Source organism: Thermopolyspora sp. NPDC052614 (assembly GCF_040678635.1).
Lineage (GTDB): Bacteria > Actinomycetota > Actinomycetes > Streptosporangiales > Streptosporangiaceae > Thermopolyspora.
In genome coordinates this window covers 112,603-168,651 of record NZ_JBFATZ010000015.1, presented here as the reverse complement: position 1 = coordinate 168,651, position 56,049 = coordinate 112,603, and the positions used below count along the sequence as shown (strand labels likewise).

Annotated in this window: 51 protein-coding genes and 2 tRNA genes (2 of these 53 cut by a window edge); 20 read left to right on the top strand and 33 right to left on the bottom strand. The window is 70.6% G+C overall.

Annotated features, from left to right (window positions below):
* Nucleotides 1-785, bottom strand: partial view of an NAD(P)H-dependent glycerol-3-phosphate dehydrogenase gene (locus tag AB0K60_RS27965; protein ID WP_364061318.1) — the 5' portion only. It extends 223 nt beyond the left edge of the window; the window shows 785 of its 1,008 coding nt (coding positions 1-785); its start codon is at nucleotides 783-785; its stop codon lies off the left edge, out of view.
* 20 nt (nucleotides 786-805) lie between these two features.
* On the bottom strand, nucleotides 806-1,675 hold the full coding sequence (locus AB0K60_RS27960; RefSeq protein ID WP_364061315.1) for a lysophospholipid acyltransferase family protein: 870 nt from the start codon (nucleotides 1,673-1,675) through the stop codon (nucleotides 806-808).
* An 88-nt stretch (nucleotides 1,676-1,763) separates the two neighbouring features.
* Here AB0K60_RS27960 and cofC point away from each other — a divergent pair, with 88 nt between their 5' ends.
* Complete coding sequence (cofC, locus tag AB0K60_RS27955) at nucleotides 1,764-2,411, top strand: 2-phospho-L-lactate guanylyltransferase (protein WP_364061312.1); 648 nt, start codon at nucleotides 1,764-1,766, stop codon at nucleotides 2,409-2,411.
* 77 nt (nucleotides 2,412-2,488) lie between these two features.
* On the opposite strand, the gene AB0K60_RS27950 is transcribed toward cofC, so the two are convergent.
* Nucleotides 2,489-3,961: an MFS transporter gene (locus AB0K60_RS27950; protein ID WP_364061309.1), complete on the bottom strand. Its 1,473-nt coding sequence runs from the start codon at nucleotides 3,959-3,961 to the stop codon at nucleotides 2,489-2,491.
* 162 nt (nucleotides 3,962-4,123) lie between these two features.
* Between AB0K60_RS27950 and AB0K60_RS27945 the strand changes: the two genes are divergently transcribed.
* The gene (locus AB0K60_RS27945; RefSeq protein ID WP_364061306.1) at nucleotides 4,124-4,855 is read left to right on the top strand and encodes a TetR/AcrR family transcriptional regulator; all 732 of its coding nucleotides are present in this window, start codon (nucleotides 4,124-4,126) and stop codon (nucleotides 4,853-4,855) included.
* Nucleotides 4,856-4,887: 32 nt separating this feature from the next.
* Nucleotides 4,888-5,097 carry a hypothetical protein gene (locus AB0K60_RS27940; RefSeq protein ID WP_364061303.1) on the top strand — a complete coding sequence of 70 codons (210 nt, stop codon included), beginning with the start codon at nucleotides 4,888-4,890 and terminating at the stop codon, nucleotides 5,095-5,097.
* Nucleotides 5,098-5,172: 75 nt separating this feature from the next.
* Here the strand turns inward: AB0K60_RS27940 and AB0K60_RS27935 are convergent, their stop codons facing one another.
* Genes AB0K60_RS27935 through leuC form a run of 4 tightly spaced genes read right to left on the bottom strand, consistent with a single transcriptional unit; the run spans nucleotide 5,173 to nucleotide 7,792 of the window.
* Nucleotides 5,173-5,463 carry an HU family DNA-binding protein gene (locus AB0K60_RS27935; RefSeq protein ID WP_364061300.1) on the bottom strand — a complete coding sequence of 97 codons (291 nt, stop codon included), beginning with the start codon at nucleotides 5,461-5,463 and terminating at the stop codon, nucleotides 5,173-5,175.
* Nucleotides 5,464-5,520: 57 nt separating this feature from the next.
* Nucleotides 5,521-5,793 carry a hypothetical protein gene (locus AB0K60_RS27930; protein ID WP_364061297.1) on the bottom strand — a complete coding sequence of 91 codons (273 nt, stop codon included), beginning with the start codon at nucleotides 5,791-5,793 and terminating at the stop codon, nucleotides 5,521-5,523.
* A complete protein-coding gene (gene leuD, locus AB0K60_RS27925) occupies nucleotides 5,772-6,359 on the bottom strand; it encodes a 3-isopropylmalate dehydratase small subunit (protein WP_364061294.1) in 588 nt (195 codons plus the stop codon). The genes AB0K60_RS27930 and leuD overlap by 22 nt, the downstream gene beginning before the upstream one ends.
* 47 nt (nucleotides 6,360-6,406) lie before the next feature.
* A complete protein-coding gene (leuC, locus tag AB0K60_RS27920; RefSeq protein ID WP_364061291.1) occupies nucleotides 6,407-7,792 on the bottom strand; it encodes a 3-isopropylmalate dehydratase large subunit in 1,386 nt (461 codons plus the stop codon).
* A gap of 77 nt (nucleotides 7,793-7,869) precedes the next feature.
* On the opposite strand from leuC, the gene AB0K60_RS27915 reads away from it, so the two are divergent.
* Entirely contained in the window at nucleotides 7,870-8,586 is a 717-nt protein-coding gene (locus AB0K60_RS27915) for an IclR family transcriptional regulator (protein ID WP_364061288.1), read from the top strand.
* 145 nt (nucleotides 8,587-8,731) lie between these two features.
* A complete protein-coding gene (locus tag AB0K60_RS27910; RefSeq protein ID WP_364061285.1) occupies nucleotides 8,732-10,507 on the top strand; it encodes a hypothetical protein in 1,776 nt (591 codons plus the stop codon).
* A 125-nt stretch (nucleotides 10,508-10,632) separates the two neighbouring features.
* On the opposite strand, the gene AB0K60_RS27905 is transcribed toward AB0K60_RS27910, so the two are convergent.
* A tRNA-Glu gene (locus AB0K60_RS27905) sits at nucleotides 10,633-10,708 on the bottom strand.
* Nucleotides 10,709-10,900: 192 nt separating this feature from the next.
* A tRNA-Gln gene (locus tag AB0K60_RS27900) sits at nucleotides 10,901-10,972 on the bottom strand.
* Between the two features lie 132 nt (nucleotides 10,973-11,104).
* On the opposite strand from AB0K60_RS27900, the gene AB0K60_RS27895 reads away from it, so the two are divergent.
* Entirely contained in the window at nucleotides 11,105-13,165 is a 2,061-nt protein-coding gene (locus AB0K60_RS27895) for a M3 family metallopeptidase (RefSeq protein ID WP_364061409.1), read from the top strand.
* A 70-nt stretch (nucleotides 13,166-13,235) separates the two neighbouring features.
* Here AB0K60_RS27895 and gltX read toward each other — a convergent pair whose 3' ends face one another.
* The gene (gltX, locus tag AB0K60_RS27890; protein WP_364061282.1) at nucleotides 13,236-14,615 is read right to left on the bottom strand and encodes a glutamate--tRNA ligase; all 1,380 of its coding nucleotides are present in this window, start codon (nucleotides 14,613-14,615) and stop codon (nucleotides 13,236-13,238) included.
* Nucleotides 14,608-15,384: a fumarylacetoacetate hydrolase family protein gene (locus tag AB0K60_RS27885; protein WP_364061279.1), complete on the bottom strand. Its 777-nt coding sequence runs from the start codon at nucleotides 15,382-15,384 to the stop codon at nucleotides 14,608-14,610. Before AB0K60_RS27885 ends, gltX begins: the two co-directional genes overlap by 8 nt.
* A gap of 220 nt (nucleotides 15,385-15,604) precedes the next feature.
* On the opposite strand from AB0K60_RS27885, the gene AB0K60_RS27880 reads away from it, so the two are divergent.
* The 3 genes from AB0K60_RS27880 (at nucleotide 15,605) to AB0K60_RS27870 (ending at nucleotide 18,660) form a co-directional block, all read left to right on the top strand.
* Nucleotides 15,605-16,393, top strand: a complete 789-nt coding sequence (locus AB0K60_RS27880) for a dienelactone hydrolase family protein (protein WP_364061276.1) — start codon at nucleotides 15,605-15,607, stop codon at nucleotides 16,391-16,393.
* Nucleotides 16,394-16,405: 12 nt separating this feature from the next.
* On the top strand, nucleotides 16,406-16,771 hold the full coding sequence (locus tag AB0K60_RS27875) for an antibiotic biosynthesis monooxygenase (protein ID WP_364061273.1): 366 nt from the start codon (nucleotides 16,406-16,408) through the stop codon (nucleotides 16,769-16,771).
* A gap of 149 nt (nucleotides 16,772-16,920) precedes the next feature.
* Entirely contained in the window at nucleotides 16,921-18,660 is a 1,740-nt protein-coding gene (locus AB0K60_RS27870) for a heparinase II/III family protein (RefSeq protein WP_364061270.1), read from the top strand.
* On the opposite strand, the gene cimA is transcribed toward AB0K60_RS27870, so the two are convergent.
* A complete protein-coding gene (gene cimA, locus AB0K60_RS27865) occupies nucleotides 18,657-20,231 on the bottom strand; it encodes a citramalate synthase (RefSeq protein ID WP_364061267.1) in 1,575 nt (524 codons plus the stop codon). The two genes, AB0K60_RS27870 and cimA, sit on opposite strands and share 4 nt — an antisense overlap.
* Nucleotides 20,232-20,442: 211 nt before the next feature.
* Here cimA and AB0K60_RS27860 point away from each other — a divergent pair, with 211 nt between their 5' ends.
* On the top strand, nucleotides 20,443-21,105 hold the full coding sequence (locus AB0K60_RS27860; protein ID WP_364061264.1) for an O-methyltransferase: 663 nt from the start codon (nucleotides 20,443-20,445) through the stop codon (nucleotides 21,103-21,105).
* A 3-nt stretch (nucleotides 21,106-21,108) separates the two neighbouring features.
* Here the strand turns inward: AB0K60_RS27860 and AB0K60_RS27855 are convergent, their stop codons facing one another.
* From AB0K60_RS27855 to serA, 4 genes are all read right to left on the bottom strand, one after another.
* Nucleotides 21,109-22,206, bottom strand: coding sequence for a branched-chain amino acid aminotransferase (locus AB0K60_RS27855; protein ID WP_364061261.1), 1,098 nt, complete (start codon nucleotides 22,204-22,206; stop codon nucleotides 21,109-21,111).
* A gap of 168 nt (nucleotides 22,207-22,374) precedes the next feature.
* On the bottom strand, nucleotides 22,375-23,427 hold the full coding sequence (locus AB0K60_RS27850; protein WP_364061258.1) for a 3-isopropylmalate dehydrogenase: 1,053 nt from the start codon (nucleotides 23,425-23,427) through the stop codon (nucleotides 22,375-22,377).
* 32 nt (nucleotides 23,428-23,459) lie between these two features.
* Nucleotides 23,460-23,591, bottom strand: a complete 132-nt coding sequence (locus AB0K60_RS27845) for a hypothetical protein (protein WP_364061256.1) — start codon at nucleotides 23,589-23,591, stop codon at nucleotides 23,460-23,462.
* 242 nt (nucleotides 23,592-23,833) lie between these two features.
* A complete protein-coding gene (gene serA, locus AB0K60_RS27840) occupies nucleotides 23,834-25,423 on the bottom strand; it encodes a phosphoglycerate dehydrogenase (RefSeq protein WP_364061253.1) in 1,590 nt (529 codons plus the stop codon).
* 188 nt (nucleotides 25,424-25,611) lie between these two features.
* Between serA and AB0K60_RS27835 the strand changes: the two genes are divergently transcribed.
* Nucleotides 25,612-26,613 carry a hypothetical protein gene (locus AB0K60_RS27835; protein WP_364061250.1) on the top strand — a complete coding sequence of 334 codons (1,002 nt, stop codon included), beginning with the start codon at nucleotides 25,612-25,614 and terminating at the stop codon, nucleotides 26,611-26,613.
* 90 nt (nucleotides 26,614-26,703) lie between these two features.
* Here the strand turns inward: AB0K60_RS27835 and AB0K60_RS27830 are convergent, their stop codons facing one another.
* Entirely contained in the window at nucleotides 26,704-27,855 is a 1,152-nt protein-coding gene (locus AB0K60_RS27830; RefSeq protein WP_364061247.1) for an RNA-guided endonuclease TnpB family protein, read from the bottom strand.
* Nucleotides 27,856-27,877: 22 nt separating this feature from the next.
* On the opposite strand from AB0K60_RS27830, the gene tnpA reads away from it, so the two are divergent.
* From tnpA to AB0K60_RS27815, 3 genes are all read left to right on the top strand, one after another.
* Nucleotides 27,878-28,294 carry an IS200/IS605 family transposase gene (gene tnpA, locus AB0K60_RS27825; RefSeq protein ID WP_364061244.1) on the top strand — a complete coding sequence of 139 codons (417 nt, stop codon included), beginning with the start codon at nucleotides 27,878-27,880 and terminating at the stop codon, nucleotides 28,292-28,294.
* Between the two features lie 201 nt (nucleotides 28,295-28,495).
* A complete protein-coding gene (locus tag AB0K60_RS27820; protein WP_364061241.1) occupies nucleotides 28,496-29,851 on the top strand; it encodes an MFS transporter in 1,356 nt (451 codons plus the stop codon).
* A 12-nt stretch (nucleotides 29,852-29,863) separates the two neighbouring features.
* Nucleotides 29,864-30,628 carry a class I SAM-dependent methyltransferase gene (locus tag AB0K60_RS27815; RefSeq protein ID WP_364061238.1) on the top strand — a complete coding sequence of 255 codons (765 nt, stop codon included), beginning with the start codon at nucleotides 29,864-29,866 and terminating at the stop codon, nucleotides 30,626-30,628.
* Nucleotides 30,629-30,643: 15 nt separating this feature from the next.
* Here the strand turns inward: AB0K60_RS27815 and AB0K60_RS27810 are convergent, their stop codons facing one another.
* Nucleotides 30,644-31,282 carry a PadR family transcriptional regulator gene (locus AB0K60_RS27810; protein ID WP_364061235.1) on the bottom strand — a complete coding sequence of 213 codons (639 nt, stop codon included), beginning with the start codon at nucleotides 31,280-31,282 and terminating at the stop codon, nucleotides 30,644-30,646.
* Nucleotides 31,283-31,381: 99 nt separating this feature from the next.
* On the opposite strand from AB0K60_RS27810, the gene AB0K60_RS27805 reads away from it, so the two are divergent.
* Nucleotides 31,382-31,924, top strand: coding sequence for a DUF1707 and FHA domain-containing protein (locus AB0K60_RS27805; protein ID WP_364061232.1), 543 nt, complete (start codon nucleotides 31,382-31,384; stop codon nucleotides 31,922-31,924).
* 62 nt (nucleotides 31,925-31,986) lie between these two features.
* Here the strand turns inward: AB0K60_RS27805 and AB0K60_RS27800 are convergent, their stop codons facing one another.
* From AB0K60_RS27800 to AB0K60_RS27790, 3 genes are read right to left on the bottom strand one after another with little or no spacing between them, the layout of a single operon-like run.
* Nucleotides 31,987-32,184, bottom strand: coding sequence for a DUF397 domain-containing protein (locus AB0K60_RS27800; protein WP_364061229.1), 198 nt, complete (start codon nucleotides 32,182-32,184; stop codon nucleotides 31,987-31,989).
* Nucleotides 32,166-32,633 carry a DUF5753 domain-containing protein gene (locus AB0K60_RS27795; RefSeq protein ID WP_364061226.1) on the bottom strand — a complete coding sequence of 156 codons (468 nt, stop codon included), beginning with the start codon at nucleotides 32,631-32,633 and terminating at the stop codon, nucleotides 32,166-32,168. The genes AB0K60_RS27800 and AB0K60_RS27795 overlap by 19 nt, the downstream gene beginning before the upstream one ends.
* Nucleotides 32,614-32,670: a Scr1 family TA system antitoxin-like transcriptional regulator gene (locus AB0K60_RS27790; protein ID WP_364061407.1), complete on the bottom strand. Its 57-nt coding sequence runs from the start codon at nucleotides 32,668-32,670 to the stop codon at nucleotides 32,614-32,616. The genes AB0K60_RS27795 and AB0K60_RS27790 overlap by 20 nt, the downstream gene beginning before the upstream one ends.
* Nucleotides 32,671-32,973: 303 nt before the next feature.
* Here AB0K60_RS27790 and AB0K60_RS27785 point away from each other — a divergent pair, with 303 nt between their 5' ends.
* Nucleotides 32,974-33,228: a hypothetical protein gene (locus AB0K60_RS27785; protein ID WP_364061223.1), complete on the top strand. Its 255-nt coding sequence runs from the start codon at nucleotides 32,974-32,976 to the stop codon at nucleotides 33,226-33,228.
* Nucleotides 33,229-33,240: 12 nt separating this feature from the next.
* On the opposite strand, the gene AB0K60_RS27780 is transcribed toward AB0K60_RS27785, so the two are convergent.
* Entirely contained in the window at nucleotides 33,241-34,542 is a 1,302-nt protein-coding gene (locus AB0K60_RS27780; protein WP_364061220.1) for a Fic family protein, read from the bottom strand.
* 249 nt (nucleotides 34,543-34,791) lie between these two features.
* Between AB0K60_RS27780 and AB0K60_RS27775 the strand changes: the two genes are divergently transcribed.
* The 3 genes from AB0K60_RS27775 (at nucleotide 34,792) to AB0K60_RS27765 (ending at nucleotide 38,221) form a co-directional block, all read left to right on the top strand.
* A complete protein-coding gene (locus tag AB0K60_RS27775) occupies nucleotides 34,792-36,240 on the top strand; it encodes a hypothetical protein (protein WP_364061217.1) in 1,449 nt (482 codons plus the stop codon).
* A 161-nt stretch (nucleotides 36,241-36,401) separates the two neighbouring features.
* Nucleotides 36,402-37,370 carry an ATP-binding cassette domain-containing protein gene (locus AB0K60_RS27770; protein ID WP_364061214.1) on the top strand — a complete coding sequence of 323 codons (969 nt, stop codon included), beginning with the start codon at nucleotides 36,402-36,404 and terminating at the stop codon, nucleotides 37,368-37,370.
* The gene (locus AB0K60_RS27765; protein WP_364061211.1) at nucleotides 37,370-38,221 is read left to right on the top strand and encodes an ABC transporter permease; all 852 of its coding nucleotides are present in this window, start codon (nucleotides 37,370-37,372) and stop codon (nucleotides 38,219-38,221) included. The genes AB0K60_RS27770 and AB0K60_RS27765 overlap by 1 nt, the downstream gene beginning before the upstream one ends.
* Here AB0K60_RS27765 and AB0K60_RS27760 read toward each other — a convergent pair.
* From AB0K60_RS27760 to AB0K60_RS27735, 6 genes are all read right to left on the bottom strand, one after another.
* Nucleotides 38,207-41,341 carry a BTAD domain-containing putative transcriptional regulator gene (locus AB0K60_RS27760; RefSeq protein ID WP_364061208.1) on the bottom strand — a complete coding sequence of 1,045 codons (3,135 nt, stop codon included), beginning with the start codon at nucleotides 41,339-41,341 and terminating at the stop codon, nucleotides 38,207-38,209. The genes AB0K60_RS27765 and AB0K60_RS27760 overlap by 15 nt on opposite strands.
* A gap of 86 nt (nucleotides 41,342-41,427) precedes the next feature.
* Nucleotides 41,428-42,420, bottom strand: coding sequence for a ketol-acid reductoisomerase (gene ilvC / locus AB0K60_RS27755; protein WP_364061406.1), 993 nt, complete (start codon nucleotides 42,418-42,420; stop codon nucleotides 41,428-41,430).
* A gap of 55 nt (nucleotides 42,421-42,475) precedes the next feature.
* Entirely contained in the window at nucleotides 42,476-43,000 is a 525-nt protein-coding gene (gene ilvN, locus AB0K60_RS27750; RefSeq protein WP_364061205.1) for an acetolactate synthase small subunit, read from the bottom strand.
* An 8-nt stretch (nucleotides 43,001-43,008) separates the two neighbouring features.
* The gene (locus AB0K60_RS27745) at nucleotides 43,009-44,823 is read right to left on the bottom strand and encodes an acetolactate synthase large subunit (RefSeq protein ID WP_364061202.1); all 1,815 of its coding nucleotides are present in this window, start codon (nucleotides 44,821-44,823) and stop codon (nucleotides 43,009-43,011) included.
* A 204-nt stretch (nucleotides 44,824-45,027) separates the two neighbouring features.
* On the bottom strand, nucleotides 45,028-47,667 hold the full coding sequence (locus AB0K60_RS27740) for an EAL domain-containing protein (RefSeq protein WP_364061199.1): 2,640 nt from the start codon (nucleotides 47,665-47,667) through the stop codon (nucleotides 45,028-45,030).
* A gap of 189 nt (nucleotides 47,668-47,856) precedes the next feature.
* Nucleotides 47,857-48,768 (bottom strand): 2-hydroxyacid dehydrogenase, encoded by a 912-nt coding sequence (locus AB0K60_RS27735; RefSeq protein ID WP_364061196.1) that lies wholly within the window; start codon nucleotides 48,766-48,768, stop codon nucleotides 47,857-47,859.
* Nucleotides 48,769-48,836: 68 nt separating this feature from the next.
* Here AB0K60_RS27735 and AB0K60_RS27730 point away from each other — a divergent pair, with 68 nt between their 5' ends.
* Nucleotides 48,837-49,988 (top strand): PQQ-dependent sugar dehydrogenase, encoded by a 1,152-nt coding sequence (locus tag AB0K60_RS27730; protein ID WP_364061193.1) that lies wholly within the window; start codon nucleotides 48,837-48,839, stop codon nucleotides 49,986-49,988.
* On the opposite strand, the gene AB0K60_RS27725 is transcribed toward AB0K60_RS27730, so the two are convergent.
* The 5 genes from AB0K60_RS27725 to AB0K60_RS27705 all read right to left on the bottom strand — a co-directional run.
* Nucleotides 49,971-52,067 (bottom strand): VanW family protein, encoded by a 2,097-nt coding sequence (locus AB0K60_RS27725; RefSeq protein WP_364061190.1) that lies wholly within the window; start codon nucleotides 52,065-52,067, stop codon nucleotides 49,971-49,973. The two genes, AB0K60_RS27730 and AB0K60_RS27725, sit on opposite strands and share 18 nt — an antisense overlap.
* Before the next feature lie 307 nt (nucleotides 52,068-52,374).
* A complete protein-coding gene (gene gatB, locus AB0K60_RS27720) occupies nucleotides 52,375-53,883 on the bottom strand; it encodes an Asp-tRNA(Asn)/Glu-tRNA(Gln) amidotransferase subunit GatB (RefSeq protein ID WP_364061187.1) in 1,509 nt (502 codons plus the stop codon).
* Complete coding sequence (gatA, locus tag AB0K60_RS27715) at nucleotides 53,880-55,373, bottom strand: Asp-tRNA(Asn)/Glu-tRNA(Gln) amidotransferase subunit GatA (protein ID WP_364061184.1); 1,494 nt, start codon at nucleotides 55,371-55,373, stop codon at nucleotides 53,880-53,882. The genes gatB and gatA overlap by 4 nt, the downstream gene beginning before the upstream one ends.
* A complete protein-coding gene (gene gatC, locus AB0K60_RS27710) occupies nucleotides 55,370-55,669 on the bottom strand; it encodes an Asp-tRNA(Asn)/Glu-tRNA(Gln) amidotransferase subunit GatC (protein WP_364061181.1) in 300 nt (99 codons plus the stop codon). Before gatC ends, gatA begins: the two co-directional genes overlap by 4 nt.
* Before the next feature lie 102 nt (nucleotides 55,670-55,771).
* Nucleotides 55,772-56,049 carry the end of a bifunctional diguanylate cyclase/phosphodiesterase gene (locus AB0K60_RS27705; RefSeq protein ID WP_364061178.1) on the bottom strand. 1,804 nt of this gene lie beyond the right edge of the window, so only the last 278 of its 2,082 coding nucleotides appear in the window; its start codon lies off the right edge, out of view — the gene reads right to left on this strand; the stop codon is at nucleotides 55,772-55,774.

The following is a 56,049-nucleotide window of genomic DNA, read 5'->3' as shown; positions in this document are numbered from 1 at the left end:
TTCTCCCCGAAAGTGCGATTACGCGATAAAGGTGAGGTGCATGTGGCGACCAGGTCGCCCATGCCCGCGAGCCCGGCGAAGGTGTGCGGGTCCGCCCCGAGGGCCGCGCCGAGCCGGGAGATCTCGGCGAGCCCGCGCGTCATCAGCGTCGCCGCCACGTTGTTCCCCAGGCCCATGCCGACCGCGACCCCGACCGCCAGCGCGATCACGTTCTTCACCGCGCCGCCCAGCTCCACGCCGACGACGTCGGTGTTGGTGTACGGGCGGAACCACGGCAGATGGCACGCCTCCTGCAGCCGCGTCGCCACCGCCTCGTCCACCGAGGCCACGACCGTGGCGGCCGGCTGCCGCTGCACCAGCTCGCCCACGAGGTTGGGGCCGGAGACGACCGCGACGCGTTCCAGCGGCACGCCGGCGACCTCGCAGATCACCTCGCTCATCCGCTTGCAGGTGCCCAGCTCGACGCCCTTCATCAGGCTGACGAGCACGGCCTTTTCCGGCATGTACGGTCTCCACGCGGCGAGGTTGCCCCGCAGCGTCTGCGCCGGCACGGCCAGCACCACCAGGTCGGCGTCGTCCATCGCCGCGGCCGGGTCGGCGGTCGCCCGCAGGCTCGGGGGCAGCGCCACGCCCGGGAGGTAGTCGGGATTCTCGTGCCGCCCGTCGATGGCTTTCACGATCTCCTCGCGGCGCCCCCACACGGTGGTGCGGGTGCCCGCCTCGGCGAGGATCATGGCGAACGTGGTCCCCCAGGAACCGGAACCGAAAACGGCGGCTTTGGTCATCTTCTCACCGTACGCCGAAGTCAGATGTCAGCGAGCGTGTCCGCGGAGCCGTCCTCGGGGCGCGTTGTGGCGGCCTCCGGCCCCGGCGTACCGGACGCCCCGGACACGCCGGACGCCCCGGACGCGGCCACGACGTCCTTCCCATCGACCTTCCCATTGGCGGCGGCCCCGTTGCCAGCCCCGGCGCGGTTCATGTCGTACGGCGTGTCCGGCGCCTTCTCCCCGCGCAGCTCGGCGAGCTGATCGGTGATCGCCCGCATGATGTCGGCCGTCGCCTCGCGCAGCACGCTGCCGCGCATCGGCCGGCCCTCGTACTTCGACAGATCCACCGGCGGCCCGGCGATCACGTGGAAGGTCTTGCGCGGCAGCAGCCGGGGCCGCGTCTCCTTCCCGTACGGCAGCAGCTCCTGCGCCCCCCAGTGCGCCACCGGGATCACCGGCGCGCCGGTCGCCAGCGCCAGCCGCGCCACGCCGGTCTTCGCCGTCATCGGCCACAGGTCCGGGTCGCGGGTGACCGTGCCCTCCGGGTAGACGATCACGCACGCGCCCTCGCGCAGCGCCTTCTCGGCGTGCTTGAGCGAGAGCGCGGCGTCGGCGCGCCCGCGCGCCACCGGGATCTGCACGAGCTTGCGCAGCACCCAGCCGAGCACCGGGACCTCGAACAGGCTGCCCTTGATCATGAAGACCATCCAGCGCCCGTTCACGTACAGGAAGTGCGAGATCAGCAGCGGGTCGATGGTGGACAGGTGGTTGAGCGCGACGATGCAGCCGCCCTCGCGCGGCAGGCTCCCCCGCCAGTCCCGCTTCACCAGGATGAACAGCAGGGGCCGGAGAACCACCACGGCCAGCGCCTCCCAAAAGATCGACGGTCGTCCGGGGCGGCGGCTCATGGCTCCTCCTGTGCTCGGCGGGTGGACGGTGACGCGTCACAGTCTCCCGGTTCGCCGCCCGGCATGTCGAGGCAGGATGCTGGTAGGCATGGATGTCGTGGAAGGTCCCGGCTGGTCGCTGGTGGTGCCGGTGAAGACCCTGGTGGCCGCGAAGACGCGCCTGGCCGAGGCCGCCGGGCCGTACCGGGCGGCGCTGGCGGTGGCCGTGGCGTGCGACACGGTGGCGGCGGCGCTGGCGTGCCCGTCCGTCCGGCGTGTCGTGGTGGTCACCGGCGATCCGGTGCCGGCCGGGGAGCTGGCCGCGCTCGGCGCGCACGTGGTGGACGACCCGCAGCGCGGCCTCAACGCCGCGCTCCGGTGCGGCGCGGCCGAGGCGGTACGGCTCGCGCCCGGCGACCACGTGGCCGCGCTCCAGGCCGACCTTCCCGCCCTGCGGCCGGACGAGCTGGCGCGGGCGCTGACCGCGGCCGCCCAGTTCGAGCAGGCGTTCGTGCCCGACGCCGTCGAGGTCGGCACCACGTGTTACACGACGCGGCGGGGCGAGCCGTTCCGGCCCGGTTTCGGCGGCGAGTCCCGGGCCAGGCATCTGGCGCGCGGGGCGAAGGAGCTGCTCCTCGACGGCATCGCCTCGGTGCGCCGCGACGTCGACACCGTCGAGGATCTGCGCGCCGCCCTCGCCCTCGGCGTGGGACCGCGCACGGCCGCGGTCGCCGCCGAGATGGGCGTCACGCCGTAGGCCCGCTCAGTGGCCCGCTCAGTGGCCCGCTCAGTGGCCCGCTTAATGCCCGCTTATTGGCCCGCTTATTGGCCAGCTCAGTGGTACGCGCCGTCCTCCTCCCGGGCCCGCGGCGGCAGCAGGAACGCGACCACGAAGGCGAGCGCGAACATGCCGGCCACGACCCAGAGGGTGACCCGCATCGCCTCGCCGAATCCCCCGGCCGGCGCCGCGTGGGCCGCCGGGCCGACGCCGAAGAACACGGTGCCGAGCAGCGCCACCCCGAACGCGCCGCCGAGCTGCTGCACGGCGGTGAGCGCGCCCGAGGCCGAGCCGGTCTCCTGCTGCTCGACGCCGGCGAGCACGATGTCGAAGAACGGCGACATGACCATGCCCATGCCCAGGCCGGTGACGATCAGCGCGGGGGCGAGGGTCCACAGCGACGCGCCTCCGCTCATCCCGTCGGTCAGCTCCAGGGTGAGCAGCAGGCCGAGGACCCCGCCCACCATGATCGTCATGCCGATGTGGACGAGCAGGCGCCCCAGCTTCCCCACCAAGCCCGCGGCGACCCCGAACCCGAGGACCGTGCCGATCGACCAGGGCAGCGCGGCGAGTCCGGCGTCCAGCGGCCCGTAGCCCAATCCGATCTGCACGTACAGGCTGAAGACCAGCGAGAAGCCGGCGATACCGCTGAAGAACACCAGCCCGGTGACGAGCCCGCCGGAGAATCCGCGCTTGCGGAACAGCGCGGGCACGACCAGCGGGTCGCCGCCCGCCCGCTGCTTGGCCACCGCGTACCACCCGAACAGGGCGAACAGCACGACCGAGGCCGCGATCATCACGAACATCCAGGCCGGCCAGTCCTGCTCGCGCCCCTGCACCAGCGGGTAGATCACCAGTAGCCCGGCCGCCGTGACCAGCGCCATGCCGACCAGGTCGAGGCGGGGCGGCGTCGCCGTGCGCACCTCGGGCAGCACCCGCCATCCGGCGAGCACGGCCAGCAGCGTGAGCGGCAGGTTGATGATGAAGATCATGCGCCAGCCGGTGCCGAAGAAGTCCGCGTCGATCAGCCAGCCGGCCAGCACCGGCCCGCCGACGGAGGACAGGCCCATGATCGGGCCGAACAGCCCGAAGGCCGCGCCCATCTCCTTCGGCGGGAACATCTCCTTGATCATGCCGAGCCCCTGCGGCAGCATCACCGCGCCGAACAGGCCCTGGACGACGCGGGCGGCGATCAGGACGCCGGGCGACCAGGCCACCGCGCACAGCAGCGACCCGGTGCCGAACCCCACGGCTCCGATCAGGAACATCCGCTTCTTGCCATAGATGTCGCCGAGGCGCCCGCCGGTGATCAGCCCGACGGCCATGGAGAGCGTGTAGCAGGCGCCGAGCCACTGGATCGTGGTCTCGCCGCCGCCGATGTCGGCGCGGATGGTGGGCGCGGCGATGTTGGTGATCAGCGCGTCGAGCAGGTCCATCACCTCGGCGGCGAGGAGCACCAGCAGGGCGGGCCAGCGCCATCGGTAGGCGACGACGTCGCCCGCGGCGGCGTCGGCGAGGGGAGCGGTCACGGACGACTCCAAACGTTACGTGAACAGTGTTCTGACGACCTGAGCAATGTTCTTACACTGAACAGTGTTCTAGGTCAAGAACAAGGTTCCAGCTTCTGAGCGATGTTCGACCGGTTTCCGCCGCTGTGGTAGAAGTGAGGGCACAGGCTGACAAGGAGATCGATGAGCAGCGAGCCCGACAGGGCCGAGACCTCCCTGCCCCCGCCGCCGTGGGAGCGCCCGGCGAAACGCACCGCCCCCGCCCGCGTCCCGCTCAGCCGGGACCGCATCGTGGAGGCGGCCTTCACCGTGCTCGACCGGGAGGGGTACGCGGGCCTGAGCATGCGCCGGGTCGCCGCCGAACTCGGCGTCGCGGTCTCGGCCCTCTACGCGCACGTCCGCGACAAGGACGAACTGCTTGAGCTGATGCACAACCGGACGCACGCCGACATTCCCATCCCCGAGCCCGACCCCGAGCGCTGGATGGAGCAGGTCAAGCAGTACGCCCGGGAGGTTCGCGGCCGTCTCGGGACCCACCGCGACCTGGCCCGCATCTCCATGGGCCAGATGCCGTTCACCCGCGACATGCTGCCGCGCGTGGAATGGCTCTTCGCGATCTTCCGGGCGGGCGGCCTGCCCGACGAGATGATCGCCGCGGCGGCCGACATGATCTCCACGTACGTGGACGGGTTCGCCTACGAGGAAAGCCTCTGGTACGAGCACAATCCGAAGAGCGACGAGTACTGGAAGGAGTTGATAGGGCAGTTGGGCGACTATTTCGCCGGGTTGCCGCCGGATCGCTTCCCCACCCTCGTCGCGTTGTCCACCGTCATGTTCATCTCGGACAACGACGAGCGTTTCGAGCTCGGCCTCGACGTCATCCTGCGCGGCCTCGCCACCTACATCGCGCGCTAGGCCGGCGGGCATCGCGCGCTAGGCTGGCGGGCGTGCAGGCCACCGTGCGGACCTTCGACCCGGCGACCCGCTCCGGGTCGGTGTTCCTCGACGACGGCGCCGAGCTCGGCTTCGCCGCCGACGCCTTCGACGCCGGGCCGCTGCGGCTGCTGCGGCCGGGTCAGCGGGTGAACATCGCCGTCGCCGGCGGGCGGATCACCGTCGTCACGCTCTCCACCTTTCCGCTTCCGGAAGGTGAATGAACGTCCGATTTCCGGGAGCCGGAAAAGACAACACCCGGCTCCGATATCGGAGCCGGGCGCTGATCGGGACAGCGGCTATTTCTGCCCTTTTCCGGCCTGGTTGACCATCTCCTTGAAATCGGCGCCGGGACGAAATCTGGGCACCCAGCTCTCCGGCACTTCGATGGGCTCACCGGTCGACGGGTTGCGGGCCGTACGAGCGGGCTTGTGCACCATCTCAAACGCGCCGAAACCCGTGATCGATACCTTGTCGCCGCCGGCGACCGCGTGCTGAATCGCGTCGAGCACCGCGTTGACCGCGTCGGTCGCGGTCTTCTTGTCGCCGAGCCGGCCGGCCACCGCTTCGACGAGCTCTCGCTTGTTCATGATGTTCCCCCCTGTAACCCCTTACCCGCTTGAAATTAGGGGACACAGGCGTGGGCTTCAATCACCAGAGGCCATGTTTCGCTCGCTCGGCGTGTCGGAATAGCCGTCAAGCTCGCTCAGGAACGCCACCAGCCGCTCGTTCGCGTGATAAATGTCGCGCTTTGCCACATCACAGATCACCAGCAGCCGCTTGACGAGCCGGATGCGCTCCTCGGCCGCCACCGGCAGCACGCGGACGCGGCGGTGCGCGTCGCGCAACCGCCGCGCCAGGATCCCGTCGAGGCCGGGAAAGCTCTCGCGGAAGTGGTTCAGACGGTCGTCGGCAGCCATGACTGCCGACCATTCTCGTATGCCGCGATGTCGCCCTCGTGACGCAGGGTCAGCCCGATGTCGTCCAGGCCCTCCATCAGCCGCCAGCGGGTGTAGTCGTCGATCTCGAACGCGGCCGTGCCGCCCTCCCAGCGGACCTCGCGCCCGTCCAGGTCAACGGTGATCTCCGACGTGGGGTCGGCCTCCGAAAGGTCCTGCAGGGACGCCACGACGTCCTCGGGCAGGACCACCGGCAGCAGGCCCATCTTGGTGGAGTTGTTGCGGAAGATGTCGCCGAAGCGCGGGGAGATGACCACGCGGAAGCCGTACTGCTGCAGGGCCCACACCGCGTGCTCCCGGGAGGAGCCGGTGCCGAAGTCCGGCCCGGCGACCAGGATCGTCGCCCCCTCGTACGCCGGGTCGTTGAGCACGAAGCCGGGGTCCTCCCGCCAGGCGGCGAACAGGCCCTTCTCGAAGCCGGTGCGGCTGACCTGCTTGAGCCAGACGGCCGGGATGATCTGGTCGGTGTCGACGTTGCTGCGGCGCAGCGGCACGGCGCGGCCGGTGTGGGTGGTGAAAGCGTCCATCGTCTAGGTCTTTCTCGTGCTTCCGGGGTGTTCAGGGCGATCGGCGGTCACAGGTCGGCGGGGGCGGTCAGCCGCCCGGTCACCGCGGTCGCGGCGGCGACCTGCGGCGACACCAGGTGGGTGCGGCCCCCCTTGCCCTGCCGGCCCTCGAAGTTGCGGTTGGAGGTCGAGGCGCTGCGCTCCCCGGGGGAGAGCGTGTCGGGGTTCATGCCCAGGCACATCGAGCAGCCGGCCTCGCGCCACTCGGCCCCGGCCGCCCGGAACACCTCGTGCAGCCCCTCGGCCTCGGCCGCGGCCTTGACCTGCATGGAGCCGGGCACGACCAGCGTGCGGGTGGTCACCTTGCGCCCGCGCAGCACCTCGGCGGCGGCGCGCAGGTCCTCTAGACGCCCGTTGGTGCACGAGCCGACGAAGACCGTGTCCACCCGGATGTCGCGCAGCGGCGTGCCGGGCTTCAGGTCCATGTACGCCAGCGCCCGCTCGGCGGCGGCCCGCGCGGTCGGGTCGTCGAACCGCTCCGGCGAGGGCACCACGTCGCCGAGCGGCGCGCCCTGCCCCGGGTTGGTGCCCCAGGTGACGTACGGGGTGAGCGTCGAGGCGTCGATCTCGACGACCGTGTCGAAGACGGCGTCGTCGTCGGTGCGCAGCGACGTCCAGTACTCCACCGCCGCGTCCCAGTCCGCGCCGGTCGGCGCGTGCGGGCGGCCCTTGAGGTACGCGAACGTGGTCTCGTCCGGCGCGATCATGCCGGCCCGCGCGCCCGCCTCGATGGACATGTTGCAGACCGTCATGCGGCCCTCCATCGACAGCTTGCGCACGGCCTCGCCGCGGTACTCGACGATGTGGCCCTGGCCGCCGCCCGTGCCGATCTTGGCGATGATGGCGAGGATCAGGTCCTTGGCGGTCACGCCGACCGGCAGCTCGCCGGACACCTCGATCGCCATCGTCTTGGGCCGGTACGCCGGCAGCGTCTGCGTGGCGAGCACGTGCTCCACCTCGGAGGTGCCGATGCCGAACGCGAGCGCGCCGAACGCGCCGTGCGTGGAGGTGTGGGAGTCGCCGCACACCACCGTCATGCCGGGCTGGGTGAGCCCGAGCTGCGGGCCGATCACGTGCACGATGCCCTGCCCGGCGTCGCCCATCGGATGCAGCCGGATGCCGAACTCGGCGGCGTTCTTGCGCAGCGTCTCCACCTGCTGCTTGGACACCGGGTCGGTGATCGGGCCGAGCACCGTGGGCACGTTGTGGTCCTCGGTGGCGATGGTGAGGTCGGGGCGGCGGACCTTGCGCCCTGCCATGCGCAGGCCGTCGAACGCCTGCGGGCTGGTCACCTCGTGGATGAGGTGCAGGTCGATGAAGAGCAGGTCGGGCTCTCCCTCGGCCCGGCGGACCACATGCTGCTCCCAGACTTTCTCGGCCAGTGTCCGACCCATGATGTGAACGCCTCCTTGCGCTCCACTCTCCCGAGTGTGCATTTGCATCTCGCATAGCGAGACGGCAATATCGTCTTATGGACAACTCTAGCGGAGTCGGCGTACTCGACAAAGCAGTATTGGTGCTCAACGCCCTCGAAGCGGGCCCCGCGTCCTTGGCCCAGCTCGTGCAGGCCACCGGCCTCGCCCGCCCCACGGCGCATCGCCTCGCCTGCGCGCTGGAACATCACAGAATAGTCTCGCGCGACACCCAGGGCAGATTCGTGCTCGGCCCGCGCCTGTCGGAGTTGTCCGCCGCGGCCGGGGAGGACCGGCTGCTCGCCGTGGCCGGCCCGGTGCTCGTCCAGCTGCGCGACATCACCGGGGAGAGCGCGCAGCTCTACCGCAGGCAGGGCGACGAGCGGGTGTGCGTCGCCGCCGCCGAGCGCGCCAGCGGCCTGCGCGACACCGTCCCGGTCGGCTCGGCGCTGCCGATGACGGCGGGCTCGGCCGCGCAGATCCTGCTCGCCTGGGAGGAGCCCGACCGCCTGCACCGCGGCCTGCGCGGCGCCAAGTTCACCGCCACCACCCTGTCCGGGGTACGCCGCAGAGGCTGGGCGCACAGCGTCGCCGAACGCGAGCAGGGCGTGGCGAGCGTCTCGGCCCCCGTGCGCGGCGCGGGCGGGAAGGTCATCGCGGCGATCTCGGTCTCCGGCCCGATCGAGCGCCTCACCCGCAGCCCCGGCCGCCTGCACGCGGGCGCGGTCGTCGCCGCCGCCGAGCGCATCAGCGAGGCGATGCGGCGCAACAACTGAGCGACGACCGAGCGCCAACCAAGCGGCGACCGAGCGACGACCGACGACGACCGACGACGACCGATTCGTGAAATGGACCGTGCCGGGTTCACCGGGGATGCCGCCGGAGGCAACCTCGCAGGCGCACACCCACTAGCCTGGCGGAGTGACCGATCGCATCGAGGCCGCCGCCGCTGAGCTGCGTCCGCTGCTCCAAGAGTTCATCCTCTGGGCGCCCGACAACGCGCCCGACAGCGATCCCGACCTGGTGGGCCCGGCCGCCCTGTGGCATCGCCTCAGCGTGCGCGACGACGTCTGCCTGTGGAAGCGCGGTGACCTGCGCACCATCCTCCTCGAACGCCTGCCGAAGGTGGTCGAGGACCCCGACGAGGCCGCCGACAACATGGTCCCCGCGCTGCGGGCGTACCTGACGTTCCTGTCCACGACGGGCCGGCTCAGCAAGGGCTCGGACTCCCTCGACGCGCTCGTCAAGGAGCTCGACGCCCTGGAGGACGAGTTCGTCGACGCGATGGAGGACGTCATCGCCGACCGCGACTGGGACGAGGACGACGAGCTGGACGAGGAGGGCGAGCCGGAGGGCCTGGGCGATTTCGAGCCGTTCGCCGAGGCGCTGGCCGAGCTGCCGACCATCCGGCTGCGGCCGGACGAGGAGCTGGCCGCCGCCGCCCGCGACGTCCCGCTCATCGCCCGGGCGCGCGACCTGGCGGTGTGGGTGGGCGCCGGGCGCAAGGTGGGCGAGGAGTGGCTGCTCGGCGACGAGGAGATCGTCGAGGCGCTCGCCGCCGTCGGGCTGCCGCGGCCCGCGGACGGCGAGGGGCCGCTGGCCCAGCGCGTGCCCGAGCTGTGGAACCTGTGGAACCACGCCGTCGACCTGGAGTTCCTCACCCCGGACGGACGCGACACCGTCAGCGTCGCCGAGGACGCCGCCGCCTGGCCGTTCGACGACGACGAGGACGTGCTGGACGTGTGGATCCACGGCCTGTCCTCGATCGACTACGGCGACCCCGAGCTGGACGACGAGGACCTCGCCGAGGTCCTGGCGGGCCTGACCCGCGCGCTGCTGATCCGGCTGCTGCTCGCGGGCGGCGCGCGCCCCCTCGACGGGCTGCGCGAGGAGCTCGCCGAGGCGGTCGCCGAGCTCGACGACCTCGGCGCGGACGCCTGGGCGGACGCCGCCGAGCGCTACGGCGACCCGCTCGCCCCCGTCCTGGACTGGCTGACCGGCTACGGCATGATCGAGCGCCACCGCGAGGATGACACCGACGACGACACCGAGGCGGTACGGCTGACGCCCCTCGGCGTCGAGGGCGTCCTGCACCTGACCGACGAGTCCGGCATCGAGGTGGACGCCCGCCCGTCCATCGACTCGATGACCGCCGCCGAGCTGCTGGCGATCTGCGCCGACCTGCCGGAGGAGGACGCCGACGCCGAATTCGCCGCCTGGCTGGAACTGCGTGAGCCGCCGCAGGCCGCCGAGGAGCTGCTGGAGGCCGCCGCCGAGGACGAGGCGGACGCCCTGGTGCGGGTGCAGGCGGCGAGCATGGTCGGCTCCCTGGGCGAGGCCGCCGTGCCCGCCTGGAAGGCCGCCCTGTCCGAGCCGTCCCTGCGCCCGTACGCCGCCACCCACCTGGCCCAGCTCGGCGTCGCCGACGCCGACGAGCCCACCCAGGCGGACACGCACTGGCTGATCCTCGACATGTGGACGATCTCGGCGGGCCTCGGCCGCTCCGAGTTCGTCGGCAGCCTGCACGACATCGGCCCGGCCCCCCAGCTCGTCAGCCTGCTGGACGTCATCTGGAAGGTCCCCCACCCGCACGTGACGGACCTGCTGGAGGCCATCGCCGACGCCCACCCGGACAAGCAGGTGAGCAAGGCCGCCAAACGGGCCCTGTTCAAGGCCCGCTCGGCCGCCGCTCGCTGAGCCCGGCTCAGGACGCGTCCGCCCCGCTCCGCCGCGAACCCGGTTCGCGCGGAACGGGGCGTCCCGGCGTTCAGTGCCGGAAACGAAAAATCCGCCTCACCATGATCGGTGAAGCGGATGGTTCCTGGTAGTCCCGACCGGATTCGAACCGGCGTTACCGCCTTGAGAGGGCGGCGTCCTAGGCCACTAGACGACGGGACCTTGCCTTGTCACTCACGATCGCCGCCGTTCCCGGCGGCTTTCCTTGCGACGGCCGTAACTCTACCGTACACCGGGGGCATGGCCAAACCGATTGCCGCACCGGTCCCACCGGACGCCCCCGAAACGACAAGCATCCCCGAAACGACGAACGCGGATGCCTCTAGGAGGCATCCGCGCTGGTCAGCAATACCGCTGGGGTACCAGGACTCGAACCTAGACTAGCGGAGCCAGAATCCGCCGGGCTGCCAATTACCCCATACCCCATTGCTCGCGTCCCGTCCGGGCCGCTGGCGACTCCGAAAGGATAGCCCAGTCTCGCACCCAGCACCAAAACGTTTGCGGACCGGCCGGTCGGCGGCATGCTGGTAGGGCGTGACCACGAGAGGAGCCGACGTCTTGGCCGAGAACCCGTTCTTCGCCCCGAGCGACCTGCCGTACCAGTTGCCGCCGTTCGAGCGCATCCGAGAGGAGCACTACCTGCCGGCGTTCGAGCGCGGCATGGCCGAGCAGCTCGCCGAGGTGGAGGCGATCGCGTCGTCCGACGAGGCGCCGACGTTCGAGAACACGATCGTGGCGCTGGAGCGTTCGGGCCGGATCCTGGACCGGGTGTCGGCGGTCTTCTTCAACAAGACCTCCTCCGACACCGATCCGGGCGTACAGGAGATCCAGCAGGAGATCACCCCGAGGCTCGCCAAGCACGCCGACGCGATCCACCTCAACCGCGCCTTGTTCGCCCGCGTGAAGGCCCTGTACGAGGCCCGTGACGAGCTGGGCCTGGCCGAGGACGAGCGCTGGCTGCTCGAGCGCTACCACACCGACTTCGTCCGCGCCGGCGCCGAGCTGGACGACGCCGCCCAGGAGCGGCTGCGCGCGCTCAACGAGGAGCTCTCCACGCTGGCCACGACGTTCCAGCAGAACCTGATGAGCGACACCAACGCCCGCGCGATCGTCGTGGACGACGCGGCCGAGCTCGACGGCCTCTCCCCCGACGCCGTCCGCGCGGCGGCCGAGACGGCCCGGGAACGCGGCCTGGAGGGCAAATACGTCCTGACCCTGGTCCTCCCCACCGGACAGCCCGCGCTCGCCGAGCTGATAGACAGAGGGCTGCGGGAGCGCATCCACGCCGCCTCCGTCGGCCGGGGCCTGCGCGACAACGCCGCCCTGGTGGTGCGCATCGCCCGCCTGCGCGCCGAACGCGCCCGGCTGCTCGGCTACCCGACGCACGCCGACTACGTCGTGGCGGACCAGACCGCGCCGAGCGCCCAGGCGGTGACCGAGATGCTCGGCAAGCTCACCGCCCCCGCCGTGGCGAACGCGCACCGGGAGGCCGCCGCGCTCGACGAGCAGGCCGGTTTCGAGGTGAAGGCCTGGGACTGGGCGTTCTACGCCGAGAAGGTGCGCAAGGCCCGCTACGACATCGACGCCGCCGCGATGCGCCCCTACTTCGAGCTGGAGCGGGTGCTGCGCGACGGCGTCTTCCACGCCGCGTCCCGCCTGTACGGCCTGCGCTTCACCGAGCGCCCCGACCTGCCCGGCTACCACCCGGACGTCCGGGTCTTCGAGGTGCACGACGCCGACGGCTCCGAGCTCGGCCTGTTCCTCGCCGACCACTACGCCCGCGCCTCCAAGCGCGGCGGCGCGTGGATGAACAGCCTGGTCAAGCAGTCCCACCTGCTGGGCACCCGCCCGGTCGTGGTGAACAACCTCAACATCGTCAAGCCGCCGCCGGGCGAGCCGACCCTGCTGACCTTCGACGAGGTCAACACGATGTTCCACGAGTTCGGCCACGCCCTGCACGGCCTGTTCTCGAACGTCCGCTTCCCCCGCTTCTCCGGTACGGCGGTGCCGCGCGACTTCGTCGAGTACCCGTCCCAGGTGAACGAGATGTGGGCGGTCTGGCCGGAGGTCCTCGCCAACTACGCCCGGCACCACGAGACCGGCGAGCCGATGCCGCAGCACCTGGTGGACCGCATGCTGGAGAGCCGCCGGTTCAACCAGGGCTACGCCACGGTCGAGTACCTGGCCGCGTCCCTGCTCGACTGGGCCTGGCACACCATCGACGCCGACGAAGTCCAGGGTGAGGTCCAGGGCGAGATCGACGGCGAGGTCCAGGGCGAGGACACGGGTACGGTGGAAGAGTTCGAGGCGCGGGCGCTGCGCGAGGCGGGCCTGGCCCTGGACCGGATCCCGCCCCGCTACCGCAGCACGTACTTCGCGCACATCTTCTTCGGCGGCTACAGCGCGGGCTACTACTCCTACATCTGGAGCGAGGTGCTGGACGCCGACAGCGTGGAGTGGTTCAAGGAGAACGGCGGCCTGCTGCGCGAGAACGGCGACCGCTTCCGTCGCGAGCTGCTGTCCAAGGGCGGCAGCGTGGACGCCATGACGGCGTTCCGCGCCTTCCGGGGGCGCGAGCCGCGTCTGGAGCCCCTGCTGGAGCGCCGCGGCCTGCTGTGACACACGGCATTCGCCCCGGCCCGGCGTACTCACCCGGTCCGGGGCGTGTGCTCGTCGCGCGCGCCCGCGCTCAGGCGCCCAGCCGCTCCAGCGCCGCCCGCACCCGCGCCAGCGACCGCTCCCGCCCGAGCACCTCGATGGACTCGAACAGCGGAAGCCCGACGGTCCGCCCGGTGATGGCCACGCGCACGGGCGCCTGGGCCTTGCCGAGCTTGAGCCCGTGCGCCGCGCCGACCTCCTCCAGGGCGGTCTTGAGCGCGTCGGCGGTCCATTCGACGGTCGCCAGCCGCTCGGCGTACCCGGTGAGGATCTCCACCGGCGCGTTCTTCATGCCCTTGTCCCACGACCCCTGGTCGAAGACGGGCTCGGGCAGGAACAGGAAGTCGACGTTCCCGGTGACCTCCGACAGCACGGTGACGCGGGTCTGCGCCAGCGGCGCCACCTTGGCGAACACCTCGCGGTCGAACCCGGGGATGGTGCGCACCCACGGCAGGCACCGCTCGGTGAACTCCTCCACCGGCAGCGCGCGGATGTACTCGCCGTTGAACGCCCGCAGCTTGCGCTCGTCGAAGAACGCCGGCGAGGGGTTGACGTCCTCAAGCCGGAACAGCTCCACCATCTCCGGCCAGGGCATGATCTCCCGATCCCCGCCGGGCCCCCAGCCGAGCAGCATCAGGTAGTTGACCATCGCCTCGGCGAGGTACCCCTCGTCCCGGTAGGACTCCAGGGCGACCTTGTCGCGCCGCTTGGACAGCTTCTGCCGCTTCTCGTTGACGATGACCGGCACGTGCGCCCAGATCGGCGGAGCGGCCCCCAGCGCGGCCCAGAGCAACTGCTGCTTGGGCGTGTTCGACAGGTGCTCCTCGGCGCGTACGACGTGCGTGATGCGCTGCTCCATGTCGTCGACGACGTTGGCGAGCACGAACAGCGGCGAGCCGTCCCCGCGCGCGATGGCGAAGTCCTCCAGCGCGTCGTTGGGGAACTCCACCCGCCCCCGGATCTTGTCCTCCACCACGGTCACGCCCTCGTCGGGCGTGCGGAAACGCACCACGCCCTCGCTCAGGCCCCGGTCGCGGCAGTACCCGTCGTACCCCTGGAACTCCGACCCGGTGCGCGCCTTGACGTCCTCACGGGTGCAGTCGCAGTGGTACGCCTTGCCGTCCGCGAGCAGCTTCGCGACGGCGGCGCGGTGCTGCTCCTCGAAGGCGGACTGGAAGTAGGGCCCCTCGAAGTACGGCGAGTCGCCGCTGATGCCGAGCCAGGCGAGCGCCGAGATGATGCCCTCGGTCCACTCGGGCCGGTTGCGCGCCGCGTCGGTGTCCTCGATGCGCAGCACGAACCGCCCGCCGGACCGCTCGGCCAGCGCCCAGTTGAACAGGGCGGAACGCGCCCCGCCGACGTGGAACATGCCGGTGGGCGAGGGTGCGAAACGTACGCGCAAATCAGTCACGAGTGATCACCCGGTTGGTGAGAGTTCCGATGCCTTCGATGCCGACGCTGACCTCGTCTCCGACGTCGAGCGGGCCGACCCCCTCCGGCGTGCCGGTGAGGATCACGTCGCCGGGGATGAGGGTCATCACCTCGCTGACATGGGCGATCAACTTCGGGATGCCGTGGATGAGCTGCGAGGTGCGGGCGCTCTGCCGCAGGTCGCCGTTGACGCTTGTGGTGATCGCCAGGTCGGCCGGGTCGAGCTCGGTCTGGATCCAGGGACCGAGCGGGCAGAAGGAGTCGAACCCCTTCGCCCGGCTCCACTGCCCGTCCTTGCGCTGCAGGTCGCGGGCGGTGACGTCGTTGCCGCAGGTGTAGCCGAAGATCACCTCGTGCGCGCGCTCGACGGGCACGTCCCGGCACAGCCGGCCGATGACGACGGCCAGCTCGCCCTCGAAGTCCACCCGTTCGCTGAGCTTTGTGGGGTAGACGATGCCCTCGCCGGGCCCGATCACCGAGCTGGACGGCTTGAGGAACATCAGCGGCTCCTCGGGCGGCTCGTTGCCGAACTCCGCCGCGTGGGCGGCGTAGTTGCGCCCGATCGCGATGATCTTCGTCGGCAGCAGCGGGGCGACGAGCCGCACCTCGCCGAGCGGGTGCCGCTCCCCCGTGAACCGGATCGTCCCGAACGGGTGCCCGTCGATCCGGGCGATGACCTCCTCGCCGAGCCCGCCCTCGACCGCGCCGAAGGCGACCTCGCCGTCCTTGGAATATCTCGCTATGCGCACACCACAAGGCTAGTGCCGTACCGGACCTGCGAAGGGCGGACAGGCCGCGTCGCCCACAGCGCCGGCACGACACGTCGTCACCCTCACGTGAACATGCGCGACACAATCGTAATGACTAATAGCAGCAAATGGCTTGATTTATAAAATCTTGTCTGCTATACTGCCCACTCTCAATTGCTAGCCTCATCGGTGTCGTTCATTTCCGATGAGGAGCTTCACTGTGTGCTACGACAGCGACGCCACTCCGCCCGTCCCCGCCGCGCCTCGCATGGCCGCCACCGCCGAGCCGCTGACGCTGACCTCGGGCGACGGCGCCCGGTTCGCCGCCCACCTCGCCCGCCCCGAGCGCCCGTCCGGTACGGCCGTGCTGATCCTGCCGGACAATCGGGGCCTTTCCGGCTTCTATCAGCACCTCGCCGTCCGGCTCGCCGAGCAGGGCCACACCGCCCTCGCGATCGACTACTACGGCCGTACGGCGGGCACCGACATCGAAGCGCGCGGCGAGGACTTCGGCGCGATGGAGAACCTCATGCCGAACCACATCTCCAAGCTCACGCCCGATACCCTGTACGGCGACATCCTGGCCGCCGCCGACGTCCTGCGTTCCCCGGAGGGCGGCGGGGCCTCCTCGACGGTGTCGCTGGGCTTCTGCATGGGGGGCAGGTTCGCGTTCCTGACCGCCGCGTCCCGGTTCGGGTTCGACGGCGTCATCGGCTTCTACGGATTCCCCGACGTCCTGTTCGGCGCGCCGGGCCCCACGCAGCGCGCGGCCGAGCTGACCGCGCCGGTCCTCGGCCTGTTCGGCGGCGCGGACGAGGGCATCTCCCCGGAGGTCGTGGCCGCGTTCGGCAAGGCGCTGACCGGCGCCGGGGTCGAGCACGAGTTCGTCACCTATCCCGGCGCTCCGCACGGCTTCTTCGACCAGGGGCTTCCCGGGTACGAGGAGGCGTGCGCGGACGCGTGGCGACGTGTGATGGACTTCATCGCCGTGCGCGGCGGCGCCCGATGAGAGGATCGGGGCATGTCTGTCGTCAAGTTCAACGTTCTGACCGTGCCCGCCGAGATGCGTGAGGCGCTGGAGAAGCGGTTCGCCAACCGGGCCGGGATGGTGGAGGCCGCCGACGGCTTCGAGTGGTTCGAGCTGCTGCGCCCGGTGGAGGGCACCGACCGCTTCATCGTCTACACCCGCTGGCGCAGTGAGGAGGACTTCCAGCGCTGGCAGAGCAGCCAGGCGTTCCAGGCCGGGCACGCCCAGGCCGCGGCCGACGCGCAGGCACAGGGTCACGGGCACGGGCAGGGGCACGGGCAGGGTCCCGCGGCCACCGCCTCGGAGATCTGGTCGTTCGAAGTCGTGCAGAGCGCCGGGCCGAAAACCGACACGGAGTGACACGAATTACAGCACCTCGATAACAATGTGCTGAATGTGACGCGTGTGCCTTGACCGGGCTGCTGTGATTCGGACAGCATGATCCGCTCTGTGAGCTCGTGCCGGGCCCTTCCGGCACGGGCTCTCGTCGTACCCGGGAAGGAAGAGGCGTGCGCGGCCGCACCCAAGGCATCGCTCTGTTGTCGGTTCTACTGGCGGCCGGAGTCGTCGCGCCTCCCGCCGCCGCCCAGACGGCCGCCGCGGCCCACCAGGCCGCCCCCAAGCGCACCGCCGCCTGCCAGGGCGACTGGCTGCCCGCCACGCCCACCTCCGAGGACATCATGGCGGGCAAACTGGAGTTCGTCGGCCTTCCGGCGGTCACGGTGGGGCAGGACGTGAACTGGCACACCAACCCGTACCGCAACCGCTCCTGGGGGATGGTCTTCCACTCGCTGCGGTGGATGGGCCGCCTCGTCGCCGACTACGAGACCTCCGGCAACGAGAAGTACCTCGCCCGCGCCATCGAGGTCGCCAAGGACTGGGTGGCGGACAACCCGCGCGGCGGGCGCGGCACCGACCAGTACGCCTGGGCCGAGCACCCGGTGGCGTTGCGCGCCCCCGCCCTGGTCTGCCTCAGCATGCACGTCAACGCGGACTGGCTCAAGCGCAGCCTCGCCGAGCACGCCAAGGTGCTCGCCAACCCCGCCCTGTACGAGAAGGGCCACAACCACGGCCTCGACCAGGACATCGGCCTGCTCGGCATCGGCTGCCGGTACCGGCAGAGCAAGTGGAGCGGCCTGGCCGTACGGCGGATGACGTCCTCGGCGAGGCTCGCGATCGACTCCCAGGGGGCGCTGCAGGAGCAGGCGCCGCGCTACGGCGTCTACGTGTACGAGCGCATGGCCGTGGCGATCGAGAAGATCAAGGACTGCGGCCTCAAGGTGCCCGCCGAGCTGACCCGGCGGTGGAACTCGCTCGCCTCCTACATCACCCACGCCACCCAGCCCAACGGCAACATGGTGGCGATCGGCGACGGCGGCCCCGACGTGCGGCCCGCCGGATACGACCACGACAAGCAGAAGGTGAAGGTGTTCCACCAGGCCGGGTACGTCTTCGGCCGCACCGCCTGGGACAAGCCCGAGTCGGCCTACTACTCGATCCGGTTCGGGCCCGGCCTGAAGTACCACGGCCACGAGGATCACCTGGGCGTCACCTACTACGCGCAGGGCCGGGACGTGCTCGTCGACGTCGGCTTCCACTCCTACGAGAAGTCGGCCTACCGCTACTGGACGATGTCGCCGGAGGCGCACAACGTCCCCGTCATCGCCGGGGCGCGTTTCCGCCCCCATACGGCCAGCAAGCTCACCCGCGCCCGGCTCGGCACGCAGCGCCAGACGTACAAGCTCACCGACAACGCCTACGGCGTGCGCCGCACCCGGTCGGTGCTGGTCAACCACGGCGACGATCTGATGGCCGTGCTCGACACCGCGCCGAAGGGGTCGAGGCTGCGCAACCTGTGGCATTTCCCCGCCGACCTGAAGGTGCTGTCCAACGGCGGCGGGCGGATCGTCCTGGGCGCGCAGGGCGGCGCGAGTGACGGCAAGGACGGCGACGGCGGCAGGGACTGGCGGGTGAGCCTGGTGCAGCTCGCCATGCCCTCCTGCACGCCCGTCGGCGGCCAGTCGGTCAAGATCGGCCAGACCTCGCCGTTCCAGGGCTGGGTGTCCCCGGCGTACATGCGCAAGGAGAAGGCGCCCGCCGTCGTCTCGCCCGAGGCGGGCGCCCTGCTCACGGTGATCGTGCCCGGCACCGACGCGCCCGACGTGTCCTGCTCGGGCGGCAAGGTGACCGTGCACACCGCCGGCGGGAAGGTGTCCTTCCGCGCGAGCGGCTCCGGCGATCTCTCCTAGAGGCTGTGCCCGGCGCGGAGCAGGCCGAAGGTGACGGCCTGCTCCAGGGCCTGCCAGGAGGCGGCGATGATGTTCTCGTCCACGCCGACGGTGGACCACTCGCCGGTGAGGTCGCTGGAGGTGATGAGCACCCGGGTGACCGCGCCGGTGCCGTGGGTGCCCTCCAGGATGCGCACCTTGAAGTCGATCAGCTCCAGCTCGGCGAGCTCGGGGTAGAGCTTCTCCAGCGCGAGCCGCACGGCCTTGTCGAGGGCGTTGACCGGGCCGTTGCCCTCGCCGGTGGCGACGATGCGCTCGCCCTTGGCGTGCAGCTTCACCGTCGCCTCGCTCACCACCTCGCCGGACGACAGCCGCTCGACGATCACCCGCCAGGACTCGACGGTGAAGTGCCGCCGGGCCTCGCCGTTCACCGTGTCGCGCAGCAGCAGCTCGAAGGAGGCGTCGGCGGCCTCGAAGGTGTGGCCCTTGGCCTCCAGCTCCTTCACCCGCTCCACCAGCTCGCGGGACTGCGCGGCGTCGAGGGTGTAGCCGAGCTCGCGGCCCTTCAGCTCGACCGAGGCGCGGCCGGCCATGTCGGAGACGAGCATGCGCATGTCGTTGCCGACGGCGGCGGGGTCGATGTGCTGGTACAGGTTCGGGTCCACCTTGATCGCCGAGGCGTGCAGACCCGCCTTGTGCGCGAAGGCCGAGACGCCCACGTACGGCTGGTGCGAGTTCGGTGTGACGTTCGTCACTTCGGAGACGGCGTGGGCGATCCGCGTCATGTCCCGCAGCGACTCCGGCGGCACGAGGTCGAAGCCCCGCTTGAGCTGCAGGTTCGCCACGACCGTGAACAGGTTGGCGTTACCGGAGCGCTCGCCGTACCCGTTGACGCAGCCCTGCACGTGCGTGGCGCCGGCGCGGACGGCGGCGAGGGTGTTGGCGACGGCGCAGCCGGTGTCGTCGTGGCAGTGGATGCCGAGGCGGGCCTCGGTCTCGGCGACGGCGGCGACGACCTCGGCGAGCTCGTCGGGGAGCATGCCGCCGTTGGTGTCGCACAGGGCGATCACGTCGGCGCCGGCCTCGGCGGCGGTGCGGACGACCTCCAGCGCGTACGCCGGGTTCGCCTTGTAGCCGTCGAAGAAGTGCTCGGCGTCGAGGAAGACCCGCCGGCCCTCCGCACGCAGGTGGGAGACCGTGTCGCGGATCATCGCGAGGTTCTCCTCCAGGGTCGTGCGGAGGGCCAGCTCGACGTGCCGGTCGTGGCTCTTGGCGACGAGCGTCACGACCGGTGCGCCCGACTCGCGCAGCGCGGCGACCAGGGGGTCGTCGGCCGCCTTCACCCCTGCCCGGCGGGTCGCGCCGAACGCGGCGAGCTGCGCGTGTTTCAGGTCGAGCTCTGTTTGAGCGCGCCTGAAGAACTCGGTGTCCTTGGGGTTGGCGCCGGGCCAGCCGCCCTCGATGAAGCCGACGCCCAGGCCGTCCAGGTGCCGCGCGATGGCGAGCTTGTCGGCCACGCTCAGGTTGAGGCCCTCCTGCTGGGCGCCGTCGCGAAGCGTGGTGTCGTACACGTGGAACCGGTCGTCGGCCATGATGTTTCTTCTCTCCTATGCGGGATGCTCCTCGCCCGCGCGGTCGTTGCCCCAAAACAAAAGACCCCTCACGGACGTGAGAGGTCTGCGCGCCGGCGAAGTCCTGATTACGTGCCGGCGCGCCTGCCGATAATGAGCAGACCGTTGAACATGGTGTCTAGCAGTGTGCCACACCCCGGCACCGATTCGCACATCGGGGACAATGATCCGCATGAAGTCTTCCGCGTACCTCGCCGACCACGTCGCCCGCTACACCCTCGCGCACACCACGCCGCCCGACCCGCTGCTGGAGGAGCTCGCGGCGGAGACCCACGCCCTCACCGGCGACAACGCGGGGCTGCAGATCTCCCCCGAGCAGGGGCCGCTGCTCACCATGCTCACCCAGCTCGCCGGCGCGCGGAACGCCGTCGAGGTGGGCACGTTCACCGGTTACTCCTCGATCTGCATCGCCCGCGGGCTCGCCCCGGGCGGGCGGCTGACGTGCTTCGACATCAGCGAGGAGTGGACCTCGATCGCCCGCCGGTACTGGGCGCGGGCCGGGCTCGACGACCGGGTGGAGCTCCGCCTGGGCCCGGCGGCGCGGAACCTGGCGGAGCTTCCCGAGACCGAGACGATCGACTTCGCGTTCATCGACGCCGACAAGGGCGGCTACCCGACGTACTACGAACTGATCCTGGCGAGGCTGGTGCCCGGCGGTCTGATCGTCGTCGACAACACGCTGCGCCGCGGCCGGGTCGCCGAGGCCCCCGCCGCCGGGGACGACCCGATCGTCCGCGTGACGCGCGAGTTCAACGACCTGGTCATCGCCGACGACCGGGTCACCACGGTGCTGCTGCCGTTCGCGGACGGGCTCACGCTCATCCGCAAACGGTGACCGTCAGCAGATCTTGTGCACCCAGTCGTGGGTGTCGGGGCGCGTGCCGTACTGGATGCCGACGAGCTCCTCGCGCAGCCGCATCGTGATCGGGCCGGGCGTGCCGTCCCCGATCGTCCAGCCTCCGTCCGCGCCCTTCACCGAGCCGACCGGGGTGATGACGGCGGCGGTGCCGCACGCGAACACCTCGGTCAGCTCGCCGGACTCGCAGCCGGCCCGCCACAGGTCCACCGAGATCTTGCCCTCCTCGGCGATGAGGCCGAGGTCGCCGGCGAGCCGCAGCAGCGAGTCGCGGGTGATGCCGGGCAGCAGCGTGCCGGTGAGGGCCGGGGTGAGCAGGCGGTCGCCGAACACGAAGAACAGGTTCATGCCGCCCATCTCCTCGACCCAGCGGTGCTCGAACGCGTCGAGCCACACCACCTGGTCGCAGCCGTTCTGCACGGCCTGCCGCTGGGCGACGAACGCCGCCGCGTAGTTGCCGCCGCACTTGGCGAAGCCGGTGCCGCCGGGGGCGGCGCGCGTGTAGTCCTTCGACAGCCACACCGAGACCGGCTTGACGCCGCCGGCGAAGTACGACGCCGCCGGGGAGGCGATCGCGATATAGCGGTAGCGCGCCGAGGGGTGGTTCACGCCGAGGCCCGTCTGCGTGGCGATCATGAAGGGGCGCAGGTAGAGGCTGTGGCCCTCGGTGGTCGGCACCCAGTCGCGGTCGGTCTGCACGAGCAGTTCGAGCGACTCGACGAACACGTCCTCGGGCAGCTCGGGCATCGCCATGCGGGCGGCCGAGGTGTTGAACCGGGCCGCGTTCGCGAACGGGCGGAACATCACGATCGAGCCGTTCGCCTGCCGGTACGCCTTCAGCCCCTCGAACAGCTCCTGCGCGTAGTGGAAGACCGCCGTCGCCGGGTCGAGGGTGAGCGGGCCGTACGGGACGAGCCTGGCGTCGTGCCAGCCGCGTCCCTCGGTGTAGTCGATCGTGATCATGTGATCGGTGAAGTGCTGACCGAATCCCGGATTCGCCAATACCCGCTCGCGCTCCTCCGGAGTACGCGCGTGGTCAGAGAGCTGCACGTCGAAGGTGAGCCGTTGAGCGGTGGTCATGACGAAGATCCTTCTCTGTCAGTGGTCGCGCCCATCCATTGTGGCCCGCGACCAGTCCTCGGGAAAACTAGCGCATCAATCCGGCGTAACGGGAGATACAAGGACAGCAAAACGCGCACGGCGGTGCGTGGCCGCCGTGCGCGTTCGCTGGGATCGAGTGGCGGCCCGTCAGCCCGCTACTCGTGCGGCGAGGTCGTCGCCGATCTGGCTGGTGGTACGGCCGAGCGCCGCGCCCGACCGCTCGGCGAGGTCGGCCGCGACGGCGCGCTCGACCCGGGCGGCCTCGTCGGCCAGGCCCAGGTGGTCCAGGAGCATGGCGACCGACAGCACGGTGGCGGTCGGGTCGGCCTTGCCCTGGCCCGCGATGTCCGGGGCGCTGCCGTGCACCGGCTCGAACATGCTCGGCGCGGTGCGCTCGGGGTTGACGTTGCCGCTCGCCGCCAGGCCGATGCCGCCGGCGATCGCGGCGCCGATGTCGGTGAGGATGTCGCCGAACAGGTTGTCGGTGACGATCACGTCGAACCGGGCGGGCTGGGTGACGAAGAACATCGACGCGGCGTCGACGTGGCAGTAGTCGACGGTGACGTCCGGGAACTCGGGCGCGATGGCGTCGACCGTGCGCGCCCACAGGTCGCCGGCGAAGGTGAGCACGTTGGTCTTGTGCACCAGCGTGAGCTTCTTGCGCGGCCGGGCCCGGGCCTTCTCGAACGCGTAGCGGACCACCCGGGACACGCCGTACGCGGTGTTGAACGACTCCTGCGTGGCGATCTCGTGCGGGGTGCCGCGGCGCATCACGCCGCCCGCCCCGGCGTACGGGCCCTCGGTGCCCTCGCGGACGACGATCATGTCGATGTCCTCGGGACCGGCGGCGGCGATCGGGGTGGCGACCCCCGGGAAGAGCTTGACCGGGCGCAGGTTGACGTAGTGGTCGAGCTCGAAGCGCAGCCTCAGCAGCAGGTCGCGTTCGAGCACGCCGGGCGGCACGCTCGGGTCGCCGACGGCGCCGAGCAGGATGGCGTCGTAGCCGCGCAGCTCTTCGAGGACCGCGTCGGGCAGCGTCTCGCCGGTGGCGTGGTAGCGCTTGGCGCCGAGGTCGTATGTGGTCGTCTCCGCCTTGACCCCGACGGTGTCGAGGACCTTCAGGCCCTCCGCGACGACCTCGGTGCCGATGCCGTCACCGGGGATGACCGCCAGGTTGAGCGTGCCGTTAGTATCCAGCATGGGCGTACCTTACCGCGTACCTTCTCGGTTTCTTATCGGTACTGCGGCGGCGGCACGGGCCCGCCGTTGTCGCGCCGGTCCAGGGCGAACTGCACGGCGTCGGCGGCCTCGGTCTCGTGCTCCTCGGTGGGGTTCTGCCTGCTCCAGGCATACATGTCGTACATCTCAGTCTCGTTCCATTGCGGCGTGGGCGCGCAGGAGGCGCGCCCACCATCAGCGGACCATGGCTACGGGGCGATCAGCCGACAACGGCGCACTCCGCGGCGGGCCGTCGGCTTGCCCCTGGCAAGGTCCCGCCGCGGCAGGCGATGAGTACGAGCACCTGGCGCATTCCGCTGCCAGATTACCCGCCGCCCCGGCAATCGTCTCGCCCCGTAGCATGGGTTCTCACATGGTGAGACGCTCCCTACTCGGCGAGGTCCACGCGGCGGCCGGTGTCGGCGCCGATGCCGGCGACGATCTGCTCCAGCACGTCGTCGGGGATCGCCGAGTCGACGGTGAGCGAGATGAGCGCCTTGCCGCCCTTGGCGTCCCGGGAGACCTGCATCGAGGCGATGTTCACGCCGTGCTCGCCGAGGATCTTGCCGACGATGCCGACGATCCCGGGCCGGTCGACGTAGGTGAAGAACGCCAGGTGGTCGGTCGGCTCGATCTCGATGTCGAAGCCGTTGATGTTCACCAGCTTCTGGATCTGCCGCGGGCCGGAGAGCGTGCCGGACACCGTGATCGTGCGGCCGTCGGCGAGCACGCCGCGCACGGTCACCACGTTGCGCCAGTCGGGGCTCTCCTCGCTGGTGACCAGCTCGACGGCGACGCCGCGGTCCTTGGCCAGCAGCGGGGCGTTGACGTAGGTGACGGCCTCCTCGACCACGTCGGTGAACACGCCCTTGAGCGCGGCCAGCTCCAGCACCCGCACGTCCAGCGCGGCGATCTCGCCGCGGATCTCCACGTCGAGGCGGGTGGCGACCTCGCCGGCCAGGGCGGTGAACACCCGGCCCAGCTTCTCGGCGAGCGGCAGGCCCGGCTTGACGTCCTCGGCGACCGCGCCGCCCTGAACGTTCACCGCGTCGGGCACGAACTCGCCGGCGAGCGCGAGCTTGACGCTGCGCGCCACCTGGGTGCCGGCCTTCTCCTGGGCCTCGTGGGTGGAGGCGCCCAGGTGCGGGGTGACCACGACCTGGTCCAGCTCGAACAGCGGGCTGTCGGTGCACGGCTCCTTGGCGAACACGTCCAGGCCGGCGCCGGCGACGCGGCCCTCCTTGATCGCCGCGTACAGCGCGTTCTCATCGACGATGCCGCCGCGGGCGACGTTGATGATCCGCACCGACGGCTTGACCAGGTGCAGCTCGCGGTCGCCGACCAGGCCGATCGTCTCCTTGGACTTCGGCAGGTGCACGGTGATGAAATCGGAGCGCTTGAGCACCTCGTCCAGCGACACCAGGCGCACGCCCATCTGCGCGGCGCGGGCCGGCTGCAGGTACGGGTCGTAGGCGATCAGCTCGACGCCGAACGGCGCGAGCCGCTGGGCCACGAGCTGGCCGATGCGGCCGAGGCCGAGGATGCCGACGACCTTCTGGTCCAGCTCGACGCCGGTGTACTTCGAGCGCTTCCACTCCCCGCCCTTGAGCGCGGCGTGGCCCTGGGCCACGTTGCGCGCGGTGGCGAGGATGAGCGCGATGGTGTGCTCGGCGGCGCTGACGATGTTGGAGGTGGGCGCGTTGACGACCATGACGCCGGCCTTCGTGGCGGCCTCCACGTCGACGTTGTCCAGGCCGACGCCGGCGCGGGCGACCACGCGCAGGCGCGGGGCGTGCGCGAGGGCCTCGGCGTCGACCTGGGTGGCGCTGCGGACGATGAGCGCGTCCGCCTCCGCCAAGGCCGGCAGCAGCGCGGACCGGTCGGCTCCGTCGGTCTGGCGGACCTCGAAGTCGGCGCCGAGTACGGCGAGACCCGCTTCGGAAAGCTCCTCGGCGACGAGTACGACGGGCTTGTTCACAGGTAGACCCTTCGGAAGGTGCGGCTGCTCGGACGCACACGAGTCTAGTCCGAGCATGTGAAAGCTCTCACAAGCGTCCGCCATGCGAGACTGGAGCTCCGACCTGGCTAGGACAAGTTGGTATTGCTCAAGCGAAATTTTGGCGATTACGCTGCTAAAGTCATGGATCTCTCCGTATCGTTCGCCTTATGAGCATCGGGAACCCCGCTCTCGGCGAAGTGCTCGCACAGCACGGCAGCCCGCACCGTCTGCTCGCCGCATTCGCCGAAGGGGGAATCCTGGTCGCCGTGCGCCCGGACCGGTCCGTCGTGCTCGGCACGACGCAGGCCGGAGACCGCGTGTTGCTCGGCTACACCAGTCCGGCCACGTACGCGCGCCACCGCGGCAGCCACAAGCTGTCGGAGTGCGACGCCGACACGGTCATCGACATCCAGCGGGTGACGGGTGTGCGGGAGATCGTCATCGACGCGGCCGGGCCCGCCGCGGCGGCGATACCGATCGCGGATCTCCAGCGCTACCTGGAGGTGAACCGCAGCGGTCCGTCCCCCGCCCTGGCGGCCCCCCGGACCGGCACGCGGACCCCCACGGCGTACGCGACCGGGGCGATGGCCACCGTGCCGCGCATGCCCGCCTACCGGGACACGCCGCAGCAGCAGGGCGCGCCGGCGCAGGGCCCGTCGATGTTCACGCCGCCGCCTCGCAACGTGCAGACGCCGCCGCCCGCCCAGCCGGCCCGCCGCATGCCCGCGCTCCCGGCTCCGGCCCCCGCCGCGCCGCCGGCCGCCGCCGGGCATGTCCCGGGGCAGGCGTGGATCCCCGCGCCGCGGCCGCATCTGTCCGGCCCGATGCAGCAGGTGGATCCCGGATACAAGCGGACCAACCACCCGATCCTGCCGGGGCTGCGCGTGGCCGTCGCCGAGCTGCTGTGCGACTTCCCGCTCGTGCACCACGTGTGGATCTCCGGGGCGCGCACGGTCTCCGGCGCGGACGGCATCATGCTGCACGTCAAGGTCCACTCGGCGGTCGCGGAGGACATCGTCAAGGACCTGCACCGCCTGGTGCGGGCACGCCTGCCGCAGCTCGCGGCGAGCGGCGCGCCGGTCCTGATGGCGCGGGTCGCGGACGCGAACACCGAGCGGCGGATGATCGAGATCGGCGCGCACGTGGTGTGCGCGGGCGTGGCCGATTGACGCGCTCCCCGGCCTGAAGGCCGGGGATTCAGCCTGTGCCGCGTGTGCGGCACTTCTGTGGCTTCCTGTTTCACCGGGTCCTGCCCTCCGCTAAGCAGCGGGTCTTACGGTCCCTCCGCAGGCGTTTAGGCTCTCCGCCCGTCCGGCGGCGAGGATGTTCCTGGCGGCGTTGACGTCGCGGTCGTGGACCTGCCCGCACGGGCAGGTCCATTCCCGGACGTTGAGCGGCATGGACTCGGCCACGGCCCCGCACGCCGAGCACAGCTTCGAGCTGGGAAACCAGCGGCCGACCTTGACCAGGATCCGGCCGTGCCGGGCGGCCTTGTAGGCGAGCATCGCCGTGAACCGTGCCCATCCGGCGTCGTGCACGGACTTGGCCAGCCGGGTACGGGCCAGGCCCTTCACGGACAGGTCCTCCACCATCACCGCTTGGTTCTCGCGGATGATCGCCGTGGAGAGCTTGTGCGTGAAGTCCCGGCGCGCGTCGGCCACCCTGGCGTGCGCGCGGGCGACCTTCACGACGGCCTTCTTACGGTTGTTCGACCCCTTCGCCTTCCGGCTGAGGTCCTTCTGCGCCTTCTTCAGGCGGCGTTCGGCGCGGCGCAGAAACCTCGGGTTGTCGATCTTCCGGCCGTCCGACATCACCGCGAAATGCGACAGGCCCAGATCGATACCCACCTCGGACGCCGTCTCCGGCAGCGGCTCCTGGCCGGCCTCGACGACGAACGACGCGAAGTACCTCCCGGCGGCGTCCTTGACGACGGTCACGCTGGACGGGGCCGACGGCAGGTCCCGTGACCAGCGGACCGGCACGTCCCCGATCTTCGGCAGCCGCAGCTTCCCGCCTACCGTGACCTGAAATCGGGCGTTCTTCGCGAACCGGATCGCCTGCCGGTTGTCCTTGCGAGACCGGAACCGGGGCGGGGCGACCTTCGGCCCTTTCCGCTTGCCGGTGAGGGAGGCGAAGAAGTTGCGGTAGGCGGTGTTCAGGTCCGCCAACGCCTGCTGCAACACCACGGCGGACACCTCGCCCAGCCAGGAACGCTCCGGCGTCCGCTTCGCCTGGGTGATGACCCGCTTGGACAGGTCGGCGTCCGAGATGTACGGCTGTCCGTTCGCGTGGGCTTCCCGCCGTGCGCGCAGCCCGTCGTTGTACACCGTCCGCGCGCACCCGAACGCCCGCGCCAGCGCTTGGCGCTGACCGGCGGTCGGGTAGAGGCGGAAGTTGTAACGAAGCTGCACGGCATGATCCTATCATTGGTTTATGGCCGAGTATGGAGACATCAGAACCGGCAGGCACTGTGTTTTCGTCCTACACGCTCACTTGGTTTTCGTGACCAAGTTCCGGCATCGGGTGTTCGATGGCCCTCACCTGGAACGCATGGAGCAGATCATGCGGGAGGTGTGCGCGGACTTCGAGTGCGAGCTGACCGAGTTCAACGGCGAGAGCAACCACGTCCACCTGCTGGTGAACTTCCCGCCGAAGGTCGCGCTGTCCCGCCTGGTCAACTCGCTGAAAGGGGTGTCCTCCCGGCGGCTGCGCACCGAGTTCCCCGAGCTGGCCCGCCACTACTACCGGGCGAACAAGCTGTGGTCGGGTTCCTACTTCGCCGGGTCGGTGGGCGACGCACCGATCGGCGTCCTGCGCCAGTACATCGAGCGGCAGAACCGCCCGGTCTGAGCCGGGTGGACGCCGGATCGCCTAGGGCGATCCGGCTTTCCCTGTCCCGCTACGCGCTTCACCCCCGGCCTGAAGGCCGGAGCACTGCGGACGATCTTGGTAGCCGCACACCCCGGGTCTATCGGCGGCCGGTCTCGGCGTATCCGAAACCAATTCGGATCGGGTCTACCGGTGGGCGTCCCGCTGGTCTGTAATGACAGCGTGACTCCCACCTCCGGCCTCACCTGGGGCCAGCGGTTCGGCTACGGCGTCGGCTCGCTGTGCACGGGCACCTTCTCCGTCGTCCCGGGACTGCTGCTGCTGTACTACATGACCAACGTGCTGGCGGTGCCCGCGTTCCTCGCCGGCGTGGTGGTCTTCGCGCCGAAGGTGTGGGATCTGGCGTTCAGCCCGCTCGTCGGCCAGTGGTCGGACCGCACCGTCTCGCGCCTCGGCCCGCGCCGCCCCTGGCTGCTCGCGGGCGCGGGCCTGCTGCCGGTCACGTTCGCGCTCACGTTCATCGGGCCGCCGCTCACCGGCGTCCCGGCCGCGATCTTCGTGGGGGTGGCGTTTCTGCTCGCCTCCAGCGCGTACGTGGTCTTCGAGGTGCCGTTCAAGGCGATGCCCGCCGAGATGGCAGGCGACTACCACGAGCGCACCACGCTGATCCAGTGGCGCATGGTGTTCGTGGCCGTGGCGCTGGCGGTCAGCGGCATCCTCGCCCCCGGGATCGCCGGGCAGACCCTGGACGGCTACCGCACGATGGGCGTGGTCTTCGCCGCTTTGATGCTCGTCGCCATGCTCGTGCCCTACTTCAGCACCGCCCGCGCGCCGATGACGATCGACGCCGAGGCCAAGGGCACGCTGCGCGAGCAGCTCGCCGCCGCCAGGAGCAGCAAGCCGTACATGTGGCTGCTCGGGCTGAGTTGTGCGCAGATGCTGGCCGCCGGGGTAATGCTGGCAGGCTCGCCGTACTTCGCCGCATACACGCTGAACGATCCCGGTGCGACCAGCACGCTCTTCGCGGCGCTGGTCGGGCCGCTGCTCGTCACCATGCCGCTGTGGGTATGGCTCTCGCGCCGCCTGGACAAAAAGGGCGCGATGCTCCTGTCCTCGGCCATGTTCCTCACCGCGTCGCTGGCCCTGCTCGCCACGCCGGCCCTCGGGGCGCTGTACGCGCACCTGTGCGTAGTGATCATCGGGCTCGGCTACGCCGGGCTGCAACTGCTGCAGTTCTCCATGCTCGCCGACGTGATCGCACACGACGCGGCGATCTCCGGCAGCCGCCGCGGGGGCATGTTCACCGGCCTGTGGACCGCCGCGGAGAACGCGGTGCAGTCGCTCGGCGCGCTCGTGTTCGGCGTGGTGATCGGCATCGGCGGCTTCATCTCCTCCGACCCCGCCACCCCCATCACCCAGCCCGGCGGCGCGCTCACCGCGATCGTGATCGGCACCTCGATCGTGCCCGCCGTCGTCATGGTCACGGCCATTTGGATGACCCTTCAGTACGATCTGACGGAAGACGGAATCGCCGCCGCGCAGCAACCTGCGGAAACGGCGGCGCCGACCGAAACCTGACAGGGGCCGCCTATGCCAGTCAGAACCCGCACCAGCCTCGTCCATCAGATCCGCTACGCCGTACGCAACCCGCAAAAGATCTCGCCACACCTGCGGCGGCTCGCCCGCGACACCTGGCTGCGCCTGCGCACCGCCGACCACGTCAGCTACTACCGGGCCGTCATGAAGTCCGACACGGCCCGCGACCCCAAGAAGGCCGTCGGCAGCGCCTCACACAAACGGTGGGTGGCCCTCGGCCAGATGCAGTTCGACTACCTGGTCGGACACGGCCTGCAACCCGCGCACCGCATGCTGGAGATCGGCTGCGGCAACCTGCGGGCCGGCCGACTGTTCATCGACTACCTGGAGCCGGGCAACTACTACGGCATCGACATCTCGCCCGACATCCTGATCTCCGCCCAGGACACCCTGACCGAATACGACCTCGCCGCCAAGCTGCCCTACCTGACGCCCGTACGCGACCTGCGCTTCGCCTTCCTGCCGGACCGCCACTTCGACGTCGTACACGCGCACAGCGTCTTCTCGCACTCGCCCATCGAGGTGATTGAGGAGTGCTTCGCGCACGTCGGCCTCATGAAGCCCGACGGCTGGTTCGACTTCACCTTCGACCGCACCGAGGGCAAGGAACACCACGTCCTACGCGAAGACTTCTACTACCGCACCGAGACCCTCATCGCGCTCGCCGCCAGGCACGGCCTACGGGCAACCTTCATGGACGACTGGGAACGACTCCCACACAAACAGTCCAAAATTCGCATCACGCTTCCCGCAGGCTGATCCCCGGCCGTCACGTCAGGCGGCGGGCCAGGGGGAACGCGTGCCGGGAGCGGTCAGCAGCGCCTCGCAGTGGTCGAGCCAGCGCTGCTCGGCCTCGGCCTGGAAGATCAGGGAGTCGAGCACCAACTGATGCGCCCTCCCCCGGCCCTCCGCATCCTGTGTGTCCTCCCCAACCCGTTCGCCCGGCTCGCCCGCCACCCCGGCACCCCCGGCCCCCGCGTGGTGCGCACGCTTGGCCGCCGTACCTCCGGCCGCGACGCGTTTGGCCCTGGTGAGCTGCTGCATGCGGCGCATGGTCGCGGTGCGCTGCGCCTGGATGATGCGCCGCACGTCGACGCCGGGCGCCGTGACCGCCAGGGCGAGCTTGATGACCAGCTCGTCCCGGGGCCGATCCGCCTGGGCGACGGGCGTGGCGAACCAACGCGTCAGCTCCGACCGCCCGGCCTCGGTGATCGAGTAGACGACGCGCCCCTGCCCATCCTGCTCGCCGGGGGCCACCAGACCGTCCCGCTCCATCCGCGACAGCGTCGTGTAGACCTGCCCGATGTTCAACGGCCAGGTACCCCCGATGGACGCTTCGAACTCGACGCGAAGCTGGTATCCATACCGCGGCCCCCGGCTCAAAAGGGCAAGCAGACCGTGCCTGATCGACATGGATACCGAGTATGCATGCCCAGTATGCCCGCGCAACAGAATGGCCCGAGATTTGCGTAATCTGGACACGCGAGTCACTGGGGACCGATACTCCAGTACATGGGCTCGACGCATCCTCCTGTTCGCGCGTCCGATGGGGACCGCGAGCGTGCGATCAACGAGCTCCGCGACCGCGCAGTCGAGGGACACCTCTCACACGAGACGTTCCTGGGCCGAATCGATCAGGCCCTCCAGGCGCGCAACCGCGGCGAGCTGGACGAGTTGGTCTCCGATCTACCGCCACGCGGCCGCTGGCGCCGCAAACTGACCGACGCCGTCGCCTCGCTGTCCGACCTCACCACCCGCATCGAGACCGCCTGGCGCCGCCCCCGCCTGCCCCGCCTCGCCCTCCCCGCCGACTCCCGCACCCGCTACGTCGTCGGCCGCGGCTCCGCCTGCGACCTGGTCCTGTCCGACCTCACCGTCTCCCGCGTCCACGCCGAACTCCGCCGCGACGAAGGCGACGACTGGCTCGTCGTCGACCTCGGCTCCCTCAACGGCACCCGCCTCAACGGCTGGCGCCTGGTCGGCCCCGCCCGCGTCCGCCCCGGCGACGAGGTCTCCTTCGGCGACTGCGCCTTCCTGATCTCCCTACCGGTCTGAACCCGCCCCGGCCTCTCCCATCAGCACGCGGCGATGGTCCTGCCGGGTGACCGCGGGCGGTTTCAGACGTTCAAGCGTCCTTCCTTCAGGCTGGCCACAAACGAACGGAAGCCATCCGTCGACAGCGTCAGGTGACCAGCTCCAGGGGCCTTGGAATCACGAATCAGAATGCTGTTCGCGATGCGACCCACCTCGACACAGTTACCGCCGTTCGCGGTGCTGCTTGACGCCTTGCGCCACGTTACTGACACGTCATCCACTGCTCGGCCACCTTTTTGATTAATTCGATCGAGTCGTTCCTCGGTAGGGCAGCGGCTCTGAGGACGTCGAACATGCGTCGCAGCCGGACGATGTCATCGACGTCCTCAAGTACCTGCCCACTCAGGGCATTGTCTACGTATGCGATACCATCTCCCGCACCCCAACTCAATAGTACGAAAGGCCCGATCAGGGCGGCACACTCTGCCGCATGGTTGGGGATGATCTGAACGATCACGTTGTCACGCTCGGCCATGTCGGCTATGTGCAGCAATTGATCACGCATGGCTGCCGGGCCTCCGATTTGGTATCCCAGGGCGCTTTCGGGGATTAGGGATACGACCATCGGAGGATCCTCCTTGGCCAAGATCTGCTGACGCTTCATACGGGCACCGACCATCTCATCGATGTCTTCGAAAAGACTGGCCGCACTAAAGCACTGCACGCGCATAGTCCTCGGTCTGCAACAAACCGGGCACGATAGCCACTTCGCAAGACCACAACGATGTGGCTCGTGCTTCAGCCGCAGATTTTCGGCACACAGGGACTTCTCGCCGCTGTTCGGAACGATCTCGTCAATACGGCGACTCCGCTGGAATGGCTCGGTGAGTGGACGGCTCCCAAGCCCGCACGAGAGACTCCGATACCACGACATTCTTCGCGACGGGTACGGCTCCGCACGGTCAGACAGCGAGCGCTGTCACTTCACGGTCTCTTTGCTGTGCCTGGCCACAGGCTATAACAGACAGCCACTCTTTGGAGACCGAAAGTAAACGATGGAGGCGACCAAAATGATCGATCAGCAGCACGCATCACCGACCGCCACCCGCCCGGCCGCGACGGTGGCACACGACGGCGGCGGCCACGCCTGCTCCCGCGCGGACTGCGACCGCCCGGCCCCGCTGCGAGTGGCCGTACTGTTCCTGGTCTGGTGGAGTTGTTCGCGCCACCTGGACGACCTGCTCGACCTCATCCAGGAGCACGGCTTCGCTGTGACCTACTCGCAGGCGCCCATCAGCCGCTCCACGACGAACCGGTTCTCCTGACTCCGCCCAAGGTCAGTGGTGCGATGGTCGCGCCGGCACCGGCCGCCGTGGGGGGCGTTCCCGCGTGTCCCAGCGAATACTGGCGAGACGGCGTTCGGTGATCGTCAGCAGGTTGAAGACATCGCGGGCCAAGTAGCCGGTCGTACCGCGTTCGACCTGTTTCGCGCTCAGGATTTGGGCCGCGGCCAGTTCTTCGAGCGCCTGACGAGCCGCCGGATGGGAAATCGAAAGGAGCCGCTGAAGGGTCCTCGCCGTCACGAGCGGCACGGCCGGGAGAAGATCGAGGAGACGCGCGACGGCGGAATCAGCGCGCGGAGCACCGCGTAGCCCCTGGGACCGCCGGTGGGCCTGGTGCCGTTGCCGCCACTCATCGCGCAACTCGCTCAGTTCCTCCACGAATCGCGTGGCCTGTTCGGTCGCCGTCCGGGCGGCCGTGAGGAACACCCGCAGCCACTCCTCGACGCCCGCCAACGCTTCGGGAGAATCCGGACTGCCGACATACCGATAGGAGGTCAGTCCCGCCACATAGGTGTCGGACCGGGTGAGCAGGACCAGGCTGATGGGCAGGACCGCGGTCCGGGTGAGCCCACGGCGGGTGAGCACGGTGTGAATGAGGGCACGCCCCACCCGCCCGTTGCCGTCCGTGAACGGGTGAATCGTCTCGAACTGGGCATGCGTCAACGCGGCCTGCACCAGCGGGCCATGCGTCGCGCTGTTCATATACAGCACCAGATCGTCGATCAACCCGGGCACGAACGCCGGGGGCGGCGGCGTGAACTCCGCGTCGAGCGGATGCCAGTCACCGCCCCCCACCCAGTTCTGCACCGTACGGAGGCCATGATGCCGTTCATCCGGCAGCAAGGCCCGGTGCAACGCGAGAACACCATCCGCCGTCAACTCAGGCATCGTCACCAGATCGGTCACCGCCAGGCGCAGCGCCGCGACGTTATTGGCGACCAGTCGCGCCGTATTGCTGAAGCCCCTGACCGCGCTCTCCTCGTCGGCGGCCGCCAACTCCGCCAGCGCGACCTGCTGCGGCGACACCTGAAGCCCTTCGATCCGCGACGACGCGATGGCCTCCGAGCGAAGCAGGAACCTCGCCAGCCCCTCAAGCGCCTGCGCGTCCTGCCGATGCGTCAGCGAACGGACCTGCGTCTCCACCTCGGCGGCCAGTTCGGCGATGCCCTCGCTGAAGATCCAGGGACGCGAGTGAAGAGGGTCAGGAACATACGCCCGGTAGGTGCCACCCCTCCGGTCCCGCTTGCTGGGAGCGTCCCAGGACATCGGCCACTGCGCTTCCACAGACCTGGCCATAGACGCAGTTTCCTTTCACCGAGATGCGCTCGATGTAAGGATAACGCTTATCCTTACATCGACCGAGGCTCCGTGAAAGGTTACGGGACGGCCGACGCAACCACGAGGTGGACGTCTACCCCCAGAAACGACGCCGAGCGGCCGACCGACCGCGAAGCCGTACGAATTGGTATGAACTTGCTGATCTTGGCGGTGTGACAGCCACTAGACTGCCTCGGCCCCCTGCACCCCAGCCCGAGAAGTCAACCGATGCGGACAACGAAGTTCTTCTGGTCGGCGGCAGTGATCCTGTCACTGTGGGAACTGCTGGTCGAGCCGCTGTTCACCGAAGTGGTGATGGTCGCCTGCACCAGCGCCGTGTCGCTGGACTTTCCGCGGCCCGGTCCGGGGGCCCGGTTGGCGAATTCCCTCGGCGATTGGCTCGCCTGGCTTCAGCCCGTACTGCTGGCGCTGGCCGCGGTGTGGGCGATCCGGTCGTCGGCCCGGAGCGGCGTCGCCGCGCCGAGGACGCGTGGCTCTGGGGGCGCCGCCGGGCTGGGGCGGGGTGTCTCCTTGCTTCCCGTGACGCTGGGGCTGGCGGCCGCCGTGCTGCCCTACGCGCTGACCGAGACCGGGGATTTGCTGACTCCCCCGATGTCCCTGGGGTGGCGGGAGTGCCTGGACGCACAGTTGCCGACGCCGTCCTTCGTGGTGCCGGGCATGATCCTCACCTGGCTGCTCTCCCCCGCCGCCATGGTGCTGCTGGCCGGGATCACGGGTGCGGGAAACCGGCCGCGTTTGACCGATGTGCGGAACACCGCGCTGGCGGTGGCGGTCGTCGTGGCGGCCGTGGTCCTGCCTGACGTGCTGGCCGGGCCTCCGTACAGCGCCGATGGCACGCCGCGCTACGCGGTGGTGGGTTGGGGCCGGTCGTACGTAATCGATCTGGAATCCGGCGAGGCGCTGGATCTGCTGCCCCGGGCGACACAGACCTACGTCCAGTACGACCTCGTCGTCCGTGACGTCGAGCCCGGCCGCTACGTGGCGGCGATCAGCGTCCCGTGGAGCGACCGCTTCCGCCTCTACCGGTTGTCCGTGAACGCCGATGGGCAGGTCACGCTCGGCGAGCGGCTCACGCCCACGCTCAAGGGCACGGTCAACGGTCTGGCCGTCTCCCCCGAGGGGCGCATCGCCTATGGGCGACTGGCGGACGGGGCCGAGTTCGCGGGGACCCTGGAGCGTGAGTGGCCGGTCAACGGCTACCACCTGCAGTGGCTGGACGCCCGGACCCTCCTGCTTCCCGACCACAGGGGCCCGGTCAACACGATGGCCACGCTCGACGTGGACACGGGCGCGATCCGGGAGGTCGCCGCCCCGGCCACGCACGAGCCCAGCCACGCGACCCTGCCCCTGCCCGGCGGGAGGCAGCTTCGCGCGCTCGGCTGGCCGACCCGCACGCTCGCCCTGTACGAGGGCACGCGGCTGATCAAAAACATCCTGACGGTGGACTGCGGTCATATCGAGGCGCTGGCGCTCGCCCCGACCGGCCGCCATGTGATGGTCGGACTCGACCGGGAGGCCGACGAGATGGACAGGTCGCCCATAGCCGGGCTACCGCCGTGCGGCGGTGCCCGCGCGCAACTGCTGCGCCTCGACCTGGAAACCGGCACCACCCAGGTCGTGCCCGGCGAGCAGGACTCCTGGATTCAGGCCTGGTGAGTGCAGGGACCGGATCGCGGGCTGCCGCGCCTACGCGGCTCCGAGAACCGGTGAAACCGTCGGCTTGCGGGGCGAAACCGGCGTGAAGGGGCGGTGAAGTCGGCGGCGGTGAGGCTTTTCTTCGACGCCGGGAGGTACCCGGCGGGGAGAGGAGACGCGTCATGGCGGACCTCACTGCCGTCCGGGCCGACGCACTGGTCAAGGAGTTCGGGGAGTTCCGGGCCGTGGACGGCATCGACCTGGACGTACGGCAGGGCGAGATCTTTGGGGTGCTGGGGCCCAATGGGGCGGGTAAGACCACCATGCTCCGGATGCTTGCCACGCTGCTGCCGATCGACGGGGGGCGTGCGGAGATCTTCGGGGTCGATGTGCGGCGGGAACCGCATCGGGTGCGGCAGTTGGTTGGTGTGACCGGTCAGTACGCCTCGGTGGATGAGGATTTGACCGGTCGGGAGAACCTTTGGCTGTTCGCCCGGCTGCAAGGGCTGAGCAGCGTCCGGGCCAAGAGGGTCGCCGGGGAGTTGCTGGAGCGGTTTGGGCTGGCGGAGGCGGCCGATCGGCCGCTGTCGCAGTTCAGTGGGGGGATGCGCCGTCGTCTGGATCTGGCGTCGAGCCTGATCACCCGGCCGCCGCTGATCTTTCTGGACGAGCCCACGACCGGTCTTGATCCGAGGACCCGGGGGCAGATGTGGGACACCATTCGGGAGTTGGTCTCCGACGGGTCCACGATCCTGCTCACCACCCAGTACCTGGACGAAGCCGACCAGCTCGCCGACCGGGTGGCCGTCATCGACCATGGCCGGAAGGTCGCCGAGGACACCCCGGACGCCCTGAAGAGCCAGGTCGGCGACTCGACCCTGCAGCTTGGGCTCGCGGATGGCGCCGATCTCGCGGTGGCCGCCGGGGTCGTTCGCCGGCTGCTGGGCGAGGAACCGGTGCTGACCCCGGAGGCGGGGCGGATGAACGTTCCCCTTGCCGACCCCGGCCGGGCGGCGGACGTTCTGATCGGCCTGCGTGAGGCGGGGGTCGGCATCTCCTCGGTGAGCGTCGCCAAGCCGACGCTGGACGAGGTCTTCCTGGTGCTGACCGGACACGGTACCGACGACGAGCCCCGGACGGAGGCTGCCTGATGACCACCACGACCATTCCGACCGCGACCACCCCCGGCCCCCGGCGCATCGACCCGGCGGACCTGGTCGCCCGTACCACTCATCACACCTCGCTCCAGGAGACCCTGGTCCAGACGCTGGCGATGGCGTGGCGCGCGCTGAAGAAGATGCGCCGCAAGCCCGAGCAGTTCTTCGACGTGCTCATCCAGCCGTTGCTGTTCACCGGGATGTTCGCGTTCATCTTCGGGGGCGCGATCTCCGGCAGCGTGTCGGAGTACCTTCCGGTGCTGATCCCCGGCATCCTCGCGCAGACGGCCCTGACCGTCTGCATGGCGACGGGCGTGCAACTGCGCGAGGACATGGACAAGGGGGTCTTCGACCGGTTCAAGTCGCTGCCGATCGCGCGGATCGCCCCGCTCGCCGGGCCGATGGTCGCCGACCTGGTCCGGTACGGCATCGCGTCGGTGCTGACGCTGCTCACCGGCCTGGCCATCGGCTACCGGCCCGGCGGGGGCGTGCTCGGCTGCATCGGCGGCGTCGCCCTCACCGTCGTCGCGGGCTGGTCGCTCGCGTGGATCTTCACCTGGCTGGGCACGATGGCGCGTTCGGCGCAGGGCGTGCAGGGCATCTCAATGATGATCATGTTCCCGCTCACCTTCCTGTCCAACGCCTTCGTCCCCGCCGAGACGCTGCCCGACTGGCTGGAGGCGTTCGTGACGGTGAACCCGGTGTCGCACCTCGTCTCCGCGGTGCGGGCCCTGTTCAACGACGGAGCCGTGACGGCCGAGGTGGGCTGGGCGGTCATCGGCTGCGCGGTCGTCGTCGCGGTCTTCGCCCCGCTGGCGGTCCGCTCGTACTCACGGAAGATGTAGCGGGGAGAACACCCGTTTCAGCACGGCGCGGGTCTCGGCCAGCAGGTCGGAGCCGCGCCGCTCGCCGTACTCGGCCCCGATCCGGGACAACAGCCCGGGGGCGATCCGCTCCGCGTACGCGGACAGCACCGTCCACCGCACCGTCGGGGTGAGCTGGTTGTAGGCGAACCGGTCGGCGAGCACGAGCAGCCGGACCGACTCCTCGACGGGCAGCGCCTTCTTCAGCAGGCCCCACACGCTCAGCCCGGCGAGCGCCAGCCCCGCCGCCGGATAGTCGAGGAACGCCTGCTCCGCGTCGAACAGGGGCATGACACCGGCCCGCACCGCGTCGAAGAACTCCGCCCCCTCGTCGCCCTCGCCGTACTGCGCGAAAGCCGCGAGCGCCAGCAGATCGCCCAGGAAGGCCCATGGTGTGACCAATCCCGGCGTGGTCACGCTGTACCGCCGCCGGAGCAACTCGGCGGTCTCCCGATGCAGCCGCAGCCCTTCGGCGATGTCCCCGTCGACGAGGGCGAGCTGTGCTCTGCACAGCACCGACCACAAGGTCTCGTTGTAGACGCCCTGGGAGGCGAACGCCTCCAGTTCCTCGATCATCCGCGCGCTCTCGTCGCGGCGCCCCTCGATGAGGGCCGCCATGGCGAGGGCGGCGCGGACCTGGACGACGTCGTCATTCGCGCCGAGACGTTCGAGCACAGGGAGCGCCTCGGCGGCGTGCCGGGAGGCGGCGGCGGAGTCGCCGAAGTGCGCGTACATGTCGGCCAGTTGCGTGTGCAGCACCGCCCGCTGCCAGGGACCGCCGTCCTCATCGACGAGCAGGAGCGCCTCCTGGGCCGCCTTGATCGCTCCGGCCGGGTCGCCGGCGTTCTCCCGCTCGTGGGTCAGCAGGTGCAGCGCGGCCCGGCGGACGCGCGGGTCGGCGTCGGCGAGCACCGCGTCGAAGCCGTCCCCGGACTCCGACATCGTGGCGCACCACACGGTCACCAGGGCCCGGATGTCCGGGTTCGGCGAGTCGGCGCCCAGTTCGGCCAGCATCTCGGCCAGCGTGCGGATGTCCTCGATGGGGATGAAGGTGCCGTTGAGCAGCGCGATGCTTATCGCCACCCGGGTGCGGTCGAGGAGCCGGGGCGGCGGCGTCCAGCCGGTGAGCGCGGCGTTGAGGGCCGGGGTGAAGGCGATGCTGCGCGCATGGTATCCGCGGATCGTCCAGTAGCCGCCCAGAGCGCTGAACAGCGACACCACCGCCTCCGGATCGGGGACGGGGTCGGCGAGGGCCTCGCGCAGTATGTCGCTGAGGTTCGTCTCCTCCGCACGCAGCCGGTCCACCGCGTCGAACTGGTCCGGCGAGTACAGCCGGGTGCCGTGCCGGTCGGCGTAGCCGATGGCCCACGCGCGCACGGCGGCCCGTGCCTCGGCCGTCTCGCCCGCCGCCTCCAGGCGCAGCCGGCCGAACTCCCGCACCGTCTCAAGCATGCGGTACCGGACGCCGCCGTCCGTCTCCAGGACGGTGAGCAGGGACTGGTCCACGAGCTCCTCGATGGCGGCGAGGGCGTCGCCACCGACGACCTCCTCCGCCGCGTCGAGGGCGAAGCCGTCCGGGAAGGCCGACAGGCGGCGCAGCGCCCGGCGCTCCCGCTCGGCGAGCAGGTTCCAGGACCAGTGGATCACGGCCAGCAGCGTCTGGTGCCGGGAGTGGGCGCTGCGGTCGCCGCCGCGCAGCAGCGCGAACCGGTCCCCCAGTCGCCGGGCGATCTCCGCAGGGGACATCACCCGCACCTTCGCGGCGGCCAGTTCGATCGCGAGCGGCAGGCCGTCGAGGCGGGCCACGACGGCGCGCGCGTCGTCCTCGTCGAGCCGTACGCCGGGCCGGGCCGCGGTCGCGCGGTCGCGGAACAGTTCGACGGCGTCGTCGAGGCCGAGCTGCGGCAGCGGATAGACGCGTTCGGCGGCGATCGCCAGCGGCGCGCGGGTCGTGGTGAGAACGCGCAACTCCCGCGTTGTCGCGGCCAGATAGGCGACCAGGTCGGCGACCGCCTCCACCAGATGCTCGCAGTTGTCGAGCACGAGCAGCGTCGGGGTGAGGTCGAGCTGCCGGGCGATCCGGGTGCGGACGTCGGCGCGCTGCTCCGGGGTGAGCGTGCGGCGTCCGGTCACCGAGTCGCGGACGCCGAGCGCCGACCCGATCTCGCCGATCAGGTCCTCCGGCGTGGTAACACCGACCAGTTCGACGAAGTGCACCACCGGCTGCGGGGCGTCGCGGGCGACGGCGTGGGCGAGCCGGGTCTTGCCGAGCCCGCCCGGTCCGAGGATCGAGACCACCCGGGACGTGGCGAGCAGCGCCCGCACCTGCCGCAGGTCGTCGTCGCGGCCGAGCAGCGGCGTCGTGTCGAACCGGACGCCCGCGCGCACGGGGTTGTCGAGCGCCAGCAACTCGCGGTGCACCCGCCGCAGCCGCGGCCCGGGGTCGGCGCCGAGCCGGTCGCGCAGGTCCGACCGGTAGCGCTCGTAGCGTTCCAACGCCGCGCCCGACCCGCGCACCGCGGCCTCGCTGCGCAGCAGGTCGGCGAGCAGCCCCTCGTCCTCGGGGTGGACGCGCACCGCGTCCTCGAGCGCGGGCAGCGCGGGCCCGTGGTCGCCGGTCCGGCTCAGCGCCCTGGCGAGTACGGCTCGCGCGGACGCCAGATCGCCCGCCGCGCGCCGCCGTACCTCGGCCAGCGGGCCGTCGCCGTCGGGGGGCAGCGCCCCGTCGCCCAGCGCGAGCGCCTCCCGCGCCGCCTCGGCCGCCGCGGCCGGATCCGCGTCGAGCAGCGCCCGCGCCCGGTCGGCCAGGATGTGCAGCCGCTCGGCGTCGATCCGCTCGGGCGCGACCTCCAGGCGGTAGCCGCCCTCCTCGGTGACCAGCACCCCCGTGCCCACCACGGACCGGGCGCGGGACACCAGAACCTGCAGCGCCTTGACCGGATTGGCCGGTTCGTCGTCCCCCCAGACCTCCGCGACGAGCCGGTCCGGCCCCACCGTACGGCGGGCGAGCGCGAGGGCGGCGAACAACGCCTGGGCGCGCTCCCCGGGCAGCGGCTCACCTCGCCACCGCACGCCGTCGAGCAGGCTCAGGTCGATAGGCATGCCACAAGTCTAAATTCCACCGGAACGCCGACGCCCGGCGAAGATCGTCCGCCGGGCGCCGACACGTGCTGGGAACGGCCGAGAGATCAGTCGTCGGCGTTCTTGAGCCAGCTCATCATGGGGCGCAGCTTGGCCCCGGTCTTCTCGATCGGGTGCTCGGCCAGCTCCTCGCGGTAGCGGCGGAAGTTGGTCTGGCCGCCGTCGAACTCCTTGACCAGCTCGTCGGCGAAGCGGCCGTCCTGGACCTCGTCGAGGATGCGGCGCATCTCCTTCTTGGTCTCGGAGTTGATCAGGCGGCTGCCGCGCGAGTAGCCGCCGTACTCGGCGGTGTCGGAGACCGACCAGTACATCTTGGAGATGCCGCCCTCGTACATGAGATCGACGATGAGCTTCATCTCGTGCAGGCACTCGAAGTAGGCCACCTCGGGCTGGTAGCCGGCCTCGACCAGCGTCTCGAAGCCCGCCTTGATCAGCTCGGAGATGCCGCCGCAGAGCACGGCCTGCTCGCCGAACAGGTCGGTCTCGGTCTCCTCGGTGAAGGTGGTCTTCAGCGCGCCCGCGCGGGTGCCGCCGATGGCCTTGGCGTACGACAGCACCAGCGGCCAGGCGTCGCCGGAGGCGTCGTGCTCGACGGCGACGAGCACGGGCACGCCGCGGCCGGCGGTGAACTGGCGGCGGACCAGGTGGCCGGGGCCCTTCGGGGCGACCATGGCCACGTCCACGCCCTCCGGGGGCTTGATCAGGCCGTAGCGGATGTTGAGGCCGTGGCCGAAGAACAGCGCGTCGCCCTCGACCAGGTTCGGCGCGACGTGCTCGGCGTACAGGTGGCGCTGGATGTGGTCGGGCGCCAGGATCATCACGAGGTCGGCCTCCTCGGCGGCCTCGCCCGGGGTGACCACCCGCAGGCCGTCGTTCTCCGCCTTCTCCCGGCTCTTGGAGCCCTCGGGCAGGCCGACGCGCACGTCCACGCCGGAGTCGCGCAGCGAGAGCGCGTGGGCGTGGCCCTGGCTGCCGTACCCGAGGACGGCCACATGCCGGCCCTGGATGATCGACAGGTCGGCCTGGTCGTCATAGAAGATCTCTGTCACTGTTCCCTCTCTACTGTTCGTGTGGGGTACGGCCGGGCACCATGCATTATGCCGATCGGTCCAGCGCACGCAGCGACCGGTCGGTGATGGAGCGCGCCCCGCGCCCGATCGCCACCATGCCGCTTTGCACCAGTTCCTTGATGCCGTACGGCTCCAGCACCCGGACGAACGCCTCCAGTTTGTCGGAGGTGCCGGTGACCTCGATGGTGACCGCGTCGGTCGCGACGTCCACGCAGCGGGCGCGGAACAGGTTCACCAGCTCCAGCACGTGGGAGCGGCTCTCCGCGTCGGCCCGGACCTTGATCAGCATAAGCTCGCGCTGAACGGACGCGGAAGGATCCAGCTCCACGATCTTCAGCACGTTGACCAGCTTGTTGAGCTGTTTGGTGACCTGCTCAAGCGGCAGATCCTCGACGTTGACCACGATGGTCATGCGGGAGATGTCGTCGTGCTCGGTCGGCCCGACCGCGAGCGAGTCGATGTTGAACCCGCGGCGGCTGAACAGCGAGGCCACCCTCGCCAGTACGCCCGGCCGGTTCTCCACCAGCACCGAGAGCGTGTGCTTGCTCATGTCGCCTATTACTCCTCGGTGTCCCAGACCGGGGCCATGTCCCGGGCGAACTTGATGTCGTCGTTGCTGGTGCCCGCCGCGACCATCGGCCAGACCATCGCGTCCTGGTGGACGACGAAGTCGACGACCACGGGCACGTCGTTGATCTCCATGGCCTTGGCGATGGTGTCGTCCACGTCCTCGGGACGCTCGCACCGCAGGCCGACACAACCGTACGCCTCCGCCAGCTTGACGAAGTCCGGAATCCGGCGGCGGCTCTGCAGGTCGGTGTTGGAGTACCGCTCGTTGTAGAACAGCGTCTGCCACTGGCGGACCATGCCGAGGTTGCCGTTGTTGATGACGGCCACCTTGATCGGCACGCCCTCGATGGCGCAGGTGGCGAGCTCCTGGTTGGTCATCTGGAAGCAGCCGTCGCCGTCGATCGCCCACACGGTCGCGTCCGGCCGCCCCATCTTGGCCCCCATCGCGGCCGGGACGGCGAAGCCCATCGTGCCCGCGCCGCCGGAGTTGATGAAGGTGCCGGGCCGCTCGTAGCCGATGAACTGCGCGGCCCACATCTGGTGCTGGCCGACGCCGGCCACGTAGTACGCGTCCGGCCCGACGATGGCGCTCAGGCGCTCCATGACGTACTGCGGGGCGAGGGAGCCGTCCTCGAACTCGTCGTAGCCCAGCGGATAGGTGGTGCGGTAGCCGTCGAGCACCTTCCACCAGGCCTCGTAGTCGCCGCGGCGGCCCTCGTTGTGCTCGTTGCGCACCGCGTTGACCAGGTCGGTGAGCACCTCGCGGCAGTCGCCGACGATCGGCACGTCCGCGTGCCGGTTCTTGGAGATCTCGGCCGGGTCGATGTCGGCGTGCACGACCTTGGCGTGCGGGGCGAAGCTGGACAGGTCGCCGGTGACGCGGTCGTCGAAGCGGGTGCCCAGGGCGATGATCAGGTCGCTGCGCTGCAGCGCGCCGACGGCGGCGACGCTGCCGTGCATGCCCGGCATGCCCAGGTGCTGGCGGTGGCTGTCGGGGAAGGTGCCGCGCGCCATCAGCGTGGTCACCACGGGGATGCCGGTCAGCTCGGCCAGTTGCCGCAGCTCGGCCGAGGCGCGGGCCTTGTGCACGCCGCCGCCGACGTACAGCACCGGGCGCTCGCACTCCACGATCATGCGGGCCGCCTCGCGGATCTGCTTGGAGTGCGGCTTGGTGACCGGGCGGTAGCCGGGCAGCCGCAGGGTCGGTGGCCAGGAGAACGTCGTGGTGGCCTGCAGCACGTCCTTGGGGATGTCCACCAGGACCGGGCCGGGGCGGCCGGTGGAGGCGATGTGGAACGCCTCGGCGATCGTGCGGGCGATGTCGGACGCGTCGGTCACCAGGAAGTTGTGCTTGGTGATCGGCATGGTGATGCCGGAGATGTCCGCCTCCTGGAAGGCGTCCGTGCCGATCATCGGGGTGGACACCTGGCCGGTGATCGCGACGATCGGCACCGAGTCCATGTACGCGTCGGCGATGGGCGTCACCAGGTTGGTGGCGCCGGGGCCGCTGGTGGCCATGCACACCCCGACCCGGCCGGTGGCCTGCGCGTACCCCTCGGCGGCGTGGCCGGCGCCCTGCTCGTGCCGTACAAGCACGTGCCGGACCTTGGTCGAGTCGTAGAGCGGGTCGTAGGCGGGGAGGACGGCTCCGCCCGGGATCCCGAACACGGTGTCGACTCCGACGTTCTCCAGCGCCCTGACCAGAGCCTGGGCCCCTGTCATCTGTTCGGTCATCGGCTCGTTCCTTGCTGGCTGTGAGGCAAATGTGCCGTTAAGCAGGTAAGTGCTGTGGTAAATGGCCATAAAAAATGCCCCGTCCGCCGGATCGGCGAACTGGGGCGCGCGCAGGTCGAGTACTTCGTCAGCCTGCGCGCCGACGAAGTACTACGAGAATCCCACTGCGATGCATGCGAACACCATACTCGCCCGGCGGCACGAAGTGTCAACTCGGGGGTCCCATGTCTCACGATCCGGGATGTGAGCCGCCGGTCGCGAGACGGGCGACGGTCAGGCGGTGTTCTGTAAGCCGGCCAGGGTGGTGCGCATGAGGGTCTCGACGCCGTGCGCCGTGGTGGGGCGCGCGACCAGGAAGCCCTGGCCGCGGGTGCAGCCCATCTCGCGCAGCAGGTCGAGCTGCTCGGGGCGCTCGATGCCCTCGGCGACCACGATCAGGCCGAGGTCGTTGCCGAGCCGTACGATCGTGCGGGTGAGCAGCGTGAGCGTCTCGTCGCGGCCGAGGCCCGCCACGAACGACGGATCGATTTTGATCATGTCGACGGGGACCTCGCGCAGGAAGGCGAGCGAGGCGTAGCCGGTGCCGAAGTCGTCGATGGCGAGCCGCACGCCCAGCGAGCGCAGCTCGGCCAGCCGGGCGAGGGTCTCCTCGGCGTCCTCGACGAGCATCTCCTCGATCACCTCAAGGGTGAGCGCGCTGGCCGGCAGGCCGCTGTCCTCCAGCGCCGAGCGCACGGTCTCCACGAACCGCGGCGCGTTGATCTGCCGGGTGGACAGGTTGACCGACAGCCCGACGTCCCACGCGGACGCCCGCCAGCCCGCGACCTCGCGGCACGCCTCGCGCAGGATCCACTCGCTCAGCGGCACGATCACGCCGGTGTCCTCGGCGGCCCCGAGGAACTGCTCGGGCGGCACGAACGCGCCCCCGCGCCACCAGCGCACCAGGGCCTCCACGGCGGTGACCCGCGAGGTGGCGAGGTCCACCACCGGCTGGTACTCCACGGTGAACTGCTTGTCGAGCAGCGCCCGCTGCAGGTCGGCGGCGATCTCCAGGCGGCGTACCACGTCGGCGTGCATCTGCGCGGCGAACACCTCCACCCGGCGTCCGCCCTGCTGCTTCGCCTTCGCCATCGCGACGTCGGCGTTGCGGATCAGGTCGCCCGCGGGCATGTCCTCCTCGTCGAAGGCGACGCCGACGCTCGCGGTGAGCGCCACGTCCCGGTCCGCGATCCGGAACGGCTCGCCCGACACCGCGCCGACGAGCCGCTCGGCGAGATCGACGGCGTTCTGCCCGTCCCCGCCCTCGATGAGCACGGCGAACTCGTCGCCGCCCCACCGGGCGAGGGTGGCGTCCCCGCCGACCGTGCCGCGCAGCCGCCGCGCCGCCTGCCCGAGCAGGTAGTCGCCGCTGGCGTGCCCCACCGAGTCGTTCACGGCGGTGAACCCGTCGAGGTCCACGAAGATCACCGCGGTGCCGCTCGTGTACGGCCGCGCGAGCACCTCGCGCGTGCGCTCCTCGAAGTAGGCCCGGTTGGGCAGCCCGGTCACGCCGTCGTGGAAGGTCAGGTGGGCCACCTGGTTCTGCAGCGCCACGTGGTCGCTGACGTCGCGGGCCGAGACCATGATGTGGTCCTCGACGCCGCCGTGCCGGGTCGCCACCGCCTCGGTCGGCCGCCAGGTGCCGTCGGCGGCGCGGATGCGGCAGGCGATGCGGCAGGCGCCCTGCCGGTCGGAGACGTCCTCGTCGAACGCGGCGAGCGCGTTCTGGATCGTCGGCACGTCCTCCGGATGCACGTAGTCGAAGATCGCGTTGGTCACGAGCTGGTCGGGCCGGTACCCGTAGGTGTCCTCGACGCCGTCCCCGATCTCGTGGATGACGCCCTCGGTGTCGCAGACGAGCACGACGTGCCCGGCGCTCTCGGCGAGCCCGCGCAGCCGCCGCTCGCCGGCCTCGATCCGGTGGCGCAGGGCCATGCCCTCGATCAGCAGCACGAACAGCCGCAGCAGCAGCACGAGCACCATGGAGGCGACCACGATCGGCAGCACCGCCGCGTCGGTCGCCAGGCCGCCGGTGACCATCCCGGCGGCGAGCAGCACCGTCGCCACGGCCACCAGCGCCAGCGGCACGGCCGCGCTCACCCAGTGCGGCACCGGCCACGAGGGTAGCGCCCGGCCCTCGGCCGTCCACGCGGCCACCCCGGCCATCAGCAGGAACGCCAGGGGCGTGAGCAGACCGGTGAGCAGCGGCGGCGCCTCGCCCCCGATCCGCGCCGCGGCGGTGGCGAACTCCGCCACGGTGATCGTGGCGAGCACGACGAGCCCGGCCCGGCCGCCGCCGTGCGCGCCCGAGTCCGGGGCCAGCACGACGGCCGCGGCGGCGCAGGTGGCCAGCAGGCACAGCAGCGGCAGCGCGAACTCGGCGTAGACCATGCCGGGCTCCTCGGCGGAACGGTACACCCCGCCGAGCCACAGCACCCAGCCGATCACGAACAGCGAGGCCGCCGAGAGGTAGGCGTCGCTGGCCAATCGGAGCACTCCGCGCCCTGGCGGCGGCCAGGTGGCGCTCGACGCGCACCCGATCGTGAGCATGGCCGCGCCGACCGCGAGCAGCAGGTCGGCGAAGGTCAGGACGAAGGCGGTGCCCTCGGCCACCGGCCGCAGCCCGACGCCGAGGAGCCAGACGACGGCGCCGGCGGCGAGCCAGCGCATGTACGGCGACTCGTGCCGCTGCCCCGTCCCCACGCGGGCGGAGACGGCGAGCAGGGACACCGCGGCGAGCAGCCCGGTGACCACGGCGGCGACGACGGCGGCCATCGAGGAGGCCCCGCCCAGGATCAGGGCGGCGGCGATCCCCGCCGCGCCGAACCCCGCAGCGGTGAGCGGGACCCGCAGGTCACGCCAGGCGTTCAACATCGTCGCCCATCAGTTCGTTCACATGGCCAGTGTTGCCCGCGCACCCGGACCGACGTGGTCACAACACGGCAGTCGTCACCGATCTGATAACCGCTCCTGCCCGTTGTCCCACGATGCGGTCGAGTACGCGTGACCTCACGCTACGCACCTGAGGTCACGAGGCAGCCACGGTCAGGATTCCATTGCTGGTCAGTACGACCCCGTGATGACGTTCCGCAGGGGCTCACCGGAAAGGTATCTCAGTATCTGAGACCGGATCAATTTGAGCGCGCGCCGCTGCGACGCCGGGGTGCTCCCGGCGACGTGCGGCGTGATCATGATACCCGGCGCCGACCACAGCGGATGCCCCGGCGGCAGCGGCTCGGGGGCGGTCACGTCCACGGCGGCGCGCAACCGCCCCGCGGTCAGCTCCGCGAGCAGCGCGTCGGTGTCCACGACGCCGCCCCGGGCGGCGTTGACCAGCACCGCGCCGTCCTTCATCCGGGCGAGGAACTCCGCGTCGACCATCCCGGCGGTGCCGCTGGTGGCGGGCACGAGCAGCACGACGACGTCCGCCCGCGGCAGCAGGCGCGGCAACTCCTCCTGCCCGTGCACCCCCGGCCGGGCCGACCGGGCCACGCGGATGATCTCCGCCACCTCGAACCCGGCCAGCCGGCGCTCCACCGCCTCGCCGATCGAGCCGTACCCGAGGATCAGCACGGTCGAGTCGGCCAGCGTCTCGGTGAACCGATACGCCCACACGCCCTCTCGCTGCTCGGTGACGAAGTGCGGGAACTCGCGCAGCACCGCGATCATCGCGCCCACCGCCCACTCGGCGGTCCCCGCGTCGTGCACGCCCCGGGCGTTGCACAGCGTCACCCCCTCGGGGATGTGCGGAAGGTAGGGATCGACCCCGGCGGAAATCGTCTGCACGAGGCGTAGCTTGGTCATGCGAGGGATCAGGTTCGCGAGGTCTCCGAAGGGGATCAGCGCGGGGACCCAGACCTCCACCTCCTCAAGACCGTCCGGCGGGGCGCCGGTGCCGTCGAAGACGGCGCACTCCACGCCGGGCAGATCGGCCAGAACATCCGCGGCGGCTTGCGAAGGAACCCAGATCTTCATGACGTGGAACCCTAGCGGGTGGGAACCTCCGGTCATCCGCGGCCGTATGCAGTCATACAGGAGGTCTTATGCCGAATCAGAGGATCATGGCGGTCACGGCCGCGCTCGCCCTCGCCGCGGCGACGGCGGGGTGCGCAGGCCCGGAGGCCGCCGAGCGCGTCGGGCAGGGCCGCACGCCGCCGCCGATCGAGACGTCCGCGCCGGTCGCCCCGAGTGACACCCCGAGTGGCACCCCCGTCCCCGGGCCAAGGCTCTCCCCGGGAAATCCCCGCGTCCTCGTCAGCGATCTCGAGGTGCCGTGGGCGATCGCGTTCCTGCCGGACGGCGACGCGCTGGTGACCGAGCGGAACTCGGCGCGGATCGTCCGGGTGAACGCCGAGGGCCGGGTCAGCGAGGTCGGCGCCGTCGAGGGCGTCGTCCCGCGCGGCGAGGGCGGCCTGATGGGCATCGCCGTCTCCCCGGACTTCGAGCGGGACCACTTCGTCTTCGTGTACTTCACCGCCCAGGACGACAACCGCATCGTGCGCTACCGCTACCAGGACGGGCTGTCGGACCCGAAGGTGATCCTCAGCGGCATCCCCAGCGGCGGCATCCACAACGGCGGGCGCATCGCGTTCGGCCCCGACGGCTACCTGTACGCGGGCACCGGCGAGACCGGCCAGAGCGGCCTGGCCCAGGACCGCGAGTCGCTCGGCGGCAAGATCCTGCGCATGACCATGGACGGCGAGGCCCCGCCGGGCAACCCGTTCGGCGACTCGCTGGTGTGGACCTACGGCCACCGCAACGTGCAGGGCCTCGCCTGGGACGAATCAGGCACCATGTACGCCACGGAGTTCGGCCAGAACACCTACGACGAGATCAACCGGATCGAGAAGGGCCACAACTACGGCTGGCCCGAGGTGGAGGGCATCGGCGGCGACGACCGCTACACCGACCCGCTGCTCACCTGGTCGACCGACGAGGCCTCGCCGTCCGGCCTGGCGTACGCGGGCGGCTCGCTGTGGGTCGCCGCCCTGCGCGGCACCCGGCTGTGGCAGGTGCCGGTCGCCGACGGCGAGGTCCGCGGGCCGCGCGGCCTGTGGCAGGGCGAGTACGGCAGGCTCCGCTCGGTCACCCCGACCCCCGACGGCAGGGCGCTGTGGGTGGGCACCAGCAACCGCGACGGCCGCGGCTCGCCGGCCGAGTCGGACGACCGGATCCTGCTAGTCCCGCTGACCTGACAGGCCCCGCTCCGACGAGTCGATGAGCACGCGGTCGCTCTCGCCGGACGCGGCCTGGGTGGTGGTCTCGCCGCAGGTGACCCTGGGCTGCGGCCGGTAGACCGTGGTGACGGGCTTGTCCCGTTTCACCTCGGCGCCGTCGCGCTCGAAGACGCGGGTGACGGTGACGGTGAAGCCGTTGGCGCCGGGCGTCTCCACGCAGTCCGGCCCGCTGTCGGCGACGGTCTGGAACGGCTTGACGTCGCGCTTGTCCGAGGTGACGGCCTTGACGGCGTCGTAGCGGCGGGTGCTCCACAGCTCCACGGTCAGCTCGGTGCCGGTGTGGACGGCGTGGATGAACACGCCGTACTTGGAGTCGTTGCGCCAGCGCAGGTCCGTGTCCGGGTAGGCGAGCGCGGCGTCCAATCCCGGCGGGTAGCGGGGGACGGAGAAGTCGTGCCCCTCCCGCTTGACGATCTTCAGCCCGGCGTGGAAGACCGCGCCGTACAACGCGGTGGCGAACTCCGAGACGCCGCCGCCCATCCGGATGACCACCCGGCCGTTCTCGATCGCCGGGCCGCTGACGAACCCGCGCGCCCGGTCGGGGCGCCCGACGAGGTCGTTGAGGGAGAACGTCTCGCCCGGCTTGACGACGTGGCCGTCCACCAGCTCGGTGATCTTGCTGATGTTGACGGTCCGCGGCGTGCAGCACTGGTGCCTTGTGGTGAACGCGCCGACCTTCTCCTTGATCCCGAGTTTGGTCGCCTCGGCGTCGTCCAGCCGGGGCCGGGTCCTGGTCAGCGTCACCTCGATCGTACGGCTCCCGCCCCCGGTGAGCGCCTCGATCACGGACGCGGCCAGCCGTTCGGTGTCCACCCCCTGGCCGGCCCGTCCGGGCACCAGCGCGGGTTTGCCCCCCACGATGCCGAAGGTGGCGTCGCGCGGCGCGGTCGCCGGGTCGAGCAGGTTCCGCTCCACGCCCTCGATGGCGGTGCGCGCGTCGAACTCGGGCTCCGGCTTGCCCACCTTGTTGGGCACGAACCGCAGGTTGGCCGCGATCACCTCGACCGGGAGCACCACCCTCCTGGTCCCGTTGACCAGGGTGAGCGGCCCGGACAGCGCCTCGCGCGCCTCCGGCAGCCACTGCTTGATCGTCTCGGCCGAGATCGTCGGCGGGTCCGTCCGCAGGGTGAGCTCGACGGGCGTGCCGGAGCCGAGGTAGGCCTTCTTGATCGCCGCCATCGCGGCGGCCTGGTCGAGGATCACGCCGTCGCGTGGCGGCACGACCACCGGCTCGCGGCCCCGGTAGACCACCGCGCCCGTATAGAGGGGGCGGTCGACCTCGGCCGCGATGAGCGCGACCTGCTCCTTCAGCTTCGCCTCGTTCACCATGATCTGCGGCTGGAGCGGGGTCCGCGAGGTGATCGCCCGCCAGACGTCGCCGGGACCGGGGAAGCCGGTGGGCAGTTGCGCGACCGTGCCGGCGGCGTCGAACGTGAGCCCGGCCTTGAGCGGGCTCACCGTGAACCGGCGCGGGCCGACCTTGACGGCGATGTCGGCGCTCTCCCGTACGGTGAACCAGTCGTTCAGCCGCTCGGCGGCCTCGCCGGAGGTCAGGCCGCCGACGTCGATGCCGGCCACGGTGGTGCCCGGCAGCACCTTGCCGGACATGAGCCAGGCGGGCACCAGGTAGGCGAGGAGAAGACCGAGCGCCCCGAGCGCGGTGAGGATCACGATGCGGCGGGCGCGACCCGTGGAGGCGGCCGACTCGGCCCCCGCGCCGGGGCCGAGCTCCTTGGGAGGTTCCTCGGATTCCTTGAGAACGCGTTGCGCGGCCGGGCGCGAATGGTACCGTTCGCGCAGCGTGGGCCCTTTGAGCGGCCACGGTTCGACCGGGGGCACCGCCGGGGGCAGGCCGCCCTTCCCCTGCTGCGGTTTGGCGAAGGGAAGCGGCAGGCCACGGCCCGGTTGAAAGATTTCCGGCGAAACGCCGGGAGGAAGTTTCTTGGAGACGGGCCGGACCGGGTACCGGGCCGGAGGCGGCGGTGCGGCCTCGAACGGGTCTGTGGGCGGGTCCACCGACGCCCTGGCGTTGGTCACGCCCGCGTCACCTCCCGTCACAGCGACTCCCGATGCATACCTTAAACCACGCGCATTCGCATATGTCACTAATTAGAACAACAATCTCAAGAGAATTATGCGAAATGCCTTCTACCTGCGAAGACGTGTTAATCGGCTTTCTGATTACGCGCTTAGCCCTGGTAGAGACGGTGGCGAGGGCGGAGCGACCCCTGTCCGCGCCCGCCCGACCGCATCGCGCTATATCGCGTCTGTGCGTTTTCTTGATACCGGATACGCGACAGCGCCGCCACGTTGCCACAACGTGACGGCGCCGCCCCAACCGGTCTTACTCGCTGACGCCGAGCCGCTCCAGAATGAGCTGCCGGGCCCGGCCCGCGTCGGCCTTGCCCCGGCTCGCCTTCATCACGCCGCCGACGAGCGCGCCCGCCGCCGCGATCTTGCCGTTGCGCACCTTGTCGGCCGCGTCCGCGTTCTCGGCGATCACCTGGTCCACCAGCGCGGCCAGCTCGCCCTCGTCGCTGACGATCTTCAGGCCGCGCCCCTCGACCACCTCGTCCGGCGAGCCCTCGCCGGCGAGCACGCCCTCCAGCACCTGCCGGGCGAGCTTGTCGTTGAGCGCGCCGGAGGCCACCAGCTCGCACACCCGCGCCACCTGGCCGGGCGTGATCGGCAGCTCGGCGAGCGTCGTCCCGGACTCGTTCGCCCGCCGGGCCAGCTCGCCCATCCACCACTTGCGCGCGTCGGCGGGCGGCGCCCCGGCCGCGACCGTGGCCTCGACCAGGTCGATCGCGTCGGCGTTGTGCATGGCGGCCATGTCCAGGTCGGACACGCCCCACTCGGCCTGCAACCGGCGGCGCCGCACCGACGGCAGCTCGGGCAGCTTGGCCCGCAGCTCCTCCACCCAGTCGCGGGCGGGCGCGATCGGCACCAGGTCCGGCTCGGGGAAGTAGCGGTAGTCCTGCGCCTCCTCCTTGGACCGCCCGGAGGTGGTGATGCCGGTGTCCTCGTGGAAGTGCCGGGTCTCCTGCACGATGCGGCCGCCCTCGGCGAGGATCGCCGCCTGCCGCTCGATCTCGTGCCGCACCGCCCGCTCCACCGAGCGCAGCGAGTTGACGTTCTTGGTCTCGGTACGGGTGCCCCACTCGGTTCCGCCGCGCGGCATCAGCGACACGTTGACGTCACACCGCAGCGAGCCCTCCTCCATGCGCACGTCGGAGACGCCGAGCGCGCGCATCAGCTCGCGCAGCTCGGTGACGTACGCGCGGGCGACCTCGGGCGCGAGCCGGTCGGCGCCCGGGATCGGCTTGGTGACGATCTCCACGAGCGGGATGCCCGCCCGGTTGTAGTCGACGATCGAGTAGTCGGCCCCGTGAATGCGCCCGGTGGCCCCGCCCACGTGGGTGGACTTGCCGGTGTCCTCCTCCAGATGCACCCGCTCGATGCCGATCCGCACGGTCGTGCCGCCCACCTCGACGTCGAGGTACCCGTCGAAGCACAGCGGCTCGTCGTACTGGCTGATCTGGAAGTTCTTCGGCATGTCCGGATAGAAGTAGTTCTTCCGGGCAAAGCGGCACCACTCGGCGATCGAGCAGTTGAGCGCGAGGCCGATGCGGATCGTGGACTCGATCGCCTTCTCGTTCGCGACCGGCAGCGAGCCGGGCAGACCCAGGCAGACCGGGCAGACCTGGGTGTTCGGCGGCGCGCCGAACGCGGTCGGGCAGCCGCAGAACATCTTCGAGGCGGTGCCGAGCTCGACGTGGGTCTCCAGGCCGAGCACGGGCTCGTACCGCTCCATCGCCTCGTCGAACGGCATCAAGGTCTCAGCGGTGCTCACAGCGACGGGGCCTCCTTCAGCAGCGGGCCGCCCCAGCGGTCCTCCAGGGCCTTCTCCACGGCCGCGCCCACCCGGTAGCAGCGGTCGTCGCCCAGCACCGGGGCGAGGATCTGCAGGCCGACGGGCAGGTTGTCCTCCTCGGCGAGGCCGCAGGGGACGGAGATGGCCGCGTTGCCCGCCAGGTTCGACGGGATCGTGCACAGGTCGGCGAGGTACATCGCCATCGGGTCGTCGGTACGCTCGCCGAGCGGGAACGCCGTGGTCGGCGTGGTCGGCGAGATCAGCACGTCCACCTGGTGGAACGCCGCCTCGAAGTCGCGGGCGATCAGCGTGCGGACCTTCTGCGCCGAGCCGTAGTAGGCGTCGTAGTACCCCGACGACAGCGCGTACGTGCCGAGCATGATGCGGCGCTTGACCTCCGGGCCGAACCCGGCGGCCCGGGTGAGCGCCATGACCTCCTCGGCGCTGCGCGCGCCGTTGTCGCCGACGCGCAGGCCGTACCGCATGGCGTCGAAGCGGGCCAGGTTCGACGAGCACTCCGACGGGGCGATCAGATAGTACGCCGGGAGCGCGTAGGCGAACGACGGGCAGGACACCTCGACGGTCTTGGCGCCCAGCGACTCCAGCAGCTCGACGGCCTCGTGGAAGCGGCGCAGCACGCCCGGCTGGTAGCCCTCGCCGCCGAACTCCTTGATCACGCCGACCCGCAGCCCGGCCACGTCGGCCTGGCGGGCGGCCTCGACCACCGGCGGGACCGGGGCGTCGATCGAGGTGGAGTCCATCGGGTCGTGGCCGGAGAACGCCTCGTGCAGCAGCGCGGCGTCGAGCACGTTGCGGGCGAACGGGCCCGGCGTGTCGAGCGAGGAGGCGAAGGCGATCAGGCCGTACCGGGAGGATCCGCCGTAGGTGGGCTTCATGCCGACGATGCCGGTGACGGCCGCGGGCTGGCGGATCGAGCCGCCGGTGTCGGTGCCGGTGGCGAGCGGGGCGGCGTACGCGGCGACGGCGGCCGAGGAGCCGCCCGAGGACCCGCCGGGCACGCGCGACAGGTCCCACGGGTTGCGCGTCGGCTTGTACGCCGAGTTCTCCGTGGAGGAGCCCATCGCGAACTCGTCCAGGTTCGTCTTGCCGAGGATCACCAGCCCGGCCTCGCGCAGGCGGCGGGTCACGGTCGCGTCGTACGGCGGCCGCCAACCCTGCAGGATCTTCGACGCGGCGGTGGTGGGCATGTCGCGGGTGGTGAAGATGTCCTTGTGCGCGATCGGCACGCCCGCCAGCGGGCCCAGCTCCTCGCCGGCCGCCCGGCGCTCGTCCACCGCGCGGGCCTGCTCGACCGCCGACTCGGCCGCCACGTGCAGAAATGCGTCGATCTTCGGCTCGACCTCGGCGATCCGGTCCAGGTGCGCCCGCGTCACCTCGACGGCGGACACCTCCCCGGAGGCGATCAGACGCCCCAGCTCAGCGGCCGTCTTCGTGGTCAGTTCGCTCATGCCTCCTCCCCCAGGATGCGCGGGACGCGGAAGCGATCCTCCTCGACGGCGGGCGCCTGGTCCAACGCCTGCTGCGGCGTCAGACCGGGCCGCACCTCGTCGGGCCGGTAGACGTTGGTGAGCGGCAGCGCGTGCGAGGACGGCGGGATGTCGTCGGCGGCGACCTCGGAGACGCGGGCGACCGCGGCGAGAATGTCGTCGAGCTGAGCGGCGTAGTGGTCGAGCTCGTCGTCGGTCAGCGCCAGCCGGGACAACCGTGCGAGGTGTGCGACCTCGTCGCGGGTTATGGCGGACATGAGTCGTTAAACCCGTTTCACTAATGGCGATTGGACAGTCACCTCATCCTAGGGCGACGGCCCGACCCCACCGAACGATTAACAGCTTCTTCATACCGGGCTTCATACCGCTCCCCCCATCGCCCCCGCCGGTGCTTCGACCGGGGCGACCGGCGGCACCGCACGCAGCCGCTCGCGCAGCCACGCGGTCGCCTCGGCGGCGGCCATCGGCTCGCCGAGCCACCAGCCCTGGCCGACGTCGCAGTTCAGGTCGCGCAGCCGCTCGGCGATCTCGGCCGACTCCACGCCCTCGGCCACCGAGCGCAGCCCGAGCGAGCGGACCAGGTCGATCGTGGAGCGCACGATCCGCTCGTCGTCCGGCGACTCGGTCAGCCGGCGTA

What these genes read in the sequence shown, in the direction of transcription:
- AB0K60_RS27960 (WP_364061315.1), bottom strand. Translation starts at nt 1,675, where the DNA reads ATGAGCCGCCGCCCCGGACGACCGTCGATCTTTTGGGAGGCGCTGGCC.
- cofC (WP_364061312.1), top strand. Translation starts at nt 1,764, where the DNA reads ATGGATGTCGTGGAAGGTCCCGGCTGGTCGCTGGTGGTGCCGGTGAAG.
- AB0K60_RS27945 (WP_364061306.1), top strand. Translation starts at nt 4,124, where the DNA reads ATGAGCAGCGAGCCCGACAGGGCCGAGACCTCCCTGCCCCCGCCGCCG.
- AB0K60_RS27935 (WP_364061300.1), bottom strand. Translation starts at nt 5,463, where the DNA reads ATGAACAAGCGAGAGCTCGTCGAAGCGGTGGCCGGCCGGCTCGGCGAC.
- AB0K60_RS27930 (WP_364061297.1), bottom strand. Translation starts at nt 5,793, where the DNA reads ATGGCTGCCGACGACCGTCTGAACCACTTCCGCGAGAGCTTTCCCGGC.
- leuD (WP_364061294.1), bottom strand. Translation starts at nt 6,359, where the DNA reads ATGGACGCTTTCACCACCCACACCGGCCGCGCCGTGCCGCTGCGCCGC.
- leuC (WP_364061291.1), bottom strand. Translation starts at nt 7,792, where the DNA reads ATGGGTCGGACACTGGCCGAGAAAGTCTGGGAGCAGCATGTGGTCCGC.
- AB0K60_RS27915 (WP_364061288.1), top strand. Translation starts at nt 7,870, where the DNA reads ATGGACAACTCTAGCGGAGTCGGCGTACTCGACAAAGCAGTATTGGTG.
- AB0K60_RS27875 (WP_364061273.1), top strand. Translation starts at nt 16,406, where the DNA reads ATGTCTGTCGTCAAGTTCAACGTTCTGACCGTGCCCGCCGAGATGCGT.
- cimA (WP_364061267.1), bottom strand. Translation starts at nt 20,231, where the DNA reads ATGGCCGACGACCGGTTCCACGTGTACGACACCACGCTTCGCGACGGC.
- AB0K60_RS27860 (WP_364061264.1), top strand. Translation starts at nt 20,443, where the DNA reads ATGAAGTCTTCCGCGTACCTCGCCGACCACGTCGCCCGCTACACCCTC.
- AB0K60_RS27855 (WP_364061261.1), bottom strand. Translation starts at nt 22,206, where the DNA reads ATGACCACCGCTCAACGGCTCACCTTCGACGTGCAGCTCTCTGACCAC.
- AB0K60_RS27850 (WP_364061258.1), bottom strand. Translation starts at nt 23,427, where the DNA reads ATGCTGGATACTAACGGCACGCTCAACCTGGCGGTCATCCCCGGTGAC.
- AB0K60_RS27845 (WP_364061256.1), bottom strand. Translation starts at nt 23,591, where the DNA reads ATGTACGACATGTATGCCTGGAGCAGGCAGAACCCCACCGAGGAGCAC.
- AB0K60_RS27835 (WP_364061250.1), top strand. Translation starts at nt 25,612, where the DNA reads ATGAGCATCGGGAACCCCGCTCTCGGCGAAGTGCTCGCACAGCACGGC.
- tnpA (WP_364061244.1), top strand. Translation starts at nt 27,878, where the DNA reads ATGGCCGAGTATGGAGACATCAGAACCGGCAGGCACTGTGTTTTCGTC.
- AB0K60_RS27815 (WP_364061238.1), top strand. Translation starts at nt 29,864, where the DNA reads ATGCCAGTCAGAACCCGCACCAGCCTCGTCCATCAGATCCGCTACGCC.
- AB0K60_RS27810 (WP_364061235.1), bottom strand. Translation starts at nt 31,282, where the DNA reads ATGTCGATCAGGCACGGTCTGCTTGCCCTTTTGAGCCGGGGGCCGCGG.
- AB0K60_RS27805 (WP_364061232.1), top strand. Translation starts at nt 31,382, where the DNA reads ATGGGCTCGACGCATCCTCCTGTTCGCGCGTCCGATGGGGACCGCGAG.
- AB0K60_RS27795 (WP_364061226.1), bottom strand. Translation starts at nt 32,633, where the DNA reads ATGCGCGTGCAGTGCTTTAGTGCGGCCAGTCTTTTCGAAGACATCGAT.
- AB0K60_RS27785 (WP_364061223.1), top strand. Translation starts at nt 32,974, where the DNA reads ATGATCGATCAGCAGCACGCATCACCGACCGCCACCCGCCCGGCCGCG.
- AB0K60_RS27780 (WP_364061220.1), bottom strand. Translation starts at nt 34,542, where the DNA reads ATGGCCAGGTCTGTGGAAGCGCAGTGGCCGATGTCCTGGGACGCTCCC.
- AB0K60_RS27775 (WP_364061217.1), top strand. Translation starts at nt 34,792, where the DNA reads ATGCGGACAACGAAGTTCTTCTGGTCGGCGGCAGTGATCCTGTCACTG.
- AB0K60_RS27770 (WP_364061214.1), top strand. Translation starts at nt 36,402, where the DNA reads ATGGCGGACCTCACTGCCGTCCGGGCCGACGCACTGGTCAAGGAGTTC.
- AB0K60_RS27765 (WP_364061211.1), top strand. Translation starts at nt 37,370, where the DNA reads ATGACCACCACGACCATTCCGACCGCGACCACCCCCGGCCCCCGGCGC.
- AB0K60_RS27760 (WP_364061208.1), bottom strand. Translation starts at nt 41,341, where the DNA reads ATGCCTATCGACCTGAGCCTGCTCGACGGCGTGCGGTGGCGAGGTGAG.
- ilvN (WP_364061205.1), bottom strand. Translation starts at nt 43,000, where the DNA reads ATGAGCAAGCACACGCTCTCGGTGCTGGTGGAGAACCGGCCGGGCGTA.
- AB0K60_RS27745 (WP_364061202.1), bottom strand. Translation starts at nt 44,823, where the DNA reads ATGGCCATTTACCACAGCACTTACCTGCTTAACGGCACATTTGCCTCA.
- AB0K60_RS27740 (WP_364061199.1), bottom strand. Translation starts at nt 47,667, where the DNA reads ATGTTGAACGCCTGGCGTGACCTGCGGGTCCCGCTCACCGCTGCGGGG.
- AB0K60_RS27735 (WP_364061196.1), bottom strand. Translation starts at nt 48,768, where the DNA reads ATGAAGATCTGGGTTCCTTCGCAAGCCGCCGCGGATGTTCTGGCCGAT.
- AB0K60_RS27730 (WP_364061193.1), top strand. Translation starts at nt 48,837, where the DNA reads ATGCCGAATCAGAGGATCATGGCGGTCACGGCCGCGCTCGCCCTCGCC.
- gatA (WP_364061184.1), bottom strand. Translation starts at nt 55,373, where the DNA reads ATGAGCGAACTGACCACGAAGACGGCCGCTGAGCTGGGGCGTCTGATC.
- gatC (WP_364061181.1), bottom strand. Translation starts at nt 55,669, where the DNA reads ATGTCCGCCATAACCCGCGACGAGGTCGCACACCTCGCACGGTTGTCC.